At 67.8% G+C, this 56,293-nt stretch carries 51 protein-coding genes and 1 pseudogene (1 of these 52 running past the window's edge); 28 read left to right on the top strand and 24 right to left on the bottom strand.

The genetic code is table 11. The annotated features are described in order from the left end of the window. Nucleotides 1-270 precede the first annotated feature (270 nt). The gene (locus J2X52_RS01800) at nt 271-789 is read left to right on the top strand and encodes a hypothetical protein (protein ID WP_310147799.1); all 519 of its coding nucleotides are present in this window, start codon (nt 271-273) and stop codon (nt 787-789) included. 44 nt (nt 790-833) lie between these two features. Here J2X52_RS01800 and J2X52_RS01795 read toward each other — a convergent pair whose 3' ends face one another. After that, nucleotides 834-1,478 carry an ankyrin repeat domain-containing protein gene (locus J2X52_RS01795; protein ID WP_310147797.1) on the bottom strand — a complete coding sequence of 215 codons (645 nt, stop codon included), beginning with the start codon at nt 1,476-1,478 and terminating at the stop codon, nt 834-836. A 290-nt stretch (nt 1,479-1,768) separates the two neighbouring features. Between J2X52_RS01795 and J2X52_RS01790 the strand changes: the two genes are divergently transcribed. After that, entirely contained in the window at nt 1,769-2,650 is an 882-nt protein-coding gene (locus tag J2X52_RS01790; RefSeq protein ID WP_310147795.1) for a hypothetical protein, read from the top strand. Nucleotides 2,651-2,677: 27 nt separating this feature from the next. On the opposite strand, the gene J2X52_RS01785 is transcribed toward J2X52_RS01790, so the two are convergent. From J2X52_RS01785 to J2X52_RS01760, 6 genes are all read right to left on the bottom strand, one after another. Next, a complete protein-coding gene (locus tag J2X52_RS01785; RefSeq protein ID WP_310147794.1) occupies nt 2,678-4,345 on the bottom strand; it encodes a diguanylate cyclase in 1,668 nt (555 codons plus the stop codon). A 101-nt stretch (nt 4,346-4,446) separates the two neighbouring features. Then, nucleotides 4,447-5,847, bottom strand: coding sequence for a glycosyltransferase (locus J2X52_RS01780; protein ID WP_310147792.1), 1,401 nt, complete (start codon nt 5,845-5,847; stop codon nt 4,447-4,449). After that, on the bottom strand, nt 5,844-6,917 hold the full coding sequence (locus J2X52_RS01775; RefSeq protein ID WP_310147790.1) for a HEAT repeat domain-containing protein: 1,074 nt from the start codon (nt 6,915-6,917) through the stop codon (nt 5,844-5,846). Before J2X52_RS01775 ends, J2X52_RS01780 begins: the two co-directional genes overlap by 4 nt. Nucleotides 6,918-6,920: 3 nt before the next feature. Then, nucleotides 6,921-8,051 carry a YaiO family outer membrane beta-barrel protein gene (locus J2X52_RS01770; protein ID WP_310147788.1) on the bottom strand — a complete coding sequence of 377 codons (1,131 nt, stop codon included), beginning with the start codon at nt 8,049-8,051 and terminating at the stop codon, nt 6,921-6,923. Continuing rightward, a complete protein-coding gene (locus J2X52_RS01765) occupies nt 8,048-8,434 on the bottom strand; it encodes a response regulator (RefSeq protein ID WP_310147786.1) in 387 nt (128 codons plus the stop codon). Before J2X52_RS01765 ends, J2X52_RS01770 begins: the two co-directional genes overlap by 4 nt. After that, complete coding sequence (locus J2X52_RS01760; RefSeq protein ID WP_310147784.1) at nt 8,431-11,262, bottom strand: response regulator; 2,832 nt, start codon at nt 11,260-11,262, stop codon at nt 8,431-8,433. Before J2X52_RS01760 ends, J2X52_RS01765 begins: the two co-directional genes overlap by 4 nt. A gap of 451 nt (nt 11,263-11,713) precedes the next feature. Between J2X52_RS01760 and mgtE the strand changes: the two genes are divergently transcribed. Beyond that, the gene (gene mgtE, locus J2X52_RS01755) at nt 11,714-13,117 is read left to right on the top strand and encodes a magnesium transporter (protein ID WP_310147782.1); all 1,404 of its coding nucleotides are present in this window, start codon (nt 11,714-11,716) and stop codon (nt 13,115-13,117) included. Nucleotides 13,118-13,530: 413 nt separating this feature from the next. Next, the gene (locus J2X52_RS01750; RefSeq protein ID WP_310147780.1) at nt 13,531-13,713 is read left to right on the top strand and encodes a hypothetical protein; all 183 of its coding nucleotides are present in this window, start codon (nt 13,531-13,533) and stop codon (nt 13,711-13,713) included. 98 nt (nt 13,714-13,811) lie between these two features. Here J2X52_RS01750 and J2X52_RS01745 read toward each other — a convergent pair whose 3' ends face one another. Further along, the gene (locus J2X52_RS01745) at nt 13,812-14,819 is read right to left on the bottom strand and encodes an aldo/keto reductase (RefSeq protein WP_310147779.1); all 1,008 of its coding nucleotides are present in this window, start codon (nt 14,817-14,819) and stop codon (nt 13,812-13,814) included. Between the two features lie 290 nt (nt 14,820-15,109). After that, nucleotides 15,110-15,979 (bottom strand): type II toxin-antitoxin system RelE/ParE family toxin, encoded by an 870-nt coding sequence (locus tag J2X52_RS01740; protein WP_310147777.1) that lies wholly within the window; start codon nt 15,977-15,979, stop codon nt 15,110-15,112. Between the two features lie 327 nt (nt 15,980-16,306). Between J2X52_RS01740 and J2X52_RS01735 the strand changes: the two genes are divergently transcribed. Continuing rightward, nucleotides 16,307-16,939 (top strand): hypothetical protein, encoded by a 633-nt coding sequence (locus J2X52_RS01735; protein WP_310147775.1) that lies wholly within the window; start codon nt 16,307-16,309, stop codon nt 16,937-16,939. Nucleotides 16,940-17,024: 85 nt separating this feature from the next. On the opposite strand, the gene J2X52_RS01730 is transcribed toward J2X52_RS01735, so the two are convergent. Then, nucleotides 17,025-17,465: a DUF3597 family protein gene (locus J2X52_RS01730; protein ID WP_310147773.1), complete on the bottom strand. Its 441-nt coding sequence runs from the start codon at nt 17,463-17,465 to the stop codon at nt 17,025-17,027. 174 nt (nt 17,466-17,639) lie between these two features. Between J2X52_RS01730 and J2X52_RS01725 the strand changes: the two genes are divergently transcribed. Further along, nucleotides 17,640-17,942: a hypothetical protein gene (locus J2X52_RS01725; RefSeq protein WP_310147771.1), complete on the top strand. Its 303-nt coding sequence runs from the start codon at nt 17,640-17,642 to the stop codon at nt 17,940-17,942. Nucleotides 17,943-18,032: 90 nt separating this feature from the next. Beyond that, nucleotides 18,033-18,425: a barstar family protein gene (locus J2X52_RS01720; RefSeq protein WP_310147770.1), complete on the top strand. Its 393-nt coding sequence runs from the start codon at nt 18,033-18,035 to the stop codon at nt 18,423-18,425. Between the two features lie 4 nt (nt 18,426-18,429). Here J2X52_RS01720 and J2X52_RS01715 read toward each other — a convergent pair whose 3' ends face one another. The 3 genes from J2X52_RS01715 to J2X52_RS01705 are packed head-to-tail and all read right to left on the bottom strand — an operon-like array spanning nt 18,430 to nt 21,128. Continuing rightward, nucleotides 18,430-19,830 (bottom strand): hypothetical protein, encoded by a 1,401-nt coding sequence (locus J2X52_RS01715; protein WP_310147768.1) that lies wholly within the window; start codon nt 19,828-19,830, stop codon nt 18,430-18,432. A gap of 54 nt (nt 19,831-19,884) precedes the next feature. Beyond that, the gene (locus J2X52_RS01710) at nt 19,885-20,391 is read right to left on the bottom strand and encodes a nuclear transport factor 2 family protein (RefSeq protein ID WP_310147766.1); all 507 of its coding nucleotides are present in this window, start codon (nt 20,389-20,391) and stop codon (nt 19,885-19,887) included. Beyond that, a complete protein-coding gene (locus tag J2X52_RS01705; RefSeq protein ID WP_310147764.1) occupies nt 20,391-21,128 on the bottom strand; it encodes an SDR family oxidoreductase in 738 nt (245 codons plus the stop codon). The genes J2X52_RS01710 and J2X52_RS01705 overlap by 1 nt, the downstream gene beginning before the upstream one ends. 109 nt (nt 21,129-21,237) lie before the next feature. Here J2X52_RS01705 and J2X52_RS01700 point away from each other — a divergent pair, with 109 nt between their 5' ends. Next, the gene (locus J2X52_RS01700) at nt 21,238-22,134 is read left to right on the top strand and encodes a LysR family transcriptional regulator (protein ID WP_310147762.1); all 897 of its coding nucleotides are present in this window, start codon (nt 21,238-21,240) and stop codon (nt 22,132-22,134) included. A gap of 7 nt (nt 22,135-22,141) precedes the next feature. Here J2X52_RS01700 and J2X52_RS01695 read toward each other — a convergent pair whose 3' ends face one another. Continuing rightward, the gene (locus J2X52_RS01695) at nt 22,142-24,028 is read right to left on the bottom strand and encodes a sigma-54-dependent Fis family transcriptional regulator (protein ID WP_310147760.1); all 1,887 of its coding nucleotides are present in this window, start codon (nt 24,026-24,028) and stop codon (nt 22,142-22,144) included. Between the two features lie 247 nt (nt 24,029-24,275). On the opposite strand from J2X52_RS01695, the gene adh reads away from it, so the two are divergent. From adh to J2X52_RS01680, 3 genes are all read left to right on the top strand, one after another. Continuing rightward, nucleotides 24,276-25,805 carry an aldehyde dehydrogenase gene (adh, locus tag J2X52_RS01690; protein ID WP_310147758.1) on the top strand — a complete coding sequence of 510 codons (1,530 nt, stop codon included), beginning with the start codon at nt 24,276-24,278 and terminating at the stop codon, nt 25,803-25,805. Nucleotides 25,806-25,949: 144 nt separating this feature from the next. Continuing rightward, on the top strand, nt 25,950-26,978 hold the full coding sequence (gene adhP / locus J2X52_RS01685; protein ID WP_310147756.1) for an alcohol dehydrogenase AdhP: 1,029 nt from the start codon (nt 25,950-25,952) through the stop codon (nt 26,976-26,978). A gap of 62 nt (nt 26,979-27,040) precedes the next feature. Further along, a complete protein-coding gene (locus J2X52_RS01680) occupies nt 27,041-27,394 on the top strand; it encodes a DUF779 domain-containing protein (protein WP_310148799.1) in 354 nt (117 codons plus the stop codon). A gap of 56 nt (nt 27,395-27,450) precedes the next feature. On the opposite strand, the gene J2X52_RS01675 is transcribed toward J2X52_RS01680, so the two are convergent. The 4 genes from J2X52_RS01675 to J2X52_RS01660 form a co-directional block, all read right to left on the bottom strand. Then, nucleotides 27,451-28,674: a glycosyltransferase gene (locus tag J2X52_RS01675; protein WP_310147754.1), complete on the bottom strand. Its 1,224-nt coding sequence runs from the start codon at nt 28,672-28,674 to the stop codon at nt 27,451-27,453. 30 nt (nt 28,675-28,704) lie between these two features. Continuing rightward, the gene (gene dbpA, locus J2X52_RS01670; protein ID WP_310147753.1) at nt 28,705-30,096 is read right to left on the bottom strand and encodes an ATP-dependent RNA helicase DbpA; all 1,392 of its coding nucleotides are present in this window, start codon (nt 30,094-30,096) and stop codon (nt 28,705-28,707) included. Nucleotides 30,097-30,420: 324 nt separating this feature from the next. Next, a complete protein-coding gene (locus J2X52_RS01665) occupies nt 30,421-31,602 on the bottom strand; it encodes a glutathionylspermidine synthase family protein (RefSeq protein ID WP_310147751.1) in 1,182 nt (393 codons plus the stop codon). 1 nt (nt 31,603) lies between these two features. After that, nucleotides 31,604-32,137: a DUF1190 domain-containing protein gene (locus J2X52_RS01660; RefSeq protein ID WP_310148796.1), complete on the bottom strand. Its 534-nt coding sequence runs from the start codon at nt 32,135-32,137 to the stop codon at nt 31,604-31,606. Between the two features lie 136 nt (nt 32,138-32,273). Between J2X52_RS01660 and J2X52_RS01655 the strand changes: the two genes are divergently transcribed. The 3 genes from J2X52_RS01655 to folE all read left to right on the top strand — a co-directional run bounded on the left by J2X52_RS01655 (nt 32,274) and on the right by folE (nt 34,863). After that, nucleotides 32,274-33,677 (top strand): serine hydrolase, encoded by a 1,404-nt coding sequence (locus tag J2X52_RS01655; protein ID WP_310147749.1) that lies wholly within the window; start codon nt 32,274-32,276, stop codon nt 33,675-33,677. A gap of 130 nt (nt 33,678-33,807) precedes the next feature. Then, on the top strand, nt 33,808-34,185 hold the full coding sequence (locus J2X52_RS01650; protein WP_310147747.1) for a hypothetical protein: 378 nt from the start codon (nt 33,808-33,810) through the stop codon (nt 34,183-34,185). A gap of 66 nt (nt 34,186-34,251) precedes the next feature. After that, nucleotides 34,252-34,863, top strand: coding sequence for a GTP cyclohydrolase I FolE (gene folE / locus J2X52_RS01645; RefSeq protein WP_310147745.1), 612 nt, complete (start codon nt 34,252-34,254; stop codon nt 34,861-34,863). A 16-nt stretch (nt 34,864-34,879) separates the two neighbouring features. Here the strand turns inward: folE and J2X52_RS01640 are convergent, their stop codons facing one another. Then, nucleotides 34,880-35,653 carry a TSUP family transporter gene (locus tag J2X52_RS01640; protein WP_310147743.1) on the bottom strand — a complete coding sequence of 258 codons (774 nt, stop codon included), beginning with the start codon at nt 35,651-35,653 and terminating at the stop codon, nt 34,880-34,882. A 633-nt stretch (nt 35,654-36,286) separates the two neighbouring features. Between J2X52_RS01640 and argS the strand changes: the two genes are divergently transcribed. From argS to J2X52_RS01605, 7 genes are all read left to right on the top strand, one after another. Next, entirely contained in the window at nt 36,287-37,987 is a 1,701-nt protein-coding gene (gene argS, locus J2X52_RS01635) for an arginine--tRNA ligase (RefSeq protein ID WP_310147741.1), read from the top strand. Continuing rightward, complete coding sequence (locus J2X52_RS01630; RefSeq protein WP_310147739.1) at nt 37,987-38,775, top strand: SPOR domain-containing protein; 789 nt, start codon at nt 37,987-37,989, stop codon at nt 38,773-38,775. The genes argS and J2X52_RS01630 overlap by 1 nt, the downstream gene beginning before the upstream one ends. A 330-nt stretch (nt 38,776-39,105) precedes the next feature. Next, nucleotides 39,106-39,477 carry a hypothetical protein gene (locus J2X52_RS01625; protein WP_310147737.1) on the top strand — a complete coding sequence of 124 codons (372 nt, stop codon included), beginning with the start codon at nt 39,106-39,108 and terminating at the stop codon, nt 39,475-39,477. A gap of 39 nt (nt 39,478-39,516) precedes the next feature. After that, entirely contained in the window at nt 39,517-40,080 is a 564-nt protein-coding gene (locus tag J2X52_RS01620; protein ID WP_310147736.1) for an isoprenylcysteine carboxylmethyltransferase family protein, read from the top strand. Between the two features lie 59 nt (nt 40,081-40,139). Next, nucleotides 40,140-40,913, top strand: a complete 774-nt coding sequence (locus J2X52_RS01615) for a UPF0149 family protein (RefSeq protein WP_310147734.1) — start codon at nt 40,140-40,142, stop codon at nt 40,911-40,913. Between the two features lie 97 nt (nt 40,914-41,010). Continuing rightward, a complete protein-coding gene (locus J2X52_RS01610; RefSeq protein ID WP_310147732.1) occupies nt 41,011-41,763 on the top strand; it encodes an SDR family NAD(P)-dependent oxidoreductase in 753 nt (250 codons plus the stop codon). A gap of 82 nt (nt 41,764-41,845) precedes the next feature. Beyond that, nucleotides 41,846-42,298 carry a hypothetical protein gene (locus J2X52_RS01605; RefSeq protein ID WP_310147730.1) on the top strand — a complete coding sequence of 151 codons (453 nt, stop codon included), beginning with the start codon at nt 41,846-41,848 and terminating at the stop codon, nt 42,296-42,298. A 44-nt stretch (nt 42,299-42,342) separates the two neighbouring features. Here J2X52_RS01605 and J2X52_RS01600 read toward each other — a convergent pair whose 3' ends face one another. Further along, on the bottom strand, nt 42,343-43,299 hold the full coding sequence (locus tag J2X52_RS01600; RefSeq protein ID WP_310147729.1) for an MBL fold metallo-hydrolase: 957 nt from the start codon (nt 43,297-43,299) through the stop codon (nt 42,343-42,345). A 219-nt stretch (nt 43,300-43,518) separates the two neighbouring features. On the opposite strand from J2X52_RS01600, the gene J2X52_RS01595 reads away from it, so the two are divergent. After that, nucleotides 43,519-43,965, top strand: a complete 447-nt coding sequence (locus J2X52_RS01595) for an EF-hand domain-containing protein (RefSeq protein ID WP_310147727.1) — start codon at nt 43,519-43,521, stop codon at nt 43,963-43,965. A 12-nt stretch (nt 43,966-43,977) separates the two neighbouring features. On the opposite strand, the gene speA is transcribed toward J2X52_RS01595, so the two are convergent. Both speA and J2X52_RS01585 read right to left on the bottom strand, forming a co-directional pair. After that, nucleotides 43,978-45,867 (bottom strand): arginine decarboxylase, encoded by a 1,890-nt coding sequence (speA, locus tag J2X52_RS01590; RefSeq protein WP_310147725.1) that lies wholly within the window; start codon nt 45,865-45,867, stop codon nt 43,978-43,980. An 82-nt stretch (nt 45,868-45,949) separates the two neighbouring features. Then, complete coding sequence (locus tag J2X52_RS01585; protein WP_310147723.1) at nt 45,950-47,827, bottom strand: M48 family metalloprotease; 1,878 nt, start codon at nt 47,825-47,827, stop codon at nt 45,950-45,952. 157 nt (nt 47,828-47,984) lie between these two features. Between J2X52_RS01585 and speE the strand changes: the two genes are divergently transcribed. After that, a complete protein-coding gene (gene speE, locus J2X52_RS01580) occupies nt 47,985-48,836 on the top strand; it encodes a polyamine aminopropyltransferase (protein ID WP_310147721.1) in 852 nt (283 codons plus the stop codon). 9 nt (nt 48,837-48,845) lie between these two features. Here the strand turns inward: speE and J2X52_RS01575 are convergent, their stop codons facing one another. Both J2X52_RS01575 and J2X52_RS01570 read right to left on the bottom strand, forming a co-directional pair. Next, nucleotides 48,846-49,280, bottom strand: coding sequence for a hypothetical protein (locus tag J2X52_RS01575; RefSeq protein ID WP_310147719.1), 435 nt, complete (start codon nt 49,278-49,280; stop codon nt 48,846-48,848). A 16-nt stretch (nt 49,281-49,296) separates the two neighbouring features. Beyond that, the gene (locus J2X52_RS01570; protein WP_310147717.1) at nt 49,297-49,635 is read right to left on the bottom strand and encodes a P-II family nitrogen regulator; all 339 of its coding nucleotides are present in this window, start codon (nt 49,633-49,635) and stop codon (nt 49,297-49,299) included. Between the two features lie 218 nt (nt 49,636-49,853). Between J2X52_RS01570 and J2X52_RS01565 the strand changes: the two genes are divergently transcribed. From J2X52_RS01565 to J2X52_RS01545, 5 genes and pseudogenes are all read left to right on the top strand, one after another. After that, nucleotides 49,854-50,144 (top strand): accessory factor UbiK family protein, encoded by a 291-nt coding sequence (locus tag J2X52_RS01565; protein WP_310147716.1) that lies wholly within the window; start codon nt 49,854-49,856, stop codon nt 50,142-50,144. 10 nt (nt 50,145-50,154) lie between these two features. Further along, a pseudogene (locus tag J2X52_RS01560) lies at nt 50,155-51,201 on the top strand (YifB family Mg chelatase-like AAA ATPase); the annotation flags it as partial. A gap of 514 nt (nt 51,202-51,715) precedes the next feature. Next, nucleotides 51,716-52,618: a tyrosine-type recombinase/integrase gene (locus J2X52_RS01555; protein WP_310147714.1), complete on the top strand. Its 903-nt coding sequence runs from the start codon at nt 51,716-51,718 to the stop codon at nt 52,616-52,618. Beyond that, nucleotides 52,611-54,344, top strand: coding sequence for a hypothetical protein (locus tag J2X52_RS01550; protein ID WP_310147712.1), 1,734 nt, complete (start codon nt 52,611-52,613; stop codon nt 54,342-54,344). Before J2X52_RS01555 ends, J2X52_RS01550 begins: the two co-directional genes overlap by 8 nt. A 68-nt stretch (nt 54,345-54,412) precedes the next feature. Further along, a protein-coding gene (locus J2X52_RS01545) for a hypothetical protein (RefSeq protein ID WP_310147709.1) crosses the window boundary here: on the top strand, nt 54,413-56,293 show its 5' portion. The gene runs 72 nt beyond the window's last position; 1,881 of the gene's 1,953 nt are visible here — the first part of the coding sequence; it begins with the start codon at nt 54,413-54,415; the stop codon falls past the right edge of the window.

Genomic DNA, 56,293 nt, shown 5'->3' with positions numbered 1-56,293 from the left:
GCTTGCGCTGCAGCCTGCGACGGCGCGCCGATTGCCGGCGCAGCGCGGCACGATAGGTGCGGCGTATTGCAAGGCGATTTCAGCGCGACGGCCTGCGCGTGATCGGCGCGAATGCACCCATGCGGCAAAGTGTGGGACGGTGCGCGCGACCGTCATGCAGTGCTGCCCGCATGCGCATGCGCGGGTCATTGTCTGCCGGCGCGGATGCACGCTTGTATGGATCGCCGCCATCGCCCAGGCTTGCGCAACAGATTGATCATGGAGCGATCGATGCGGCACTTATGGAAGGGTGCGGGGCGGGCGCTGCTGGTGGCGGCGCTGGTCTCGGGGATGACCGGTTGTGGCGGTACTGGCGCGCCAGCGCGTGAGCAGACGCTGACGCTCGAACTCGACGGCAAGCCGCTGGCGTTCAATGCAGGCTTGAGCGCCAACGATCCGCCGGCCGGAGAGACGGTGCACTTCGTGACGGTGGGCGGGCATCTTGATGACGACCCGATGTCGCCGGGTTTCGATTTCCAGCTGGTGTCACCAGGTGTCGCGCTGGGCACTTACAGCAGTGACTCCGCCGAGCTGCACGCGAACTACTACGTGCAGACGGGGCCCGGCAACACGACGGTCTATACGACAGACCGCCACGGCGCACGATTCACCATGACGCTGACCGAGATGGATGCCGACGGAGTCGCCGGCACCTTTTCCGGGGCGCTCAGACTTTTGGGCGCGGGCGACGACGGCCCGGTGATGACGGTGCGCAACGGGCGCTTCTCGGCGCGCTACAACGGTCGCTGATGTACCTTGCGGCTCGGTTGCGCGCGTCCGGCCTGCGCTGCGTCTCAGTGCGTGGGCACGGCGTCCAGACGCTCGCGAATCCACTCGTAATCGCGCCGCACCGGCGCAGACAGCACCGACGCGCCGCCGTCGTAGAGATAGCTGGCGACGGTCGCACCGATGTCGTCGGTGGCGCGCGGATCGGCGCCGGCTTCCATGAAACGCTTCACCGAAGGAATGTCGTTCACCATCGCGGCCTGATGCAGCGGCGTGGTGCCGACGCGGTCGCGCACATCGAGGTTCGCGCCGGCGGCGAGCAGGCGGTCGATGTTGTCGGGCTCGCGCGCACGCAACGCGTCGAACAGTGCGGTCTGGCCATTGCGGGTGTTGGGCACGTCGACCGGCACGCCGCGCTCGAGCAGCAGGTCGATCCAGTCGGCGTCCTTGGACATCGCCGCTTCGTGCAGCGCGGTGCGGCCCTTGGCATCGCCGCGCGCGGGGTCGGCGCCGAGATCGAGCAGCAGGCGTACGGCGTCGCGGTCGCCCTGGCGGATCAGCCAGTTCAGTGACGGCGTGCCGTCCTCGGCGGTGGCGTCGGGATTGGCGCCGGCATCAAGCAGCTCACGGGCAAGCGCTGCATCGCCGCCGCGCAGCGCGGTGACGAACTGGGCCTGCGCGGGATTGTCGAACGTGCGTGCGCTGCTGGTCATGGCGTCATGTTCTTGCGTACAACCGGAGCAAGCCAGCATCAGCGCGGCCAGCGACAGGTGCGGGAGTGGGAATGGGCGGCGGGTCATGCGGCGCAGCATGTCGCAGCGTGCGTTAAATCGGCCGTAGCCGCGGCGACGACGGCGCACCGGCGTGCTGGTGTACTTCCTCATCGCGCGCGCCTGGCTGGGGGCGTGAACCCGCGCAGCCGTGGTCTCGGGGCCGATGGCGCGGAGGATCCAATTCGCGACGGCGCGCGTAAGCGTTGGAGTCCTCTCGATGGAGTGCTGCCGTGCATGTCGTGATCCGAGCTCTAGGGGTGCTGATGGCGGCGGCCTGGCTGGCCGGCTGCGCGACCGGCTTTCCGCGTGCGACCGCGCCGTATGCGGCGGAGGACGGCCTGGACGGCGCGGCCGTGCTCGCGCGCGGCGTGGACGCGCACGGTGGCGACCTGCGCACGCGCGCGGCGGACCTCAACTACGCGAGCGATGGACGCTGGGAATCATTGATCCAGCGCATCCAGCCGGTGGTCACGGATGCGGGCTATCGGGTCACGGCCGAGACGCGCTACGCGCCCGCCCAGGGCCTGCATGCGATCCGCTACCAGGGGCCGAAGGGCATCAAACAGGTGGTGCGCAGGCCGGGCGACATCGAGGTGTACTACGACGGCGTGCGCACGACCGACCCGGAGATCCTGCAGGCCGCGGCGATGACCACCGATGCGTTCGAGCTATTTCACTTCGGGCCTTCTTTCCTGGCCGCGCGCGCAACACAGGCGACGCGCATGGCCGATGTCGACGATGCCGGCACGCGTTATCAGCGTGTCCGGGTGGAGATCGCGCCGGGCTTCGGCGAGGCCGCGAACGACACGGTGATCGCGTGGTTCGATGCGCAGACGCATCTGCTGCATCGCGTACACCTGACCTTGAACGGATTTCCCTCGACGCAGGGTGCGCATGTCGACACGACCATGACGGGCTACCGCGCGCTAGACGGTGTGATGCTGCCCACGCGTTTCCACGAGCGCGTGCGCGGCCCGTTGCGCATCGATGCGCACACCTGGTGGGTGACGGGACTGGATGCGGGCCGAGGCTGGACGGCGGGCGATGTGGCCGAGGGTGGTTTCAACGGGTCCGCGGCCCGCCCTGCGGATGTATTGCGGGAACGGGACTGACGGGGCCGCGGTGCGTGGCGCGCGGGATCAGCTGGTGACGGCGTGCGCGACGGATGCTTCGCCGGTGTCGATGACGATGCGGTTGCGACCTTCGCCTTTGGCGCGATACAGGGCCTGGTCGGCGCGCTTGAGCAGGCGGGCGACATCATCACCGGGGCAGCGAAGGGCCACGCCGATCGAGACCGTCAGGCCCACTGCGTGCGCGCCGACCACCCGGCCTTCGGTCTCTACGGCGGCGCGCAGTTCATCGGCCGCGCGCAGCGCAGACCCGCTGCCGGCGCCGTCGAGCACCACCACGAATTCTTCGCCGCCGTAGCGCGCGACAAGGTCGCCGGCCCGCACCTGGCGCCGCAGGATGCCGGCCATCGCACGCAGGCAGGCATCGCCGACATCGTGGCCGAAACGGTCGTTGACCTGTTTGAAATAGTCGAGATCGACGAACAGCACGGCCAGCGCTGCGTGTCCGCCGGCCGCCTGCATGCGCCGCGCCACGCCGGCGTCGAGTTGCGCCCGGTTGGGCAGCCCGGTGAGCGAGTCGGTCATCGCGCTGCGCCGCGCCGAAACCATCTCGCGTTCGGCGTAGCGGGCGGCGCGGGCGGTGGCCAGCACCAGGATCAGTGCAGCGACAGCGTCCGCGGCAGGATGCAGATACCCCAGCCATTCCGGGGTGCCCGCCTCGCGCAGGAAATACAGCGCGCGGGTCATCGCCACCACCGACACCAGGCCCCAGCCGGCCAGGAAATACAGCGCTTCCCGGTCGCCCGCGAGCGCGCGGGCGACACCCATGCCCAGCGTCAGCACGCCGAGCGACAGCAGCAGCGCGTTGACGACGTGGGAGGTGAACGCGTCGACCGGAATGAACGGCAGCGTGACCAGCAACACCGCGCAGGCGTAGAGGATGCCCCGGTAGAGACGTGCGATGCGGCGATACCGGCTGCGCACCTGCAGCAGCACGAAGAAGAACATATAGGCCGACAGCAGACCGAGGCTGATGCCCAGCCCCGCCACACGCATGGCCTGCTCGGCTGGCAGCCACGGGGCCAGCGGCACCACCTCGCCGCTCATCACCACCAGGTAGGCCGCGGCCGACAGCACCCACATGCAGAACAGCAGCAGCATCCAGCGCCGCAGTGCGAAGGCGAAGATGGCCGCGACGATCGCCAGCAGCAGCTGGGCGCTGAGCACGGCGCTGCTGAAGCGCACGCGCGCGTAGTCGGCGGCGAGAAACGCCTGCATCGGCTGCGCTGCCACGCCCATGGGCTGCGCGCGGGCACGCGACACTTCAATGAACACCGGTTGGTCGAGCGCCGAGGCCGGCACCGGAATCGTCAGCCGCTGGCGCGAGCCGATCTGCTGCACCGCGGGGTCGAAGGTCGCCAGCGGGCGCGGGCGATAGTCAGGCGGCGCATAGGCCACGAGCTGTGCGTCATAGGCCTCGCGGATGGCGACGATCCACAGGCCGGGCGTGGGCGCGGGGCCGGCGTCGACGTCGATGCGCCACCACTGGCTGTCCTTGCCGCTGCGGATCACCCCGCCGGCGTCGCGCCAGGCATGCGATGCGCGCACGGTGGCGATCTCGTCGGCGCCCATGGGCCCGGCCGAGACCGAGACGCGCGCAGCCGGCGCGGTGGCCGCCAAGGCCTCCACGCACAGTGCCATCGCCAGCAACAGCGCCCCCACTACGCCCCAGCGCATCCATCCCCCGTCGCGGTCGGGCCCGCCGATAGAACATCGGCCGCAGCGCGGCGGAGTTTAGCCCTGCGGTCCCGTCCCCGCTGCACGACGCGATCGCGGGTCTACTGCCCCCAGGTGCCGCTGCGCCGCATCACCCCCCAGTTGTGCTTGCGCCGCGAGAACCACTGCCACATGCCGCGGCAGCGCCACAGCGTGTTGAGCTGGCGATAGCCGAAGTTCTCCAGCACCGCCATCGCGAACATCAGCAGCATGTCGCGCTTGCGCGCATAGACCCGGAACGACAGCGTTTCCAGCAGCAGACCATTGACCGACAGCAGGATGCCCATGCCGATGGCGACCAGCAGGAAGACCACCAGCGCGGTGGGCGAGATCACGCCGAACGCGAAGCCGCCCACCATCACGATGTAGCCGACGAGCTCGATCAGCGGACCGATCAGTTCGAACAGGGTCATGAAGGGCCAGGCCAGCAGACCCGCCGCGCCGGCGCGCGGGCTCAAGGCGAGGCGGACGTGACGGGTGAGACTTTCAGCCAGGCCGCGCTGCCATCGGCTGCGCTGGCGGCCCAGGGTGCCCAGGTCCTCCGGCGCCTCGGTCCAGCAGATCGGATCGGGCAGGTAACAGATGCGATACGGAATGCGGCGCTCGCGGTGGTAGCGGTGCAGGCGCATGACCAGTTCCATGTCCTCGCCCACGGTGGTGGTGCTGTATCCGCCGGCGGCGATCACGCGCTCGCGGTTGAACAGCCCGAAGGCCCCGGAAATGATCAGCACTGCATTGAGCGGCGACCAGCCCAGGCGCCCGAGCAGGAACGCGCGCAGGTATTCGACGATCTGGAAGCGCGCCACCCAGTTGCGCGGCAAGCCGGCGCGCACCAGGAAGCCGCCGCGCACCTCCGAACCGTTGGCCAGACGCACGGTGCCCCCCGCGGCCACGGTGCGTTCGTCCTCGAGAAAGGGCTGCACCACGCGCAGCAGGCTGTCGCGCTGGAGGATGGAATCGGCATCGACAGCGCAGAACAGCATGTGGCGGGCGGCGTTGATGCCTGCATTGAGCGCATCGGCCTTGCCGCCGTTCTCCTTGTCGATCACCCGCAGGTTGGCGTAGCGCCGGGAGCGGTAGACCCCGAGGATGGGCTTGTGGTCCACGGTGCGGCGCATGGGCTGCGGCTGCAGCACCAGATCGAACTCTTCGCGCAGCACATCGAGGGTGCCGTCGCGCGAGCCGTCGTTGATGACCACCACCTCGAAATCCGGGTATTGAAGCTGCAGCATCGAACGCACCGAGGTGCGGATGGTCGCCTCTTCGTTGTAGCCGGGCACCAGCAGCGAGATCGGCGGCTCGACGCCGAGATACGGGGCCTCGTCGCCGAGCGCACTGCGCTGTCGCATGTAACCGCGCAGGCTGACCATCGCCAGCAGGTTGAGGCCGAGATAGCCGCCGTTGAGGGCGAGGAAGTAACCGATGAAGAACGCCTGGGTCCACCATAACCAGTCGATGTTCATGGGTGGCGCTCCTCGATCGCCCGCCGCAACGCGTCCTGTCCGTAGCGGTCCTCGACCGTGTCCAGGAACTGCTCCAGCGCGACCCGATCCAGGGTGGGCTGCGCGGCAATGGCATCCGCCGCCTCCTGGCGCACGGCCCAGCTCCGGTCGGACAGCAGTGCGTGCAGGGTCTCCAATGCGGCCGGTGCGGCCTGCTTGCGCAAAGCCTTGAGCGCGGCGAGGCGCACGTCGGCATCGGGATCCGCCAGTGCGGCCTGCATTACTGGGTGATCGACGTCGTCGCGCAGGTCGCCCAGCACCTGCAATCCGGCTTGGCGCACGCGCGGATCGGGTGACGTGCCCAGCGCGGCGCGCGCCCATCCGGCCATCCGCGCCGGATCTCCCCACTGCGCCAGGGTCGCCAGCCGGTGCACCTGTTCGGGCGATGCCGCACGCAGGGCGGCGAGCAACGGGCTGGAGACGGCCGTACGCCCGGCCAGCTGGCAGAGCGCCGAGATCCGCTGCGGCGTCCAGTCACGCCGCACCACCACCACCGGCAACACCTCGGCCATGGCCCGGTGTGGATCGATGGTCACCAGCACCTCGGCCGCCGCAAGCGCCAGCAGCGGATTGCGATGCTGGAGGAAGTGCGCCACCCCGTCCCAGGATTCCGGCCCGCCGACCTGGCGCAGCACCGCCAGTGCGACCAGCCGCAGATGGATCTGGCGTCGCCCCAGCAGGTCGAGCGCCGCGCGATGCAGACCGTAGTCCACCAGCAGGCGATTGAGGCGGTCATGGGCCTGGCCGCGCAGCTTGCGCTGGGTGCGACACCACAACAACAGGAACCACAGACGCTCGTCCGCTACCGGTGCCGTCCAGGACGGCGGCGCGTTGTGCAGCGTCGCCTCCGCAAGACGGGGCCGCCAGACGTCGTCGAACGCGCGGCGCCGCGCCAGCCGTCGCGCGCCCAGTTCCGCGAGCACCAGCACCTGGACCATGGTCAGCAGGGTGACCACCGTCAGCGCGGCCACCACGTACAGCGCCCAGCGCAGGACCGGATCTTCCATCGCGATGGCGAGCCATGCAGGCATGGCCTAGAACGCCCGCCGCAGGCCCAGCTGCACCCAGCGCCGGTCGTAGAACGCGCCCTGACGCACGTAACCGACGCCCCAGTGCAGCGCCCAGTCGTCGGCGAACCCATGACGCCCCTGCACCGCCAGCGCGCGCACGGCAGTGGCCACGACATCCGTGCCCTGCAGGGCGTCCTCGCTGCCCGAGGTCAGACGCAGGCCGATGGCATCCCGGTCCCCGTAGTAGCGGTCGAGCGCGACGTCGTGCCCGCTGACGCGATTGCCGGCCACGTCGGTGCGATTGAAGGTGTAGCCGAGCCGCCAGTCACCCCAGTACTGCTCCACGGCCAGCGCGAGCCGGTCGACCGTGACTTCGGGATAGCGCGTGCGGCGCAGGCTGGACGCGAGCACGGTGCCGCTGTCGAAGGCGTGCTGCAGCCGTACGTCGCCGAACCAGCGCGGCTGGAAATCCGATCCGGGCCAGCCGCCGCCGTCGAGCTGCAGCGCCCAGCGCGGCGCCAGCGGCAGCGCGATGCCCGCTTCGACACCGGTATCGGCCAGACCGAAGCGGCGTTCGCGCGCGGCGGCGGCATACCAGGCGCGTCCGTCGCCGTCGCGCCCGTTGACCTCGATCCGGTCACCGCGCCACGCGGCGAGATCCTGCGTGAGCCGGTCGTAGCGGAACGTGTAGCCCACCTCGCGACTGCCGGGTGCTGCGCCGCGCGCCTGCGGCGGGGCGCCGGCGTCGGGCGGCTGCGGCGCCGCCTGCTGGCGCAGCCCGTCCAGGCCCGTATGCGCCGGGGCGAGACCTTCCAGACGCGCCACGCTGGCCTGGCTGCCGGCGCGGTCGCCCGACCACAGTTGGGCCTGGGCCAGACCGAACAGGTAGTCGGCATTGCCCGGTTCGCGTGCGAGCAGGTCCTGATACAGCGGTACGGCCTCGGCCGCGCGCTGCTGCCAGGCCAGCACCCGGGCCAGCTGGAAGCGGGCCTCGTCATCGCCGGGTGCCTGGGCCAGGCGCGCGCGCAGCAGCACCTCGGCGCCCGCGTAGTCCCCCGCGTCGATACGCGGCTGCACCGCGGCGAGGTCCTGCGCGGGTGCCTGGGCGGACAGCAACACCAGCAGCATAGGCAGCGCGATGCGACACGCGATCATGCGGCTCTCCGCAGCAGACGCCGCATCCGCGCCACCACCTCGTCGGGCTGGAAGGGCTTGGTCACATAGTCGTCAGCGCCCAGATCGAGCGCCCGCACGATGTCGACCTCGCGCGCCTTGGCCGTGAGCATCAGCACCGGCACTGTGCGCCACGCCGGCACCGCGCGCAGGCGCTCCACGATCTCGATGCCGTCGTGGTACGGCAGCATGATGTCGAGCACCACGCCGTGCGGCGGATCCTGCTCCAACCGCGCCAGCGCCGCGCGGCCGTCGGCCGCGTGGTCGACGACGAACCCCTCGCGCTCGAACATGAAACGCAGGATGTAGGCGATGTCCTCTTCGTCCTCGACCACCAGGACCCGGGGCGCGGCGTGCTCGTTCATGGCGGTGGATCTCCCTGTGATGCAGTGCGCGGTGGCCAGTTGCGCAGGTAATCGCCGATCACGCCGGCCAGCGCGGCGCCGCTGTGGCGCGACTTGACCAGTCGGCGGAGCACGATGCCGCTGTCGGCATCGGGCGTGGCGGTGTCGGCATCGAGCGCCGAAAAAATGATGACCAGCGTCGGCGGGCTGGCGGCAGCCAGTTCGGCCAGCAGTTCGCTGCCGTCGCCGTCGGGCAGCATCAGGTCGAGGATGACCAGATCATGGTGGCGCTGGGCCAGCGCGGTGCGTGCTTCGACCAGGCTGCCGGCCGCATGCAGCGTCAAGCGCTCCTGCGCCAGCAGCGTGGCCACGAGCGCGCGCAGGTCGGCGTCGTCTTCCACATGCAGGACGTGGATCGGCGTATCGGCGCCGCCCAGGCAGGCGCGTACCGCATCGAGGATGCGTGTGGGCTCGAGCGGCTTGGACAACCAGTCGACCAGGCCCACCGCCCCGCCGACCACGGCATCGCGCTCGGCGGAAGGTGGCTCGACGCCGAGCGCCAGCACCGGCAGATGCCGGTAGGCCGCCTGGCTGCGCAATGCGTGCACGAAGGCGAGACCGTCCTCGTCCGGCAGCGCCAGATTGATGGTCAGCGCGTGCACGGGCATGGCAGCGAGCACCTGCCGTGCCTGCGCGGCGGAGTCGGCCACCACCGCGGCATAGCCACGCTGGTCGAGCATGGCGGCCAACTGCGTTGCCGCGGCCGTGTCGCCGTCGAGCACCAGCACGCGCTGGCGGTCCTCCGGACCGGTTGGCGGCAGTGCACGGCGTGTCGCGAGCGGCAGGTGCACGAAGAACCGTGTGCCGTGATCGGTCTGGGTATCGAAGCCGATCTCGCCGCCCAGTTGTTCGACCAGCGAGCGGGTGATCGCCAGCCCCAGGCCCGTGCCGCCGCGGGTGCGCACGTCGGAAGAATCCGCCTGCGCGAAACGCTCGAAGACGCGCGCCCGGAAGGCCTCCGGAATCCCCGCGCCCCGGTCGGCGACGACGACTTCCATGACCCGCTCGCGCTTGGCGACCTCGACGACGACCTCCTCGCCCGGCGGCGAATGCTTGATCGCGTTCGACAGCAGGTTGGCCATGACCTGGGCGAAGCGGTCGGTGTCGATCTCCACGTCGCCGTCCTCGCCCGGTTGCAGACGGACGCGGACCTGGAACTCGCCGGCATAGCCCGCGATGTGCTCGATCGACTGCGCGACCAGCGGACGCAGGGCAACGCTCTGCAGGTGCATGGCGATGCGGCCGCTTTCGAGCTTCTCGATGTCGAGGATGTCGTTGATGAGCCGGACCAGGCGCTCGCTGTTCTTGTAGGCGATGTCGAGCAGTGGACGCAGGGTTTCGGGGACTGCGCCAGCCATGCCACCGACCACCATCGACAGGCCGCCGCGGATCGCGGTGAGCGGCGTGCGCAGCTCGTGGCTGACGGTGGAGATGAACTCGGATTTCATGCGCTCGACCTGACGCCTGGTGGAGATGTCCACCGCCACCGCCAGCACCAGCCGCTGTCCATCGGAGAGGATCATCGGGCGCTTGAGCAACTGGAACCAGCGCTCGCGTCCACTGGCATCGTTGACCGCCAGCTGCGCGCGACGCAGTTCGGGAAATTCCGGCAGTTCACGGAGCAGAGCGGTATCGCCGTCGAGCAATGGCGCCAGCAGGTCGCCACCCACGATGTCCTGTACGCGCTGACCCTCGACCTGGCCCGGACGCAGGCCCAGCAGGTCAGCGAACGCCTCGTTGCACAACAGCACCCGCCCGGCCGCATCGCGCACGAAGATCAGGTTCTCGTCGGCATCGACCACGCTGCGCAGGAATGCCTGCTGGTCGCGCAGGCGCCGACGCGCGCGGGCGGCTTCGGTCACGTTGCGGACAATGGCAAGACTCTCGCCCCCTTCGGCGCGTGCAATGCGCACCTCGTGATCGTGCCCGTGGCCATCCTTCCAGTCGAGGACGATCAAGTTGCGATCGGGATGCCGCGTCATGTGTTCGGCCAACACTGCGCACAGCGCCGGCGGCGCCGCGGCGCGACTGCCTTCCGATTGCGAGAGCACGTCGACCCGGCCATCGGCGTGCAACTCATACAGCTCATCGGGCACCGCCCGCAGCAGCGCGTTCTGCCTGGCTTCGCCCGCGCGCGCAATCTGCGCCAGCTGGGCCTGCCGGCGCAGGTTGCGGTTCATCGCGATGAGGAACCAGATCATCAGCAACCCGATGATCACGCTGCCGCCGACGGCCTGCAGCCGACCCTGCTCCAGCACTTTTTCAGCGAGCGCGCTATCGGCCGCCAGCCGAAGCCGCTCCTCGGCCTCCAGTTCGCCGAGCTGCGCGCGCAGCGCGTCCATGGCCTCCTTCGCGCCTGAGGCGGCCATCGCGGCAGCCGCCTGTTCGAGGCCCAGCTGATCGCGGCGCTTCATGTTGGCCGCCGCGATCTCCACGCGCCGGGCGATGCTTGCGTCGAGTTCGGCCAGCCACTCCGCGCGATCGGGCCCGGCGAGCATGTGCCCGAGCAGTGCGCGCAGGTGGCTCAAGCGCTCGCGACCGTCGCGGTAGGGCTCGAGGTATTCCGGGTCCGCGGTCAGCATGTAACCCCGTGATCCGGTTTCCACGTCCTGCAGCGCGGAGAGCATGCCCTGTACGACGTTGATCAGTTCGAGGCTGTCGGCGACCGCATTGTTGGCGTCCAACAGCACGTCCTGCGCGCGCTTGCCCTGCCAGGCCAGCAGGCTCAGCAGCACAAGGGCAGCGGCGAAGCCCAGGTTGTGCAGGGTCGTGCCGGACAGAAAGCGCAATGCAAAGTTCCGTGGCGAGCGAGACACCGATGCTATCGGTGGACTGGCAAAGTACCGTGAGTAGATCGGAGGCGCGACCGATCGAACGACGCCTCGCTTCGCGTCGGGCATCGGACGCCTCGCGACGCGACCGACGTCACAGATGCGCGTCGACGCTGCGCATCGCTTCATCCGACGCGCCCGCGACAGCGATGCACGTTGCGTTGCGCCACGGGCGCGCACATGCGCAATGCCGTGCCCGCGCGCTGCAACGCGACGCGGTGTCGCCTGGACGCGTGTATCGATACACTTCCACGGACTCGGCCACGCCGCATCTGCCCGCCCATGGACACTGACAGTCGACCCCGACAAACCGCATCCGCAACCCAGCGCGCCGACGGCTGCGTGGGGGAGACGACGGCCGTGTAATGCCCGTTCGTCCTCCGCCGCGCCTGTTGGCGAAGGACGAATCATGATCGAACATCGCAATCCGCTTCTCGGCCCTCGCCTGGCCCAGTCCGACCACCGCTTCGACCCCGCGCGTGCCGCGCAGGAGATCGAGCGCTGCCTCGAACGCGACGACTGCCACCTGCTGCAGACCTGGCTGGCCGACGCGCTGGCCGCCGACGTGGCCGAGGCGCTGAGCCATCTCGATACCCGCAGCGCCGCGCGCGCACTGCCGCTGCTGGCGCCGGCCGAGCGCGCCGAGGTGTTCGGCTATCTGCCTCTGCCGGTGCAGTCCGGCCTGGTGGCGATGCTGCCGCGCGCCGCGCTCACCGAGCTGCTGGAACACATGTCGGCCGACGAACGCGCCGACCTGTTCAACGACCTGCCCGCGTCCCTGCGCGACCAGGTGCTGCCGGCGCTGGCCCAGGCCGAACGCGAGGACATCCGCCGCCTCAGCGCCTACGGCCGCGACACCGCCGGCGCGATCATGACCTCCGATTACGCCGCGCTGGCACCGGACCTCACGGCGCGCGAGGCGGTGGAGGAACTGCGCCGGGTGGCGCCCGATACCGAGACGATCTACACCGCCTACGTGATCGACGCCGGGCGCCGGCTGATCGGCGTGACCTCGCTGCGCAGCCTGATCACGGCCGCGCCGGAAACGCGGGTGTCCGATCTGATGCAGTCCAATCCGATCGTCGCGCGCGTGGGCGACGACCAGGAAACCGTGGCCGAGCTGATCAGCCGGTACGACTTCATCGCGCTGCCGATCCTCGACGACGCGGGCCGCCTGGTCGGCATCGTCACCGCCGACGATGCGATGGACGTGGCCCAGGCCGAGGCCACCGAGGACGCGCTGCTCGCCGGTGGTACCGCGGGCCGGTTGCCCGGCACGGTGCGCGGCGCCTCGATCCGCCAGCTCTATCGTCTGCGCGTGTTCTGGCTGGTGCTGCTGGTGTTCGGCAACATCTTCTCCGGCGCCGGCATCGCGCATTTCGAGGACACCATCGCCTCGCATCTGGCGCTGCTGTTCTTCCTGCCGCTGCTGATCGCCAGCGCCGGCAATGCCGGCTCGCAGTCGGCCACGCTGATGGTGCGCGCGCTGGCGACCGGCGACGTGCGCGCGCAGGACTGGAGCCGCATGCTCGGCCGCGAGGTGCTGGTGGCCGGCCTGCTGGGCGTGACGATGGCGGTGGCGATCTCGGCGATCGGCGTCTGGCGGGGCGGCCCGGACATCGCGCTGGTGGTGGCGATCACGATGCTGGTGGTGGTGCTGATCGGCAGCCTGATCGGCATGTCGCTGCCGTTCGCGCTGTCGAAGTTCCGGCTGGACCCGGCGACCGCCAGCGGCCCGCTGGTGACCTCGATCGCCGACGTCGCCGGCGTGCTGGTGTACTTCGGCATCGCGAGCGCGCTGCTGGGGCCGTGATGCGGCGGCGGCGGCGGCGGGGACACCGGGCGCCGGAGACGCGTTCCGGTTGCCGCTTCGATCCGCAAACGACGCCACACCGCGGCGTGTTCCGGAGCGGCCACGACAGGCCCGACGGCGTGCGGCCCGTCTGCGCGTGATCCGTCGGGCCGGTCGCGCCGTAAGCGGTGCAGGCCATTCGAAGGAGCGCCTGCGATGCATGGGTTGGACAGGATTCTGCTGGTACTGACGGTCGGCGTATGACTGACCGGCTGCGCGACCGACTTTCCGCGCGCCGCCGCGCTGTGGCGGCGCACGCCGGCGACCTGCGCGCGCGGGCGACCTGACTACGCGAGCGAAGGCCGCTGGGAGAGATTGATCCGGCGCGTCAGCGCATCGAGCCGGTGGTCACCGATGCCCGCTACCGGACCACGATGACCGGCTACCGCGCGCAGATGCCGACGCGCTTCCACGAGCGCGTGCGCGGGCCGCTGCGCATTGATGCGCACAGCTGGTGGCTAACCGGCCTGGATGCCGACCGCGGCTGGCGGGCCGGCGACGTCGCCGGTAGTGCATTCACTGGCGCCGCGACAAAGGGGGCCGACGCCGTGCACTGACTCACCCGGTCTAACGGGTGCCGCATCGGGCCCGATGTCGCTTCGATCATCGGTGACGGCGCCGGTGCGGCAGGCACCGGCGCGATCACCTGCAGGGCTCACCCCGGCAGCGGCGCATCCGGGTGCACGAGCTTCGCCTCGCGCAACTCGTGCCAGAACGCAGCCGGCACGGTCTCCTCCAGCGCGGCGCGATCCTCGGCGATGCGGCCGGGCCTGCTGGCGCCGGGAATTACCGCGGCGACGGCCGGGTTGGCCAGCGAGAACTGCAAGCCGGCGGCCTTCATGCTGACGCCGTGGCGGTCGGCGATGGCCTTGATGCGCGCGACCTTGTCGAGGATCGCCTGCGGCGCCGGCGCGTATTCGAAGTTCGGCCCGCCGACCAGCGCGCCCGAACTGTAGGGCCCGCCGACGACGATGCCCACGCCCTGCTCGGCCGCCTGCGGCATCAGCCGCTGCAGCGCGCGGTCGTGGTCGAGCAACGTGTAGCGGCCGGCGAGCAGGCAGCCGTTCGGCTTCGGCTCGTCGAGGTCGAGCAGCAGCTCGATGGCTTCGACGCGGTTCACGCCGAGGCCCCAGCCCTTGATCGTGCCTTCGTCGCGCAGACGGTCCAGCGCGCGGAACGCACCGGTGCGCGCGCTCTCGAATTTCTCCAGCCACTCGTCGCCGTAGAAATCCTGGGCCACGTCGTGCACCCAGGCGATATCGATGCGGTCGGTGCGCAGGCGCTTGAGGCTGTCGTCGATCGAGCGCAGCGTGGCGTCGTAGCTGTAGTCGTTGACCACGCGGTTGTCGCGGCCGTGTGCGAACAGGCCGCCCTTCTCACCCTGGTCGCGGGCGCTGACGTCCTCTTTCTCATCGAGGATCAGCCGGCCGACCTTGGTGCTGATGACGTAGTCGGCGCGCGGGCGTTCGGCCAGCGCCTCGCCGAGGCGCAGCTCGGCCAGGCCGGCGCCGTACAGCGGCGCGGTGTCGAAGTAGCGGATGCCGTCGTCCCACGCGGCGTCGACCGTGGCGCGAGCTTCGGCATCGGGAATGTCGCGGAACATGTTGCCAAGCGGCGCGGTGCCGAAGCCGAGCGTGCCGGGCAGGATGTCGGTGAGTGCCATGGGTCTCCTTGGGGGAAGCGTCGCGGCAAGGCCGCATGGACGCGCCATCGTGCCGCCGGCGACCTTCACGGAACGTCGTGACGGCGTGTGGGGATTCATGAAAGCGCGGCCTGGGCGGCGCTCGCGTGGGCCTGTCCGCGCCTGTGCACGGCCCGCGCGCCGGCGCTGCGCGTCGACGGCCGGGCGTGCACCGCCATCCGCAGTCGATCGGCCATGCATGTCCGCGCGACCGGGTGTTCGTCAGTCGGATGTGGCGGGTGCGACGACGCCCCGCCGGCGGCGTCATCGGGTCAGCGGTAGGGGCCCGGCCCGCGCCAGACCACTTCGCCGCGGCGGTACACGCGGTGGAAGCCAATGACCTCGCGCGCGTCGCGGACGTTGGCCATCTGCGGATCTTCCGGTGCGAGCATGCGGCAGTCGCTGGACTCGCGGCGCAGCGCGGTCTCCAGCGGACAAACCATGTAGTCGCGCGTGCCCGGCAGCGGGATGAAGAGTTCGGTGACGCCTTCGTCGCGCCACTCGCGCAGGCGGGTCTCGCTGGTGGTGTCGTAGATCACCTGGTAGCCGCCGACTTCGAGGCTGGGCTGGTCGGACGTGGAATCGTTGCCGCGACCCTGACCGATGCGCGCGGTGCGTTCGCGGCCGGCGTTCACCGGTGCGGTGGCCTCGGGCAGCATGCCGGGCGGCTGGCCCCAGACGCGCGAGCGACGCTGTGCATCGGGCGGGCTGGCCGCGGCGCGCGACTGCACGGGTTGCGGCGGTGTCGGCGCGGCCGGCGGCGCAGGACGCGGCGGGCGCACTTCGGTGAGCGCTTCGACAGGCGCGGCTTCGTCGGGCGGCAGCGGCTCTGCGGGCTCGTCGACGCGCGTGGTCTGCACACGCGAAGTCACGGGCGCTGCCTGCGTGGGCGGCGTCTGCGGCGGCGGACTCGGCACCGGCGCGGTCACCGGCTGCGGCGGGGTGATGCCGATGTACTCGACCGCCATCGGACTGCCGGCCGACGACCCCTGTGGCGTCTTGAAGACGATCGGCTGGGAGGTCAGCAACAGATATGCAAACAACACATGCAGCACCGCACTGACGAGCGCGGCGAACCAGGGCTGCAGACGTTCATTGCGGGATGGGGCGCGTCCCTCCGGACGGCGGAACGCCTTGCTCATGCCGCCTGCAATGCGTCGGAGGTGCGGGCCTTCATGCGGAATCTGGAGGTGCGGCGTGGGGACCGGCATCGTAACGCGCGCGGGTGTGCAAGCGCGGGGCGGCGCAGGTCGCGATCCAGCCGGCGTGCAGGTGCCGGGTGATGACAGGTGCGCCTGCGCGTCGCGGGCATCGGCGGACGTCGCCCGACCCCGTTCATCTCGTGTGCGCACATCTGGGGCCTGTCCGGATGGACGCCGCGCGCTGCAGGTTGCAGGGTGGTGATGCATGCCGCGCGGTCGTTGAAGCGCGGCGTGGCCGATCTCACTGCGAAAGGATGCGAATCGCCCATGCGCACGCTGATCCACGCCGCCGGCTGTTGCCTGTTGATCGTCGCCCCGACCGGGTGCGCGCAGCAGGCGGCTGCGCCCGCCGCGACCCCAACCGAAACGACGGCGGAGACGATGGACGAGACCAGCAAGCGCGTGGCCGAAGTGGCTGCGGAGGCCCATGGATGGCAGGTAGCGGTTGTCGTGGTGACCGACGTGCCGAATGGCGCCGCCGGTGCATGCCGCCTGGTGGGCGTGCGCTCGAACAATGTGCTGTCAGCCTCGACGAAGACGTATGCGGTGCCGCACGACCACGAAGTGGTCGGCCGTGGCGAAGCGGACGCGCTGGCGCGCGTGCTCGACGCCTGCGGTGACGAGGCGAGCCCCGCGCTGTGGGCCGAAGCGGTTGCGGCGTTCGGCGAGGGCGTGCCGTCGGGCCGCGTGCCGAAGGCCGAAGCCAATATTTCCAGCGATGCGCATCGCGGCGCGATCGAGCGCGGTGGCTACAGCTTCCATCCGCCGCAGTTCGCTGCGGATGGCACGGTCGAGTTCTTCATGACCGATGTCGAAGGCGGCCAGTTGTTCGAGGTGCGCGCTGCGCATGGCAGTGACGGCGCGATCGATAGTGCTGTGAAGCCTGCCGGCCGCGGCTGAGCGCGTCCGCCCGCGTTGACCGCAACGCAAGGGGCCGGCGCTTTCAGGGCGCCGGCCCGGTATCCAACGTGGAGCTTCGACGGTCTCAGTCCTTCAGGTCGTCCGGCACCTTGCCGCCGTTCTCGGCCAGCTTGCGCATCACCGCCTTGTGCAGGGCGAGGTTCTGCTCGGCGCTGCCGTGCGCGCCGGCGTTGACGTCGAGCTCGGCGGCGAGTTCCTTGCGCGCCTCGAGGCTGGAGTCGAGATCGAGCAGCTTCAGCAGATCGACGATCGACCGGCGCCAGTCGCTCGCACCGCCCTTCTCCGCCGCCATGGCAGTAAGCACGGCGTCGACGTCGACCGGTTCGGCAGGCGACGTCGGCGCTGCAGGGGCCGGGTTGTGCGAAGGCGGCGACACTTTGGGGTCGTGCTCGCTGCCGGTGAAGATCACCGCCGCCGGCTTGGCCGGTGCGGCCGGCGTGGCTGCCGGTGCGGGTGCGTCTTTGCGACCGAAGATGCGGTCGGCGATCTTTGAGAACAGGCCCATGCGGGTAACTCCGGTGAAGGGAGCGCGAGTGTGGGCGCGCGTTCGCAAAGGCCGCATGAAAGAAGCGTGCGGTTGTGATGACGCTTCTCGAATGCTGCGTGCATGACGCGCTAGGCTGATGCGGCGCGGCCGATGAACGTCCGTCGCGAACTGGCTTTTTGAAAGGATGTGCCGATGGCCCTGGTGCGATGCAAGGAATGTCAGCGTGAGATCAGCGACCGCGCGATCGCGTGCCCGCGATGTGGCGACCCGAAGCGTGTGGCGTCCCCGTCCCGGGGCATCAAGGTTCTGCTGGGCATCCTCGTCTTCATTCTGGTGCTGATGTTTGCCGCCGGCATCCTCTTCGCGTGGCTCGCGCCGAAGGCGTCGTACCCGATCGAAATCGAATTGCCGCAGCGGAGCGATCCCTCGACTTCGCTCCACGTCGAATGCTTCCCGCATGCCGTGTGTGCGTCGACGCTGGTCGTTTCCAGCTAGCGCCGCCCCGACCGTCCATTCCCAAGCACGCCGTCACGCACTCGCCGCGATGATGGCGTCGCACCACCTCATCTCGCCCTGGACGTATCCATGCCCCAGAGGTTGCGTCTCGACGGCAGCCGCATCCACGACCTCGCTTCGTTCTACGACGAGGTCAACCGGGTGTTCATGGCCGACGCCGACTGGTCGCTTGGCCACAGTCTCGATGCGCTCGACGACATGCTCTACGGCGGCTACGGCGCGCTCGATGGCGACGCGCCGGTGACCCTGGTCTGGACGGATTTCGCGCGGAACCGCCGCGCGCTCGGCGTCGACGCCACCCGCGCGTGGCTGCAGGACAAGCTCGACACGCAGGGCCGCTACGACAAGGCACGCATGCGGCGCGACCTCGATGCACTCAAGGCCGGCGGCGGGCCGACGTTCTTCGATCTCGTGCTGGAGATCCTCGCCGCGCATCCGAACATCACGCTCGAACCGCGCTGACGCCCTAATCGCGCTGCACGCGCTCGGCGATCTGCGGGATGAACCAGAACGGGATGCGGTAATCGCGGCGGCGTTGTTTGCCGGTTTCGCCACCGCCAGCGTTCCAGGTCAGTGCGAGGTTGTGGCGCCCCGGCTGTCGCTCGCCCAGCGGGATATAACCGACGAGTCCGCGCATCCCCAGGTCACGGCGCTCGATCGGCACGAAGTCGTCGAGCGGCACGGCGACGCCGTCGAGGGTCACGGTCCACATCGCAGCCATGCAGTCGATCGCATTGCGGGCAGCGGGGGCGCCTTCGGCCGTGTTGCGGCCGTCGATTAGCCTCGCGCACAGACGACGCGCGAGTACGTTGTCGCGCTGCGGCTGGTGCGGAATGAAGAGGCGCAAATGCGTTTCGGCGATGCGGTCCGACGGAATCATCGGAAAGCGCAGCAGCGCATCATGCTCGGCGCGCATGTTCTCGTAGTGCGCACCGAGCATGCCGTGATCCACGGCTTCCTCTGTGACGACGTCGTAGCCCTGCAGCAGTGAGAACTTCATCGAGTTGATGACCTGCAGGCCGCCGATCAGCATCGCACCGCCGATGACCAGCCCGTAGACGACGAGGAATGCGCGGCCGTTGAGATTGCTCTGCAGCGTGAGCTGCATCGGTCCCACCAGGCGCTGCGGCACCAGTACGCCGTAGAGGCGCAGCAGCCGGCGCAGCGCGCGGCGCGGGCCGTCACTGGTGCGCCCGGCCGCCTCGCGACGTGCGATCAGTTTCTCGCAGACCACGATCGCTACCGCGCCGGCAATGAACAGCAGGTACAGCACACCGCCCGCGATCAGCGCGACCCGGTCGGCCATGCCGAACAGTGCGCCGGTCAGGCTACCGAGCACCATCAGTGCGACGGCGAACACGCCAATGCCGGCGATGGTCACCGCCATCAGGATGCTCATTGCGAACAGGATCGACGCCATGCGGTCGGCGCGCTCGATCGCCTGCCCGATATCGCCGGTCTGTTCGCGCTGGAACTCCCGCGAGACCGGCCCCATCGAAATGAGCCGGTCCCAGCGCACGCCATCGGGGAACGTCGCCTTCAGACCGATGAGGCCGACCCAGTAGCCGCGGATCGCGATGTGCACCATGAAGGCGGCGGCGAGCGCGTAACTGACACCCACCCCGACCGCGAAGCCGAACCAGATCGCGTACTGCGCCACGCCGTCGGCGTGGACGGTGTTGGACACCCACATATCGAACAACCGGCCCGGCACGGTGAACAGACCGAAGACCAGCAGACCCGAGATCAGCAGTTCGAGTTCGTCGCTGCGCTCGCGCAGACGCTCGAAGCTGATGCGGCCACTCGGCGCGGCCGGCATCGGCGTGCCATCGACGGGCCGCGATGCGGCGTCGGTCTCCTGTTGCATGCGCGGTCTCCCCAGATCCGAACGGCGAGTGTAGCCGCGCGGCGCGGCGCGGGTTCAGGCGCCATCGAGCAGTTGTGCGAGAGCCCAGGTGTCGAGGAAGGCGGTCGCGCGCACGATGCGGCCGTCGGCGAGTTCGAGATGCCAGGCGTAGTGGTTGCGGTACGCGTCGCCGTTGCGCGCGGTGGCGGTGCCCTGCCACAGCACGACCACGTGGGCGCCGTCGGCGACGATGCGCGTCATCTGCGGGAGGATCGGCGTCGCGAGTTGCGCGGTGATCGGCGCGACCGCCTCGTCGAGGAACGCCTGCTTCGAGCGGTACGTGCCCGAGACCGGACTGTCGCCGGCGACGGTCCACACGACATCGTCGGCGAGCAGATCGAACACGCTGCCCTGGCCGATTCGCCAGGCTTCGAACGCCGCGCGGATCTGCGCGGCGTTGTCGTGGGCCGTGGTGCGCGTCGGCGTATCGGCGGCGTGCGCGGACACCACCGGCACCACGAGTCCCATCGCAATCGCGAGCCCGGCGAGCCTGCAGCATTGCGGCAAGGTGCGGGCGGCCATTAGTAGGGGCTCGCCACGGGGCGGACGATCAGCTCGCTGACGTCGACGTCGGCAGGCTGGGTCATCGCGAATGCAATGGCGCGTGCGATGGCCTCGGGCGCGATCGTGATGCGGCGGAAATCGCGCATGCCTTCGGCGGCGCCGGCGTGGGTGATGGTGTCGGCGAGTTCGGAGGTCGTGGTGCCGGGGCTGACCACGGTCACGCGCAGCGTGGTGGTCTCCTGCCGCAGGCCTTTCGAAATGGCCCACACCGCGTACTTGGTGGCGCAGTACACGGCCGACGTGGGGAACACCTGGTGCGCGCCGATCGAGGCGACGTTGATGACGTGGCCGAAGCCCTGCGCCTCCATCGCCGGCAGCACCGCGGCAATGCCGTGCAGCACGCCGCGGATGTTGACGTCGATCATCCGGTCCCACTCGTCGCGCTTGCGCGCCGACAACGGCGAGAGCGGCATGACGCCGGCGTTGTTGATGAGGGCGTCGATACGGCCGTGCGCGGCCAGCGCGTGGTCGGCGAAGGCCTGCACGTCGTCTGCCGAGACGACATCCAGCGCGCGCGCTTCGGCGCGGCCGCCGGTGCCGGTGATCTCCGCGACCAGTGCATCGAGGCGATCGACACGGCGCGCGCCGAGCACGACGGTGGCGCCGCGGGCGGCGAGTTCGCGCGCGGTCGCGGCGCCGATGCCGCTGCTGGCGCCGGTGATCAGCACGATGCGGTTGGCGAGGTCCTGCTGCATGGGAAAGCTCCTGCGATGGGCGTCTTGGCCCGGTGCAGCCACGTTAGAAGCCGCCCGGTGTCGCGAGAATCCCCTCCGTGCTGGATGCTGTGGTTAGATTGGCTAACCAATGGACATCGACTTCAACCTGCTGCGGGTGTTCGTCGCGGTCGCCGAAGACGACAACTTCCGCGCCGCCGCCGATCGCCTCGGCGTTACCCGCTCGGCCGTCAGCCAGGGCATGCGCAAGCTGGAAGACCGGCTGGGCGTCGCGCTGGTGACGCGCTCGACCCGCAGCGTGCGGCTGACCGAAGCCGGGCACCGGCTGCACCAGCAGATCGCGCAGCCGCTGGCGCGGATCGGCGCCGCGCTCGAGGACGCGCTCGACGATGGCCCACCGCGCGGCCTGTTGCGCGTCGCGGTGACCTCGATTGCCGAACGCTTCCTCGCCGGCCCGCTGGTCGCGCGCTTCGCCCAAGCCTATCCACAGGTGACGCTCGACGTGACCGTGACCGACGCCGAATCGGACATCGTCGCCGAAGGTTTCGATGCCGGCGTGCGGCTGGGCGAGGTGATCGAGCAGGACATGATCGCGGTGCCGCTGACCGGGCCGGTGCGCCAAGTGGTGGTGGCGACGCCCGGCTATCTCGTAGCGCACGGCACGCCGATGCATCCGCGCGAGCTGGTCGCGCACCGCTGCATCGGCTGGCGGCCCGCGCCGGGTGTGGCGCCCTATCGCTGGGAGTTCGTGCAGGACGGGCTGGATTTCGATGTCGCCGTGCAGCCGCAGGTCACGACCAACGACATGCTGCTGATGGTGCGCACCGCACTGGCCGGCGGCGGCCTGACGTTCGGCATCGAGGAAACGTTCGCGCCGTGGATCGCGCGCGGCGAACTGGTGACGGTGCTCGACGCCTTCCTGCCGCCGTTCCCCGGTTTCTTCCTCTACTACCCCGACCGCCGCAACCTGCCGCCGAAACTGCGCGCCCTGATCGAGCACGTGCGCGGGTTTCGCGACCCCGCTTGAAACCCGCTCAGCGGCCGCCTCGCAGACCGCGACCGAGCTTGCGGTAGAGCGTGCTGCGGCTGATGCCGAGCCTGCGCGCGGCCTGCACCACGTTGCCGTGGCAGGCCTCGACCGCCGCCAGCATCGCCTGGCGGTTGAGCGCCTGCAGATCGCCCGGCGGCGCGGCCGGCGTGACCGGCGCGGCGGGGCTCAGGGCCGGCACGCGGCGTAGATAGGCCGGCAGGCCGTCGATCCCCACGGTCGCGTCGGCTTCCGACAGCGCGGCCACCGTGCGCAGGCAAGCCACCAGCTGTCGCAGGTTGCCGGGCCAGTCGTAGTCGGCGAGCGCGGCGCGGGCGTCGTCACCGAGCCGGCGTCCATCGCCCAGGCGCAGCCAGAGTGCATCGACGAGGCCGGCGCGGTCTTCATGTGCGCGCAGCGGCGGCAGGTGCACCACGTGATGGGCGAGCCGGTAGTAGAGGTCGGACCGGAAGCGGCCGTCGTCGATCGCCACGTCCAGCGCGCGATGGGTGGCGCAGACGAGGGCGAAGTCCAGCTTCACCGGCTTGCCGCCACCCAGTGGAGACAGCTCGCGGTCCTGCAGCACGCGCAGCAGGCGCGGCTGCAGGGCGAGCGGCATGTCGCCAATCTCGTCGAGGAACAGCACCCCGCCGTCGGCCTGTCGCAGCAGACCGGGATTGCCGGCCTTGCGCGCGCCAGTGAACGCGCCCGCCTCGTAGCCGAACAGCTCGGCCTCGATCAGGCCTTCGGGCAGCGCCGCGCAATTGACCGCAACGAACGGCTTGCCGGCACGCGTGCAGCGCCGGTGCAGTTCGCGCGCGAAGACCTCCTTGCCACAGCCGGTTTCGCCCTGCACCAGCACGGGAATGCCGGCGTCGAGCACGCGCACCGCGCGCTGCAGTTCGGCATCGCAGGCGGCATCGAAGATCGGAGCGTCGTCGCGGGCATGGCGGGTGGCCGGCGAGACGGTGATCGGCGTGCGAGTGGGCGCCCGTCGCTGGCGCTCAGCGCTGTCGACACGGCCGTAGAACGCCCGGCCGTGGCGATCGTGGAAGGCGCCGTCGCTGCGCAGCCGCGACAGGGGCGCGTCGAACAACGCGTCGTAGCTCGCGCGCCCGAGTTCGTCGTGGTCGAGTCCGAACAGGTCCAGACCGATGCGATTCGCGACCACCAGCTTGCCGTTGCGGAAGCCCAGCAGGCCTTCGCGCGAAGAGCCGAGCAGCGCCGGATCGCGATGCACGCGGATCAGGTCGCAATCGGCGATGCCGTCGTCGAAGTACCGATGTTCGATATTCGCGATCGCCAGACGCACCAGCCCCAGCGCGTGGCGTTGCGGCACACTGGAATCGCCGGAGATGTCGAGCACGCCGACCAGTTGGCCGTGCGGGTCGAAGATCGGCGCGGCGCTGCACGAGAGGATGCGGTGCGGCGGCAGGTAGTGTTCCCCGCCCTGCACCTCGACGTGGCGACGCTCATGGATCGCGGTGCCGATCGCGTTGGTGCCCACGCGCGATTCGTGCCAGCAGGCACCGGGCATCAGCGCGACGCGGCCGGCCCTGTCGAGGAAGCCCAGGTCGCCGCCGGCGTCGAGGATCCAGCCATCGGCATCGGTGAGGATGACCATGCTGCCGGTTGCGTCGGCATCGCTCGACAGCAGGTCGATCTCTGCCCGCGCCAGCCGCCACAGGGTTTCGTGGCGCTCGCGCATCTCGCCCAGACGCCTGGCGTCGACCGGTTCGATGCCCGGCGCGCGCGCCGCTTCCAGGCCCGCGTTCCGGCAGCGCGACCACGACTGCAGAATCGTCGCAGGGACCTGGCCCACCGGCGCGCCACCCCATTCGAAGAACGTGCGGCGCGCCTGTGCAAGCTGGTCGGTCCGGGTGGTGTGGCGCATCGTCGTGTCTCCGCGGACGCCCCCTGTCGCAGGATGCGACAGCGAGCGGGGGCGCTGTCCCCATACACATCACATCCTGCGACAGCCTGTAACGCTGCGCCGCAACACACAGCGCCCGGAGACCGGCGCCGCAGCGCGCCTTGCCTGCATGACGCGTTGCAACATCCTTGGGTGGCACGCCGCTTGCGCACCTGAAGGCACACGCCCGCCACGGGCTGCCGTCCCACACAGCCTCCAGGAGACCTGCATGAATGCCGTCACCGCTCCCCGTCCGTTCGCCACCGACCCGTCGAGCCTGTTCAAGCCGCGCTACGACAACTTCATCGGCGGCGCCTGGGTGGCGCCGAAGTCGGGCCAGTACTTCGACAACACCACGCCGGTCACCGGCCGGGTGTTCACCTCGGTGGCACGCTCCAACGCCGATGACATCGAAACCGCACTCGACGCGGCGCATGCCGCGAAGGACGCCTGGGGCAAGGCCTCGACGACGACGCGGGCGAACCTGCTGCTGAAGATCGCCGACCGCATCGAAGCCAACCTCGAGCTGCTGGCACATGCCGAAACCTGGGATAACGGCAAGCCGATCCGCGAGACACGCAATGCCGACATTCCGCTGTGCGCCGACCACTTCCGCTACTTCGCCGGCGCCATCCGCGCCCAGGAAGGGTCGATCGGCGAGATCGACGGCGACACGATCGCCTACCACTTCCACGAACCGCTTGGCGTGGTCGGCCAGATCATTCCGTGGAACTTTCCGCTGCTGATGGCGTGCTGGAAGCTCGCGCCCGCGCTCGCCGCCGGCAATTGCGTGGTGCTCAAGCCCGCCGAGCAGACACCGGCCTCGATCCTGGTGCTGATGGAGGTGATCGGCGACCTGCTGCCGCCCGGCGTGCTCAACGTGGTCAACGGCTTCGGCCTGGAGGCGGGCAAACCGCTGGCCAGCAACCCGCGGATCGCCAAGATCGCCTTCACCGGGGAAACCACCACCGGCCGGCTGATCATGCAGTACGCCAGCCAGAACTTGATTCCGGTGACGCTGGAACTCGGTGGCAAGTCGCCGAACGTCTTCTTCGCCGACGTGATGGCCGAGGACGACGATTTCCTCGACAAGGCAATCGAGGGCTTCGTGCTGTTCGCCTTCAACCAGGGCGAGGTGTGCACCTGCCCGTCGCGCGCGCTGATCCAGGAATCGATCTACGAGCGCTTCATGGAAAAGGCGCTCAAGCGCGTGGCGGCGATCGTGCAGGGGAATCCGCTCGACCCGAACACGATGATCGGCGCGCAGGCCTCGGGCGAGCAGCTCGAGAAGATCCTCTCCTACTTCGACATCGGCCGGCAGGAAGGCGCGGAAGTGTTGATCGGCGGCGAGCAGAACCGGCTCGGCGGTGAGCTCGAAGGCGGTTTCTACGTCAAGCCGACGGTGTTCAAGGGCCACAACAGGATGCGGGTGTTCCAGGAGGAGATCTTCGGCCCGGTGGTGTCGGTGACCACGTTCAAGGACGAGGCGGAGGCGCTGGCGATCGCCAATGACACGCTCTACGGCCTGGGCGCGGGCGTGTGGAGCCGCGACGCGTCGCGCCTGTACCGCATGGGCCGCGGGATCCAGGCCGGCCGCGTGTGGACCAACTGCTACCACACCTATCCGGCGCACGCCGCGTTCGGCGGCTACAAGCAGTCGGGCATCGGCCGCGAGAACCACAAGATGATGCTCGACCACTACCAGCAGACCAAGAATCTGCTGGTCAGCTACTCGCCCAAGGCGCTGGGCTTCTTCTGAGCCCGTGCACTGTCCGCAGCCGTCGGCATGGAGGGGCCCGACGGCTGCGGAAACACCGGGCCCTGATCCCCGATTGATCGGGATCAACGCATCGCGGCGCCGCAGGGCCCATGGTGCGGATATCCGAACCTGATGGAGTTCCACATGGACAAGACGATGCAAGCTGCGGTGGTCCGCGCCTTTGGCCAGCCGCTGAAGATCGAGGAGGTCGAGGTGCCGCGGCCCGGGACCGGCGACATTCTGGTCAAGATCGAGGCCTGCGGGGTCTGCCACACCGACCTGCACGCGGTCGAGGGCGACTGGCCGGTGAAGCCCGATCCGCCCTTCATTCCGGGACACGAGGGCGTGGGCTATGTGGCCGCAGTGGGCAGCGGCGTCACCCACGTCAAGGAAGGCGACCGGGTCGGGGTGCCCTGGCTGTATTCGGCCTGCGGCTATTGCGAACACTGCCTCGGTGGCTGGGAGACGCTGTGCGAGTCGCAGCGCAATACCGGCTATTCGGTCAACGGCGGTTTCGCCGAGTACGCGCTGGCCGATGCGGCCTATGTCGGGCATCTGCCCAAGTCCATCTCCTTCGTCGAGATCGCCCCGGTGCTGTGCGCGGGCGTGACCGTGTACAAGGGCCTGAAGATGACCGACACCAAACCCGGCGACTGGGTGGTGATCTCGGGCATCGGCGGCCTCGGCCATATGGCGGTGCAGTATGCAAAAGCGATGGGGCTCAACGTCGCCGCGGTCGATGTGGACGATGCCAAGCTCCGCCTCGCCGAGCGTCTGGGTGCGGCGGTGACGGTCAACGCGCGGACGACCGACCCGGTGGCCTTCATCAAGAAGGCGATCAATGGTGCCCACGGGGCGCTGGTCACTGCGGTTTCGCCCAAGGCCTTCGAGCAGGCGGTCGGCATGGTCCGCCGCGGCGGCACGGTGTCCCTCAACGGCCTGCCGCCCGGCACCTTTCCGCTCGACATCTTCGGCCTGGTCCTCAACGGCGTGACCGTGCGCGGTTCGATCGTCGGCAGCCGGCTCGACCTGCAGGAGTCGCTGACGTTCGCCGAGATGGGCAAGGTCAAGGCGACGGTGGCCACCGACCGGCTGGAGAACATCAACGCGGTGTTCGAGCGGATGCGCGCTGGCACGATCGAAGGCCGCATCGTGCTCGACTTCGCTGCCTGAGCACTGGAGAAGACCAGCCCGTGACCAACACGCCACGCCCTGCGCCCCTCCCCCTGCAGGTGATGGCGACGCTGTCTGCGCTGCAGTTGATCGCAATGCTGCAGGACCGGCACGGGCCGGTCCTGTTCCACCAGTCAGGCGGCTGCTGTGACGGATCCTCGCCCATGTGTTTTCCCGTTGACGACTTCATCGTCGGCGACCGCGACGTGCAGCTCGGCGAGATCGGCGGCGCGGCGTTCCACATCAGCGCGTCGCAGTTCGAGTACTGGAAGCACACCCAGCTCATCATCGACGTGGTGCCGGGCCGCGGCGGCATGTTTTCGCTGGAGAACGGCGAAGGCGTGCGTTTCCACCTGCGCTCGCGCCTGTTCGACGCAGACGAACTGACGGCGCTGCGCACCGCCGGCCGGATCTGAAGCGCGCATCGGCGCCGCGCGACGTCCCAGGCAACGCGCGCGACTGCGCGTGACCTCTAGCGCGACGCTATCGTCGCGCCCCCGCCGGCAGCGACGAAGCGCTCGATCCATGCCACAGCCGTCGCGCAGCCATCCTCCGCTCGCATCACGGCGCCCAGCGCGGCAGCGCACGCACGGGTATCAGGGCGTTCGGCGAAACCGATGGCAGCCGCGAGCCCGGATGCCGACGGACGTCGCCCCGACAGAACCCGATCAGCGATGCCCAGCGCGCGCAGACGGGCTGTCCAGAACGGCTGGTCGCCGGCGAACGGCAGGATCACCGACGGAATGCCGGCGCGGCATGCGGAGTGCGTGGTGCCCGAGCCGCCGTGATGGATCGCCAGCGCGCAGCGCGGCAGCAGCCAGTCGTGCGGCACGCTGCCGATGACGCAGATGTTCGGCGGCAGGCCGCTGGTGTCGATGCCGCTCCAGCCCGGATTGAACAGCACGCGGCGATCGCCGACCCCCTCCAGCAATGCATCGCGCACGCGCGTCGCATCGAAGCCGCTCATGCTGCCGAAGCCGGCATAGACCGGCGGCGGGCCGGCCTCGATCCACTCGACGAGCGTGGCCGGTGGCGTCCAGTCCTCCGAAGAGGTCACCCATTGGCCGCAGGCGATGGCGTCCTCTGGCCAGTCGGCGACGTCGGGCAGCAGCGCCGGCGATACGCCGTAGAGCACCGGATGCGTGGTCCACGGTGTGGTGCGCGGCGGCAGGCCGATCGCGACGCGTCCGCGGTTCGTCGTCGCGCGGAACGTGCGCCAGACCATGTGGTTCACGAACGCGTGCGAGCTGCGGTTGAGCACGCGCGGCAGGCGCAACGGCGACAGCGGCGAGGTGAACGCGGCAGTCGGACTGATCGGAATCATCATCGCGCCGATCGCCGGCTTGCCCAGCGCTTCGGCCACCGACAGGCCGACGAACGCGGTGAGTCCAGACACGATCACCGCATCGCAGTCTGCACCGAGCGTCATCGCCTGCTGCATCCACTCGGGCGTGCGCGCGTCGACGATGCGGATCAGCGCGCGCTCGATTTGCCGCATCGCACGCATGCGCGACAGCGTGCCGCGGATATCGCCGGCCAGGGCGGTCGTGGGCACGCCGAGCGCGCGTGCACTGTCGAGCGTGTCGGCATCGCCGAGCAGGTGCACGGTGTGCCCGGCGCGCATCAACGCCCAGCCGAGCGCGGCGAGCGGACGCGCGTCGCCTTCGGTGCCATAGGTGATGATCAGCAGGCGCATGCGCGCAGTCTCGCGTAGCGCCGGGGACGGCTACGTCGTCTTCAGCGGCTGCACGCGGAAGCGGCGGCCCTTGATCTTGCCGTCGCGCAGGTGATTGACCGCCTGCTGCACCTTGCCGCGTGTGATGGCGACATAGCTGCGCGTGGCGAAGACATCGATCTTGCCGATCGCGTCCTTGTGCAGGCCGGCTTCGCCGGTCAACGCGCCAACGATGTCGCCGGGGCGCAGCTTCTCGGTGCGGCCGGCATCGATGCGCAGCGTGATCATCGGCGCGGCCGGCACATCGCTGCCCTTGCCGCTGAGCGGCAGCAGCTTGTCCCAGCGCAGCGGCGCGCCGAACTGCGCTTCGACCAGCGCGGTGCGCGGCATCTCGCGCGGCGTGACCAGGCTCAGCGCGAGGCCCGAGCGGCCTGCGCGACCGGTGCGGCCGATGCGGTGCACATAGGTATCGGCGTCGTGCGGCAGCTCGTAGTTCACCACCGCGCCGATGTCCTCGACATCGAGCCCGCGTGCGGCGACGTCGCTGGCCACCAGCACGTTGCAGCTGCGGTTGGCGAAACGCACCAGCACTTCGTCGCGATCGCGCTGTTCCATGTCGCCGTGCAACGCGAGCGCATCGAAGCCGTAGTGCGCGAGCGAGCCGGCGACTTCGTTGACATCGGCGCGGGTGTTGCAGAACACCACCGCCGATTCCGGGCGATGCCGCAGCAGCAGCGCGGCCAGCTGCGGCGCGCGGCGCGACGGTTCCACTTCATGGAAGATCTGCTCGATCTTCGGCGCGGGCGCATTGCCCTCGACGCCGATCTGCACCGGTTCGCGCAGCATCGCGGTGCCGAGATCGCGGATTGCGTCGGGAAACGTTGCTGAAAACAGCAGGCCCTGCCGCGTCGGCGGTACGCGCTTGACGATGTCGCGGATCGAGTCCTCGAAGCCCATGTCGAGCATGCGGTCGGCTTCGTCGAGCACCAGCGTGCGCACGTGGCGCAGATGCAGCGCCTTCTTCTTCGCCAGTTCCTGGATGCGACCCGGCGTACCGACGACGACATGCGGCGGATGCGTCAGCGAGGCCAGCTGCGGGCCGAGCGGAATGCCACCGCACAGCAGCGACAGCTTCAGGTTCGGAATGCCGAGCGCGAGTTTGCGCAACTGCTTGCCGACCTGGTCGGCGAGTTCGCGCGTCGGGCACAGCACCAGGGCCTGGGTCTCGATGAGGCCGGTGTCGATCTTCTGCAGCAGTCCGAGACCGAACGCCGCGGTCTTGCCGCTGCCGGTCGGCGCCTGCGCGATGACGTCGCGGCCTTCGAGGATCGGCGGCAGGGATTCCGCCTGGATCGGGGTCATCGACGTGTAGCCGAGGGCATCGACGCCCTGCAACAGGGCAGGCGACAGCGCGAGCGCGGAGAACGGGAGAGGCGTGGTCATGCGTACATGATCGCAGGCCGGGGGCGGGAGCGGCGGAATGGGCTGCAGATACGCGTGTCGTCGCGCGCTCGCTTGATCAGCGTCAATGCCTGAAAGCTAGGAATGCGCACCTCTCCCTTTGGGAGAGAGCCTGCCCCGGACCTGATCCGGGGTCGGCGCGCAAGGCGCGTCGGGTGAGGGCCGGGCTCTCTACAAGAGACCCAAGTGCGCCCTCATCCGCCCTCCGGGCACCTTCCCCCAGAGGGGGAAGGAAAAGACGCGCACCGCGACTTGGAAAGTCGGGGCGAAGTGATACGGACGCGCGATCGAGGCTTCTATCCCGCCTCAGGCGTAAAACGTCGCCGGTGCATCCGCGTCGACGATCGCATGCGGCACGAAGCGCGCGCTGTCGCGGGTGATCGGCGAATCATCCTCGCGGATACCGATGCCGCAGGCGTTATCGCCGACGATCCAGCTGCCGAGCATCGGGTAGTGGCCGTCGAACGCCGGCAGCGGATGCGCGGCCTGGCGGATGCTCGGGCCGGCGTACGGGCCGTCGCTGTGCAGGCGCTGGCCGTCGGCGAGATGCAATTCGATGTTCGCGCCCTCGCGCGAATGCAGCGGTTTGCGCACCCAGCCGGCGGGCAGGTCGCCGCCGGTGTCGAATTCGGCTGCGAGCAGGTTCGGATGTCCGCGATGCCGCTCCCACAGCAGTGGCAGCAGGCCCTTGTTGCTCAGCACGGCCTTCCATGGTGGTTCGATCAGGCGAAGGCTCGACTTGGGCAGCGCGCGGCCGAAGTCGTCGTTGAACAGGTCTTCGAGCGGGTACAACTTGAACAGCGAACCGATGACCACGTCGTCGAGATCGGTGTAGCGACCGTCCTCGGACAGTCCGATGTCTTCCAGCGCAATCGCATCGCCGTACAACCCTGCCTGCGCCGCGCAGTCGCGCAGGTAGGCGATCGTGCCCTGGTCTTCTTCCGATTCGCGCACCGCGGCGAACAGCAGCGGCGGCGGCAGGCCCGATGCGAGCTCGCCGAAGCGGTCGACCAGTGCTTCGTGGATCGAGTTGAACTGGTCGGCATCCCGCGGAAGGCGGCCGCTGGCGCGCTGGTCTTCGAGCCACTGCCACTGGAAGAACGCGGCCTCGAACAGCGAGGTCGGCGTGTCGTAGTTGAGCTCGTACAGCTTGGCCGGGCCGCTGCCGTCGTAGGCGAAATCCAGGCGGCCGTACAGATGCGGTTCGCGGCGGCGCCAGCTCTCGGCGATCCAGTCGCGGAAGCTTTCCGGAATCGCGAGGCGCTGCATCAGTGTGTCGCTCTCGACGATCTCGTCGACCAGGCCCATCGCCATCCGGTGCACTTCGACGCTCGGGTCTTCGAGATCGTGCTCGATCTGCGCCATCGAGAACGCGTAGTACGCGCGCTCGTCCCAGTAGCGGGCGCCGTCGATGGTGTGGAACCGGAAGCCGCACTCGGCGGCCTGCGCCTGCCAGTCGCCGCGCTCGACGATCGCGACGCGGCGCACCTCAGCCGCCGGTGCTGCGGCCGTTGGCCGAGCGGCCGAAGCCACCGCGGTTCGCGGTCACCGCGCGGTCCGGCGTTGCCGACACCGGCGCCATGCCGGCGCGGCCCGCACCCGGCGCGCCGTTCGGACGCAGCCAGCCCTGGCGATTGTCGCGGAACGCCGGCGAAGCCTGCGGCGCCCGCTGGGCCACGCCCGCGCGGTTGTTGTTCAACATCGATGACAGGAAGAAACCGGCCATCAGCGGACCGATGAAGGAATGCCCGGTCGAGGTCTTCTGCTCGACGCATTCCTCGGCCGGGAATTCCGCTTCGCAGGCTTCGCGGCTGCTGTACTGCGGCGCGGTGTCGGCAGCCTGCAGCTTGGCCTGCTCGAACGCGATGCGGCAGGTCGCGGTGTCGCCGACCGCCTGCGCGCAGCTTTCGACCGAGGTGTAGAGGCCGTCCTGCACTTCGACCGGCGCGGTGCGCTGGCAGGCACTGAACAACAGCGGCGCGGTACCCATCAGCAGCAGGGCAGTCGTCTTCGAACGCTTGATGCGCCGCGAGCCTGTGGTGTCCGTCATGTCCTGCTCCGTGTCGTGCGTGGGTCCGGCCGGACATGATGCCCGTCACCGGTCGCGCGGCAAAGCGCGACGCCTACACTGGCGTTCAGTCCCGCTGCCCGGAATGCCGATGCGTCTCGCCCTGTTGCTGCCGCTGCTGCTCATCACCACGTCCGCCGCTGCGCAGACGATGGCCGAACGCGAACGCGCCACGCATGCGCGCGCGATCGCCGCCGGCTACAAGGCGCTGACGCTGTGCAGCGTGCAGTTCAACGCCGGGCGTACGCCCACGCAGGCGCAGGCCCTGGAGTTCGTCGGCATCTATCCCGATTACCAGGCCGATGTTCTGGCGCTGGACGCGGCGATCGATGCCGATGCGCGCACGGTCTCGGTCGCGTTCGACGACGCGCTGCCGCCGCGCATCGCCGCGTGGCGCCCGAATCTCGGTTGCGCGCAGCTGCCGATCGGCGCGGGCGTCGAAGCGATCGCAGCCTTGCCGCGCTTCGACAGCGCCGCGCCGGATCTCGACGACCAGGCGTGGCCCCTGGGGGAACGCAATGCCACCGCCACGCTACGCGGCGATGCAGCGGCGCTTGAGGACGCCGTCACCGCCGCGTTCGACACGCCGAACTACGGCGACGGCCATGCGACCACCGCCGTGCTCGTGCTGCAGGACGGGCGCATCGTCGCCGAGCGCTACCGCGACGGCTTCGGTCCGCACACCTCGCAGCGCACCTGGTCGGTCGCCAAGAGCCTGGCCGGCGCGCTGGTCGGCGTGGCGCAGGGGGCCGGCGACCTCGATCCGACCCAGCCGGCGCCGGTACCCGAATGGCAGGCCCCGGGCGATCCGCGCGCCGCGATCACCGTCGACCAGCTGCTGCGCATGTCCAGCGGTCTGCACAGCGACACTGCGGGCAACCGCACCGATGCGCTGTATTTCGGCGGCGTCACCGTGGCCGAATCCGCGACCGGCTGGCCGCTGGCGCATCCGCCCGGCACGCAGTTCCGCTACGCCAATAACGACAGCGTGCTGGCCGTGCATGCGCTGCGCGCGGCGACCGGCGACGAGGCACGCGCGCTGGCGCGGCCGTTCACCGATCTGTTCTGGCCGCTGGGCATGACCCGCACCGTGGCCGAAACCGACTGGCGCGGCGGCTTCGTGCTGTCGAGCCAGGTCTGGTCGACCGCGCGCGATCTCGCCCGCTTCGGCCTGCTGCTGCAGCACGACGGCGTCTTCGACGGCCGGCGCCTGCTGCCCGAAGGTTGGGTGCGCGCGGCGACGACGCCATCCGGCCCGCAGCCGGAAGGCGATCTGGGCTATGGCGCGACCTTGTGGCTGATGCAGCGCGCGGCGGGCGTGCCTGAAGACACGTTCGCCGCGATGGGCAACCGCGGGCAGTACGTGATCGTGGTGCCCTCGCGTGGTGTGGTGCTGGTGCGCCGGGGCGAAGACGCCGCCGGCCAGCGCTTCGATCCTGCCCTGTTCACGGCTGCGGTGCTGGCCAGCCTCGATGCGGATACGTCTGCGCGATGAATCGCAGCTGGGACAATGCAAAGCCAACAGGCATCTTTCACTGGCCTCCAACAGCGGCACGCCTAGCGTTGCGTCTGCAGCCCGCCCTCCCACACGCCTTGTCGGCGCTGGCGTGCTCGCTGGACCCGCCATGACCCACAACCTGCACGACAGCGCCGCCCCGTCAGACACCCGTACGCCGGCCGATGCCGCAGCGGAGGGTCAGGACGCGCTCGAGAACCGGTTCAAGCCCGGTCTGGCCCAGGCGCCCTACTACTCCGTCGGCCGCCACTGGAACGATTACGCGCCGGCCTACCGCTTCGGCCGCGACAGCCGGCAGCGCCATGGCGGCTGCCGGTTCGGTCAGGTGGAGCGCCAGCTGCAGCGCGAATGGGTCCAGGCCCGCGACCAGTCCCGCCTCGGCTGGATCGAAGCCCGTGGCGCGGTGGAGGACGGCTGGGAATTCGATGCCGACGCCGGCGATGACGTCGATGTCGCGCTCGATTCGCCCGGTCCCAAGGTCGGTTGACGGACACCCCACCGCAGCGGTGAATACGACGCGCTACCATGGCGCTCTTTTGTCGCGGTGCCCGCCATGACCCCTCCTTCTGAGTCCGACGCCCGTCACGGCGTCAGCCGCGACGACGCCGAATCGGCGGTGCGCACCCTGTTGCGCTGGGCCGGCGAGGATCCCACGCGCGAAGGCCTGCTCGACACCCCGCGACGCGTGGCCAAGGCCTATACCGAGTGGTTCAGCGGTTATGCGCTCGATGCCGATGCCTACCTCGCGCGGACGTTCGAGGAAGTGGCCGGCTACGACGAGATGATCGTGCTGCGCGACATCGAGTACGAAAGCCATTGCGAACACCACATGGCGCCGATCATCGGCAAGGTGCACGTGGGCTATCTGCCGGCCGGCAAGGTCGTGGGCATCAGCAAGCTGGCGCGCGTGGTCGAGGCCTATGCCAAGCGCTTCCAGGTGCAGGAAAAGATGACCGCGCAGATCGCCGGATGCATCCAGCGTGCGCTGGCGCCGCTGGGCGTGGGCGTCGTCGTCGAAGGCGCGCATGAGTGCATGACCACCCGCGGCGTGCACAAGCGCGGCGTGAGCATGATCACCTCGACGATGCTCGGCAGCTTCCGCGAAGACGCCCGCACCCGCGCCGAATTCCTGCAGTTCATCGAAGTGGGCGGCACCCGCCGCTGAGCCTGCGGCCGGCGAGTCAGCCGGCCAGCGTGTCCCAGCCCATCTTCGCGATCAGCACGACCACCAGGGTGACGAACAACTTGCGGATGACTGGCGTGCCCCCGCGTAGCGCGAGTCGGGTGCCGGCAAACGCGCCGGCCACGTTCGCCACCGCCATTGGCACCGCGAACGCCAGCAGCACATGGCCCGAAGGCACGAAGAACGACAGGGCGGCCAGATTGGTCGCGATGTTGACGATCTTCGATGCGGCGGTGGCGCGCAGGAAGTCGAGTCCGAAGAAGCGGATGAACAGGAAGATCAGAAAACTGCCGGTGCCGGGCCCGAACAGGCCGTCGTAGAAGCCGATTCCGGCGCCCATCAGCAGCGCCAGCCCGAGTTCGCGGCGACCGACGTCGCGCGGCCGGTGCAGCGCGCCGAAATCCTTCTTCAGCAGCGTGTAGGCCAGCATCGCGACCAGCAGCACGAGGATCAGCGGCCGCACCGCGTCGCGCGGCAGTAGCGTTACTGCGGTAGCGCCGAGGAACGAGAACGCGAACGCGGTCGCCGCTGCGAACAGCACCGGCGCCCAAGGAAACCGCACGTTGCGGGCGTAACGCCAGCCGGCCGCCGCGGTACCGAAGAAGGAACTGAACTTGTTGGTACCCAGCAGCGCCGCGGGCGTGTGCTGCGGCAGCGCGGTGAACAATCCTGGCAGTTGCACCAGGCCGCCCCCGCCGACCGCGGCATCCACCAGCCCGGCCATGAAGGCGATGCAGACCAGCCAGACCAGTTCGGGAAACAACGCGTCCACGCAGGCGACCGGCGTTCGGGGGCGCAAAGGATACGCGCAGAGCGATCCGCTTCGGCTTGAAGCCCTCCCCGCGCGTCCTGATGACCGTCGTGTCTCAGCTGGCGACTGAAACGTGTGACTCGTCGTTCCCGCGAAGGCGGGGCATTTCAACGGACGTATGTCCGGTCATCCAAGGACTTTCACAACGTCCGCACGCACGTCCGTGGACTCCCGCCTTCGCGGGGGAGTGACGGGGATTTTCTCGCCTATCAGGCACTTAGCCGCAGCCCCACGTCGGAAACGAGCCCTTAGCTGAGACACGACACTCATCAGGCCCGCGTGTGGGGGGTGAGCGCGCTCCGCTTGCGCGGCATGCCGCGCGGATCGATCGAACGACCGGCGCGCTGCGCCGGGCCGGACGGCTTGGGAGGGGGCGATCCGTCGGATGCAAGATCAGACTGGCCCAAGCGTTCGATCACCGAATCGCCGACTTCCACGCGATCTGACCGTTTGCCCCCACCCAACCCTCCCCGTCTACGAGGGAGGTTCAGATCGCTTGCGCCGCGTAGGCCGCAGCAACGACAGGGCAGATCCCCGAGGTCCGCCACCCCGCTCGCGTACAATGTCAGGCCGTTTGTCCGCGATTGAAATTCCGTGAAATCCCAGCTCCGCGCCCTGATCGAGCCGCTCGTCGAGCAGGCCATTGCCGCCCTGCGCGCCGATGGCACGCTGCCTGCTGACTTCGCCATGCCCGCCTTCACTGTCGAGCGCCCGAAGGACCGCAGCCATGGCGATGCGGCGACCAACGCGGCGATGCTGCTGGCCAAGCCGGCGAAATCGAACCCGCGCGCGATCGCGCAGGCGCTGATCGACGCGCTGCCGGTCAACGATTCGATCGCGTCTGTCGAGATCGCCGGCCCCGGTTTTCTCAACTTCCGCCTGAGCGCGAATGTGTGGCGCGACCAGCTGGTCGCCGTGCACACGCAGGGTGATGCCTTCGGCCGCAACGACAGTGGCGCCTCGCAGACCGCGGGCGTGGAATACGTCTCGGCGAATCCGACCGGCCCGCTGCATGTCGGCCACGGCCGCGCGGCGGTGATCGGCGACTGCATCGCGCGCGTGCTCGATGCCAACGGCTGGCACGTCAAGCGCGAGTTCTATTACAACGACGCCGGCGTGCAGATCGAGAATCTCGCCCGCTCCACCCAGGCGCGTGCCAAGGGCTTCAAGCCCGGCGATACCGCCTGGCCGGCCGACGCCTACAACGGCGACTACATCGGCGATGTCGCGCGTGCGTATCTCGATGGCGCGACGGTCGAGGTCGACGGCCACACGGTCGCGGGCGTCAACGATGCCGACGATCTCGACGCGATCCGCCGCTTCGCCGTGGCTTGGCTGCGCCGCGAGCAGAACGCGGATCTCGCTGCATTCGGTGTCGGCTTCGACGTGTATTTCCTCGAGTCGTCGCTGTATGCCGACGGCAAGGTGGAAGAGACCGTGCGCGAGCTCGTCGCCCACGGCCACACCTACGAGGAAGGTGGTGCGCTGTGGCTGCGCAGCACCGACTACGGCGACGACAAGGACCGCGTGATGCGCAAGTCCGACGGCACCTATACGTACTTCGTGCCGGACGTGGCCTATCACCTGTCGAAGTGGCAGCGCGGCTACACGCGTGCGATCACCGAACTCGGCGCCGACCACCACGGCTCGCTGGCGCGCGTGCGCGCGGGATTGCAGGCACTCGATGCCGGCATTCCGCAGGGCTGGCCGGAATACGTGTTGCACCAGATGGTCACGGTGATGCGCGGCGGCGAAGAAGTGAAACTCTCCAAGCGCGCCGGCAGCTATCTGACGCTGCGCGATCTGATCGACGAGGCCGGCCGCGATGCGACGCGCTGGTTCCTGGTCGCGCGCAAGCCCGATTCGCAGCTGGTGTTCGACATCGATCTGGCGCGCAGCCAATCGCTCGACAACCCGGTCTACTACGTGCAGCTCTCGCACGCGCGCATCTGCGGCCTGCTGCGCAAGCTCGATGAAGCCGGTCTGGCGTTCGATCTGCAGAGCGGCCTGGCGCAGTTGCCGGACATGACAGACATCGCGTTGCGCGACGTGCTGATCGATCTGTCCCGGTGGCCGGAAATCGTGGCCACGGCGGGCGCGCAGCTTGAACCCCACCTGATCGCGACCTATCTGCTGGAGCTGGCACAGGGCTTCCAGACGTACTACAACGATCACCAGTTCCTGGTCGACGACGCCGACGTGCGCGATGCCCGTCTGGCGCTGGCCACTGCAGTGCGACAGGTACTGCGCAACGGCCTCACGCTGCTCGGCGTGCAGGCCCCGGAGGCGATGTAATGGCGGCACGACGCGGCAAGACCCAGGCCCGACGCAACGGCGGCAGTTCCGGCGGATTGCCGGGCTGGGCGTGGATGATCATGGGCGTGGTACTCGCGCTGGGCATCGTGCTGGCGGTGCCGCGCCTGCTCAAGTCCGACTCACAGGACGGTTTCTTCCGTCCCAGTCCGAACCCCGACGCACAACCGGCGGTCAGCACCACGGATGCGGACGCGGAACCCGAACTGCCAACACCGGCCGGTCAGCGACCGCGCGCCGCAGCCAACCAGCAGGGCGGGTCGACCGACTATGATTTCTACACGATGCTGCCCGAGCAGGAAGTCCCGATGACGGACGCCGAACTCGCTGCGAGCACCCGCGCCGAGGCCCAGCGCCAGCAGCGCGCCGAGGCGCAGCAGCAGGCGCTGCAGGCCCAGCATCCCGATGCCGCCGACATGGCCGGCGGTACGACGACCGGCCCGCAGCCGCTGCCGGAACAACGTCCGACGACACCCGCGCAGCCGACCACCACTGCGCCTGCCACTGCAGCCAGCACCGCGCCTGCCGAGGCCAGCGATGCCCGTTACATCCTGCAGGCCGGCTCATTCAGCGCCTCGGGCGACGCCGAAGCCCTGAAGGCCCGCATCGCCCTGCTCGGCCTGACCGCACGCGTGGAATCCGGCGAAGCCGCCGGCCGCACCGTCTACCGCGTCCGCATGGGCCCCTACGGCACCGCGACCGATCTGGCGGAAGCCAAGCAGAAGCTCGGCAACGGCGGTTTGCCGGCGTTGGCGATCAAGGCGCAGTAAGCAGGCGACTTCGCCGATGGCGGACTGATTGAACACCTCTCCCTTCGGGAGAGGTCGGCGCGCAACGCGCGTCGGGTGAGGGCTGACTTTCATGACGTCCGGTCGTCGCCTGTTGTACGGCGATCGGGACTGCCCCCCTCCCCACACCGCCGCGAGCGTCCGACCCCTCACCCCAACCCCTCTCCCAAGGGGAGAGGGGCTTAGGCGGACCGCCCGCATCGCAGAACGCCGCCCAAGCCCGGAGCCCCATTCCGTGCCTTCCGTCCCATCCGGATCGCAGCCCACGCGATCCGCCTGCGGACAATGGAGGCTCAAGGGAGGAAGGGCGCCATGACCATCGAAGCGGCACTGATCAAACCCGTCGTCGACGTGCTGCTGGCGCTGTTCCAGCAGGGCAGCGATCTGAAGCTGAAGCACAACGCGCAGGCGTCGGTGCGCGAGGCGATCCGCGAGTTGCTGCAGGCCAATCCGGACGAGAACCGGGCCGTGGCGCGGATCGCGATCGCGCGTGCGGCCGGCATCCTGTCCGAAGACGTGGTGTTGGCCGAGGACATGCTGCAGAAGCATCGCGCGACCCGGGCGCGGACACGCGGCAAGTCGACGACCGGTCGGCGGCGCGTGCCGAGCGAACCGGTCGAAAGCGGAACACCCGCGATCAAACCGCCGGGGAAACCGACACCCGGCACTCCGACATCACACTGAGCCTGCAAGGCTCGTCTATCCCTCTTCCGGAGCCTGCCCATGGCCGGCGTCCTCGTGTTCGCGGCAATGAGTGTGTTGTGGTGCCTGAGCGAACTGTGGATCGGGCTGCGCCATCGCGCGTCCAACCGCAGGCGTGATGCCGGCTCGCTGGCGCGACTGGTGCTGGTGATCGGCGGCTGCGTGACCGTGGCGATGCTCGTGTCGATCTGGCCACCGGGCCGGTTTCCGCCGGCCTGGCAGCCCACCCTGCTGTGGGGCGGCTGCACGCTGATGCTCGCCGGCATGCTGTTCCGCTGGTGGGCGATCCATGTGCTGGCCGAACACTTCACGGTCGATGTCGCCATCGCGGCCGATCACAAGCTGATCCGCAGTGGTCCCTACCGGCAGCTGCGCCATCCCTCGTACACCGGACTGCTGATGACGTTCGCAGGGTTTCTGTGCGTCCTCGGCAGCTGGCTGGCGCCGCTGGTCGTCGCTGCGCCGTTGTGGTTCGCGCTGCGCGGGCGCATCCGCATCGAGGAAGCCGCGCTGTCGGCAGCCTTCCCGATCGACTATCCCGAATACGCACGCACCACGCGCCGCCTGCTGCCCAGGATCTGGTGAGCGGCCGGCGCGGGAACGCCACCGGGTAAGCTGTACCACCCGCACGTTGCCGACCCCGCATGACCACCCAGCCCACGACCGCCCTCAGCGATTCCGAACTCGACCGGCTGGATGTGCTGCTCGACCGCTGCACCGATCCCGAAACCGGCCTCGGCAATCTGGAAATGCTCGATGGTTTCCTGTCCGCGCTCGCGGTCGGTCCGGTCGACGTCGAACTGCCAACGGTGTTTCCAGCGATCTGGGGCAGCGGCGAGGTACCACGCCGCGACGAGCGCCAGACCCGCGAAGCCGAGGCGCTGATCACCCGGCTGGCGGCTGAAGTCGAACAGCGCATCCGCCACGATCCTTCGGAAGCGACCGATCGCGAAGCGCTGATGCCGCTGCTGGGTCTGCCGCCCGAATCCGAAGGCGACGACGACAAGGCCGACGGCGCCGATGCGCTCGACGGCATCCCCGAGGATTTCCCGTTCGCCGCCGCCTGGGCCGCGGGCTTCCTGCGCGGCGCCGCGCAGTTCGAAGAGGACTGGGCGAAGTGGATGGAAGACCACGAGGCGATCGACAACGATCTGGGCGTGATCACGCGCCTGGCGATCGTCGACCCGGCGCAGCTCGCCGATGCGGAGATGACGGCCGAGGAGATGCTGACCCTCGACGAGCGCTTCGACCTGACCTATGACCTGCCGGACATGCTCTACGACATGTACCTGCAGCGTCTGCACGACCGTCGACCGGCGCCGGCCAAGCGCGCCGACGTGCCCGGCCGTAATGACCCCTGCAGCTGCGGCAGTGGCAAGAAATACAAGAAGTGCTGCGCGGACCAGGCGTCCGAGTGAGCCGCAGTCCGACGCGTCACGCGCGCGTCGAGATCACCCCATCCCGCTTCGATCCCGCGCCGCATGTCGGCGCGCACTGCGTCCAGGAGAGTCCGCCATGACCCGCACCATCCTCATCACCGGCGGCACCTCCGGTTTCGGCGCCGCCGCCGTCGCCCGCTTTCTCGCCGGCGGCTGGCGCGTGATCGCGACCGGACGCCGCGCCGAGCGCCTGCAGGCGCTGGTCGATGCGCACGGCAGCGAACGCTTGCACACGTGCGCGTTCGACATCCGCGACGAGGCCGCGATGCATGCCGCGCTCGATGCGCTGCCGGCGGAGTTCCGCGCCATCGACGTGCTGGTCAACAATGCCGGCCTCGCGCTCGGCACCGCGCCGGCGCAGCGCGCGGACCTCGCGCAGTGGCGGCAGATGATCGACACCAACATCACCGCGCTGGTCACGCTGACGCACGCATTGCTGCCGACGTTGATCGAACGCCGCGGCGCGATCCTCAACGTCAGTTCGATCGCCGGCAGTTATCCGTATCCCGGCGGCAACACCTACGGCGGCACCAAGGCCTTCGTCACCCAGTTCTCGCTGGGCCTGCGCAGCGACCTGCACGGCACCGGCGTGCGGGTGACCTCGATCGAACCGGGCCTGGCCGAAACCGAGTTCACCCTGGTGCGCACCAGCGGTGACCAGGGCGCCTCCGACACGCTCTATGCCGGCACCCAGCCGATCGTCGCCGCCGACATCGCCGAGACGCTGTGGTGGGTCGCCAACCTGCCGCCGCACCTCAACATCAACCGGCTCGAGGTGATGCCGGTCAGCCAGTCGTTCGCGGGCTTCCAGATCCATCGCGAGGGCTGAAGGAACGCGAGGCCGCGCGCACATGTGGCCTCGCTACACTCGTGATGCGCATGCTCGCGCGTCCCGCCGACAAGGCGTCGTCATGTTCCGGAGCCTCTGCACCACGGCCCTGCTCGTCCCGCTGCTGATTGTCTCCACGACCGCGTCGGCCAATCCGGAGGTGGACCGCATGTTCGCCGAGCAGGACGCCAATCGCGATGGTGTGATCGACCAAGCCCAAGCCCGTGCGGAAGCGACGCGGGTGTTCCGCGCACTCGACGTGAACCGGGACGACGAGCGCGTGATCGCCGAACTCGACCCGCAGATCGCGAGCGGCAGCCCGGGCGGCGACGGGTTTCCGCCGGATATCCACGTCGTGCTGCGACAGGCCACGATGCAGCTCCGGGATGTCGACGGCGACGGCCGGATCACGCGTGCCGAACTCCAACAGGCCTTCGTGGACGGCCTGCTGAAGGCCGACCACGACGGCGACGGCAAGATCACGCGGGCGAAACTGATCCGCATGCACCAGGGTGTCGTCTCGCCGGCACGTTGAAGCAGGCGCGGTGCATCGCACGCGCGGCGATGCACCCGGCAGCCTTACTGCAGCGGCGCCCAGACGAAGCTGCCTTCGCGGCGCACGATCCGGCCCAGGCCCGGATACGGGAAATGCGGCGAGGCCACGGTCACGTCGCTGTCGGCCAAGCGCGCCAGCAAGGCTTCGCGGCTGGCCTCGGCGACCGGCGCGTCGCCGTCGAACGCGATGGTCCAATCCGGACGCTGCACCGAGACCGCGAAGTGGTGCGCGGCGTCGCCGATGTAGAGCAGGCGCGCGTCGCCGTCGACGATCTCGTAGGCGCTGTGGCCCAGCGTGTGGCCTTCGACCGGAATCGCGGTCACCCCGGGCACGACTTCGGCGCCCGGCGCGAAGGCATCGACGCGCGGCGAGATCGCCGCGACCAGCGCGGCGTTCGCAGACTCGGCCTGCACCGCCTGCCACTCCGGCGCCGACAGGTGCACGGTCGCGTTGGCGAACAGGGCTTGGCCGGCGCCATCGGTCAGACCGCCGACGTGGTCGGGATGCGCGTGGCTGATGAAGATGTCGGTGACCTGCGCCGGCTCGACGCCGGCCGCGCGCAGCGACGCGGGCAGGCGGCCGGCATCGGCGAAGTCTGCATCGCCGGCGCCGGTGTCGAACAGCAGCACCCGATCGCCGCTGCGCACCAGCAGCGCCTGCACGCCCAGATGCACGGTGTCGGTCGGCTCACCGGCCTGTGTCAGCACCGCATCAACCTCGGGCTTGGGGATGCCGACGGCGAGCGTCTTGCCATCGTTGGGCACGCGGATGTCGCCGTCGCGCAGCATCACCGCGTCGAGGCTGCCGATCCTGAAGCGGTGCACGTCGGCGCTGTCGCTGGCGGGCGGGGTGTCGGCCGTGGTCATCGGCGGCGGCGGGGCATCGACGGTGGCCGGTGGCGGCGCAGGGTCGGCACAGGCCGCGAGCACGGCGGCGAGCGCGAGGGTCAATACGGCACGGGTGGGGTCGAAGCGACGCATGGCGGATCTCCTGTCGACGTGGAACGCGGCAAGCCGCGATAGCGCCGCAGCATAGACCCAACATCGACACCTGATTGCCGGCTCCGACGGGCTGCTGCATCCCATCAGGACGCAAAGGCATGGCGATGCGTGCAGAAAATTCCTATACGACGACGCGGCCCTGCGCGCGCAACCGTATTGCTAATGTGTCCGCCACACCAACGGCAGGACGCCATCGTCATGAAACGTCTCTGTGTCGCGACGTTCGCGTCGCTGTTGCTGCTCGGCACGACGCTGGCCCAGGCCAACCCGCGCGGTGCTGCCCATGTCGAGTCCATGTTTCGCACTATTGATACGAATCGTGATGGCGTGATCACGATCGCCGAGAGCCATGTCGCGATCGAAGCGGAGTTCCGCAAACACGATCTCGACAAGGACGGCCTGTGGAGTTATGCGGAAGTGCGCAAGCAGCAGCTCGATGCTGGCGCCTCGCAGCTCCCGCCCGATCTACAGGCGAAGGTCATCGCCGGCGTATTCGCCGGCTACGATGTGGACGGCGACCGACGTATCACCCTCGCGAATTACCGCCAGGTACAGACGGCCTTCCTGCTGCAGGCCGACTTCGACAAGGATGGCCAGGTGACGCTGCGCGAAGCGCGCCAATTGCATGGCGTGGACGCGCCCTGAACCCCCGGCGCGTCACTCCAGCGGCGTGTCGTCCAGATAGGTGTAGCCGGTGAGCCCGGCTTCCAGCGCATCCTTGAGCCGCTGCGATTCGTCCGCCGCCAGCGCGGCATCGTCGACCAGCGCGGTGTAGCGCGCGCGCAGGTCGGCCAGCTTGTAGCCCACGTAATCGAGCATCACGTCGGTGGTGTCGCCGCGGCGCTGCTGCACGACCGTGATGCCGTCGCCCTGGATCTTCACTTCCACCGCGTCGGTGTCGCCGAACAGGTTGTGGATGTCGCCGAGGATTTCCTGGTAGGCGCCGACCATGAAGAAGCCCAGCCGGTACTGCTCGCCCTTGCGCAGCGGATGCAGCGGCAGCGAGGTGTCGAGATCCTCGTTCTCGACGTAGATGTCGATCTTGCCGTCGGAATCGCAGGTTAGATCGGCGATCACGCCGCGCCGCTCGGGCATCTCGTTCAGGCGCTCGATCGGCACGATCGGGAACACCTGGTCGATCGCCCAGACATCCGGCATCGACTCGAACACGCTGAAGTTGACGAAGTACTTGTCGACCAGGCGCTCGTTGAGTTCGTCGAGCAGCGGCCGGTGGCTCTTCTCGTCATAGCTCAGCCGCGCGCGCACCGCGTGCGCGATCGCATAGAACAGGTCGTCGATCCGGGCGCGATGGGTCAGGTCGAGCTGGCCGAGCGCGTACAGCGCCAGGCCTTCGGCATGATGGTGCTGCGCCTCGTGGAACAGCTCGACCGCCGGACGCGAGGTCAGTTCGGCATGCAGCTCGCGCAGGTTCGCGACCACGGCCGGCTCGTCGTCGTGCACGTCGGGCACGCGGCCTTCCGGCGCGCGCTCGACTTCGGACACATTGGCGACCAGCACCGCATGGTGCGCGGTCATCGCGCGGCCGCATTCGGTGACGATGCGCGGCGGTGTGAGGCCATGCTCGGCGCAGGCCTGGGCCAGCGGTTGCACGATCGAACCGGCGTACTGGCGGATGCCGTAGTTGACCGAGTTGTAGCTGCGCGAGCGCGTGCCTTCGTAGTCGACGCCGAGTCCGCCGCCGACGTCGACGTGGCTGATCGTCGCGCCGAGTTTGGTCAGCTCGACGAAATAGCGCACTGCCTCGCGCATGCCGTTGGAGATGTCGCGGACGTTGGAGATCTGCGAGCCCATATGGAAATGCAGCAGCTGCAGGCAGTCGGCCATGCCGGCGTCGCGCAGCTTCTTCCACAGGTCCAGCAGCTGGCGCGGATTGAGGCCGAACTTGGCCTTGTCGCCGCCGCTGTTCTGCCACTTGCCGGCGCCGAGCGAGGCCAGCCGCATGCGCACCCCGAGACCCGGCTTGACGCCGAGCGCGGCGGCTTCTTCCATCACCAGCGCGAGTTCGGACGGCTTCTCGACGACGATGAAGGTCTGCAGCCCGAGCTTGCGGCCGATCAGCGCGAGGCGGATGTATTCGCGGTCCTTGTAGCCGTTGCAGACGATCAGCCCGCCGGGCCGCGACAGCGCCAGCACCGCCATCAGTTCCGGCTTGCTGCCCGCTTCCAGACCGAAGCCGTCACCGTGGTGCGTGGCCAGCGTGCCGGCGACGCCCTGGTGTTGGTTGACCTTGATCGGATAGACGGCCGTATAGCCGCCCGGGTAGTCCCACTCGGCCTGGGCCTGCGCGAACGCCTCCTGCAGCCGCGCGAGGCGGTCGCCGAGGATGTCGGGAAAGCGCACCAGCATCGGCAGCTGTGCGCCGTTCGCGCGCGCGGCATCGACCGCCTCGGGCAGCGCGATCGACGGGCCGTGCTTGCCGCGCGGCGAGACCACGATGCGGCCGGCGTCGTCGACGTCGAAATACCCCTCGCTCCAGTGCGGGATCGAGTAGGTCTTGCGGGCGAGGTCGGTGGACCAGGCGGTCATCGGCGGCATTCCGGGCGGGCGTGAAGGCCGCATAGTCTAGGGTCTGCCGCCCGAACCTGCGGTGACACCGGCCGGGCAACGCTCAGAGGGCCTGTCCTTTCCCCTTCTGGTAGACCGGCTCGGCGCACAGCCGCCGGACCTGCTTCGCCACTGCCGCGGCCTCGCTGCCGGTGAACACGGTGTGGCTGCCCGGCAGATGCAGGTCTTCCGACAGCGCGCGCAGGCCGGCGGCCTCGCTGGCGACGGAGCCGCGCCAGTCCGGCAGCAGCACGTAGTGCGCGGACGCTTCGACCATCGCGACCTGTTTGCGTGCCAGCCACGCGCGCGTGACGCGTTCGTGGCCGGCGAGTGTGGCGGTCAGGCGTCCCAGGGCAGCGGTGTCGAGATCGTGCGGCTGCAGCGCATCGCCATCGACGACTGCATCGCGATCGCGCAGATCGTCGGCGCGCGGGGCGAGTGCGTCGCGCAATTCGGCGATCTGACCGGCCGTGTGGGCATCAACGTCGGGATCGCGCAGCAGCGCCTTCAGCGCATCGCCGATTGGCCCGACCGCGCCCGCATCGCGCGCGACGGCTTGACGGAGATGCTGGATGCCGTCGACATCACCCGCCTGCAGCTCGCGCACTCCGAGCCGGAACGCGGCCATCGCACTGTCCGGATGCGCGGCGTGCGCACGGGCCAGCACCGGCAGCGGATCGCGATCGATCTCGACGGTTTCGAACAGACGCGCGTGTTCGACGGCCTCCTCGGCAGAGCGCACCGACATGCTGTCGAGCTCGCGGAATCGCGCACGATCGTTCGCGGCCGCCGTATGCAATGCCTGCCATTCGGTTTTCAGCTGCGCACGCCAGTGCTGGTCCAGTTCGCGTTCAATGCCATCGAGCGCATCGCCCAGCCACGCCGCTGCAGGTTCGCCGCGCGGACGCAGCACCGCAGGCGCGCCCAGCGCGTCGAGGCGCCTCGCCAGCACCGGGTGGGTGTCGTAGGGATCGACGTCGCGATCGGCGATCGCGAGCAGGCGCGCCGGATCCGGATGGGGCGACGCCCGCAGCCCGTCGATCAACGGCGCGAGCAACTGCGCCGGCGGGTGCGACTGCACGCGGGCACGGGCCAGCACGCGCGGCCACAGGGTCGACTGCATGCGCCCGCTGCCGTGCTCGAGCCGCAGCAGCGCACTGGCCATCGCGTCCCTGTCGACGACCCGCGCCGCGGTCGCGTCGGCGCGGAACTCGTGCGTCCGCGCAAGCACGAAACTCCAGGCATCGAACAGGGGCGCGTACCACGCATAGAACCGCACGATTGGCATCGACAGCAGGAAGCCACTGCGCGACAGGCCATCGACCGCGCGGTACCAGGTGAAGCGCACCCGGTAGAGCCAGCCGGCGAGCCGGCCATGCTGTTCGCCGAAGTGCCCGAACTCGTGGGCGATCACCGCGGCGGCCTCGTCGCGATCAAGCAGCTGCAGCAAGGGCAGCCCCAGCACCAGGTAATGCCGATGCCCGGCGAGTCCCAGCAGGCGCGGCAAGCTGGCCGCGGCCGCATTGAGCTGGGTGTCGATGACGATGCCCGAGAGCGGCGGTGCACCGGTCGCCGCGCGTAGACGTTCGACTTCCGCGTGCAGCGCTGGCGCTTCGTGCGGGGCGAGCAATCGACCGGCCGGCACCTCGAAGCGCACCCACAGCGCGCGCACCAGCGCGGCAATGCCGGCGCCCGCGATCAGCAGCACGATCGCCAGCTGCGGTTCGAAGCGCACGCCCTGTACGAACACCCGCCATGCGATCGCCAGCGGCGCGGCGGCAAGCAGCAGCAACAGGCCGATCAGGAAGCCGTAACCCGCCAGCGCGAGCAGCAGCACGCGGACCAGATAGGCGCGCGGCGATGCGGCGGCGAAGCGTTCGAGACGCTGGACCCGCGCGCGATGGCGGGCAGTGGCGGCCTGCGCCGCGCGGCGATCTTCCATGGGCTCGGGCGGTGTCGGCAGGGGGTGCGGCGCAGTATCGCACCGCTCTGGACACGAAGCCGACACCTGGACTTCGCTACAATTTCGCCCCTCGCGCACGGCATCTCGACCAGAGGCCGACGCCCGATGCTCCCTTATCCGATTTGCAGGACACCTGATGACCGCGCCCAACTGGCTCTACGAAAACTTTGAACCCGCCGGCTCGGCCATCGGCTTTCGCGTCAACGCGAAGCTCGACGAAGTGCAGTCACCGTTCCAGAAGATCGAGATCTTTGAGTCGACCGACTGGGGCAACGTCATGCTCATCGACGGCGCGATGATGGTCACCACGCGCGACAACTTCCTCTATCACGAGATGATGTCGCACCCGGCGCTGTTCACCCACGCCGCGCCGAAGACCGTCGTGATCATCGGCGGCGGCGACTGCGGCACGCTGCGCGAAGTGCTGCGCCATCCGGGCGTCGAGAAGGCCGTGCAGTGCGATATCGACGAGCAGGTCACGCGCATGGCCGAGAAGTACTTTCCCGAGTTGTGCGAATCCAATAATGATCCGCGCGCCGAGATCCTGTTCGACGACGGCATCGCCTACATGGCGAACTGCGCGCCCGGCAGCGTCGACATCGTCATTGTCGATTCGACCGATCCGGTCGGCCCCGCCGAAGGCCTGTTCAACAAGGCCTTCTTCGAAAGCTGCCACCGCGCGCTGAAGGACGATGGCATCCTCGTCCAGCAATCCGAATCGCCGCTGGTGCTGTTGGATCTCATCCAGGCCATGCGCGCCGAGATGGGCAAGGCCGGGTTCACCACGTTCCAGACCCTGCCGTTCCCGCAGCCGTGCTACCCGACCGGCTGGTGGAGCTGCACGCTGGCGCGCAAGGGCCAGGGCTTCGACTTCCGCGAAGCCGACGCCCGCGCCAAGCCGTTCGAAACGCTGTACTACACCGCCGACATTCACAAGGGCGCGCAGTCGCTGCCGCCGTTCGTGGCGAAGGCGCTGGGCGAGGGCTGAAGCAGCGGCTCAGCAGCCGCAGCTGCCCGTCACTGGGCGGGCGATGCGCGCGCCGTCCTCGCGGACGACCGACAGGCGTCCGCGGAACTCGAAGTACTCGCACCCGTCGTTCTCGTAACAGGTGCGCGTGACGAAGCCGGCAAACCAGACGACGTAAGGCCCGCCCGCGAAGCGTGCATTGACCGGCATCCCGCACGACGCGCCCCAGACGTTCAATGCGCCGGTGACCATGGGCAGGACACGGTCCGCCCCGTCGAGCCGGAGCACAGCGGGCGCTCCGTCGTCCAGATCCTGCATCAGCAGCGGCGGTACGAAGTTTGAGACCCAGGGCTGTTCGCCCTCGGTGAGCGAACAGCCGCATTCGGAGTTGTGAATCGGCTGCGGGTCTATCCGCAACGGACCATTGGCTGCGTCGCTCGCACCGGCCAGCAGCGCGAGCAGCACGACATACCGATGAGCGCTAGAGCGCATCCCCGTCGAGCTCGCCGGTCCGGATCCGCACCGCGCGCTCGAGGTCGTAGACGAAGATCTTGCCGTCGCCGATCTTGCCCATGCCGGCCGACTTGAGAATGGACTCGACGACGTTGTCGACGATGTCGTCGGTCACCACGATTTCCAGCTTCACCTTCGGCAGGAAATCGACGACGTACTCGGCGCCTCGATAGAGCTCGGTGTGGCCTTTCTGGCGGCCGAAGCCCTTCACCTCGGTGACGGTGATGCCGTTGACGCCGACGTCGGCAAGCGCTTCGCGCACGTCGTCGAGCTTGAACGGTTTGATGATGGCCATGACCATTTTCATCGCATGGGCCTCCCCGGGTATGGATACCGATACAGGATACGCCACGCTCACGCGGCGCCCCACACCATCGCTGCAACCGCGGATTGCCGCGGCCCCATCTGCATGCTGTAGTGCCGCTCCGCGAGGCGCCGGGATTCCCCTACCGCGCCCCAAGGCCGCCGCTGACGGCATGCATAGAACTGCCGGGCGAGTCTGGCCATGCAACCAAGGACATTGTGATGATCGATCTGAACTCCGTCGACGAACTCGCCCGCCGCCTCAGCAGTCTGGTGCCGCCGGGCCTGCGTGAGAGCCGCGAAGAGATCCAGGAAAACTTCAAGGCCGTGCTGCAGTCGGGTCTGACCAAGCTGGATCTGGTGACCCGAGAGGAATTCGAAGTCCAGCGCGCGGTGCTGCTGCGCACACGCGAGAAGCTCGAAGCGCTGGAAGCGCAGGTGCGCCAGATCGAAGCCCAGTCGTCGCCCGCCAGCGGCGCGTCAACCGGTAACGCGAGCAATACCGCCCACTAGAGGACACGCCATGGGACTTGCGCTCGTGCACGGACGTGCGCGCGCAGGCATCCGCGCCCCCGAGGTCAAGGTTGAAGTGCATCTCGGCGGCGGTCTGCCGTCGATGTCGATCGTCGGGTTGCCGGAAGCCGCGGTACGCGAAGCCAAGGACCGGGTACGCGCCGCGATCCAGTGCGCGCAGTACGAATTTCCCGCGCGCCGCATCACCGTCAATCTCGCACCGGCCGATCTGCCCAAAGGCGGAGGCCGCTTCGATCTGCCGATCGCGCTCGGCATCCTCGCGGCAAGCGGGCAGATTCCCGCCGAGCCGTTGCGCGACTGGGAATTCGTCGGCGAGCTCGGCCTGACCGGTGAACTGCGTGCGATCGATGGCGCACTGCCGGCGGCACTCGCCGTCGCCGGCACCGGACGCGCGCTGCTGGTCCCCGCCGCGAATGGCGCCGAAGCCGCGCTCGCCTCGGGTGTGGCCGTCCATACCGCCCGCACGTTGCTCGAAGTCTGCGCGATGTTGGGCGGGCAGAAGTCATTGCCGCAGGCGGTACCACCACCGCAACGCGAGGTGCCGACGACGGACTTGCGCGATGTACGCGGCCAGGCGCAGGCGCGGCGCGCGCTGGAGATCGCAGCGGCAGGCGGGCATCACTTGCTGCTCGTCGGACCGCCCGGTTGCGGCAAGACGCTGTTGGCGTCGCGACTCCCCGGTCTGCTGCCACCCGCAAGTGAAGCCGAGGCGCTCGAAACCGCCGCGGTCCTGTCGGTCAGTGGCCGTGGACTGGACCCGACGGCCTGGCGGACGCGCCCATTTCGCAATCCGCACCACACGGCCAGCGCGGTGGCGCTGGTCGGCGGTGGCGCCGAACCGCGCCCCGGCGAAATCTCGCTGGCGCACAACGGCGTGCTCTTTCTCGACGAACTTCCCGAATGGCAACGCCATGCACTGGAAGTCCTGCGCGAGCCGCTGGAGTCTGGCGTCGTCACGATCTCGCGCGCCGCGCGCCAGAGCGAATTTCCAGCGCGTTTCCAACTCGTGGCGGCCATGAATCCGTGCCCCTGTGGCTGCACTGGTTACATGCACTTGCGCAGTCGCACCCTATACATGGTGAATTGATGACACTAAGATCCCAGGCAATCCCAGGCTTGTGGGGCTTAGAGATTGTCGACTCGTAGCAACAATAGTTCGGCCAGATCGCGGCCAAGCGGCGATGGCTAGCCTCGTCCTAATTAACTACTTGCCGTGGCGCGCCGAGCTACAAGGCGGTCGCGTGAAATGGGAGCGCTCTGCATCTAGGCCAGTGCCAGCTCTTCCTCAGATCTGTTGGACGGATGGCAGCACGTGGGGTGAAGCCAATCTCTGGGCACTTCATCAAGCGACCTCGCAAAAGAAAGATCTGGCAACTGTTACCAGATCGATGTCGCACTTAGCTGCCTACGCAAAGTGGCTAGAAGCAGAGAGCATCCATTGGTGGCACTTCCCCGCACGCGAAAGTGAAAGATGCCTAAACCGCTTTCGAGGCGCACTCGTTTCTGCTCGTAATGACGGCGAGCTGGCGCCCTCCACTGCGGCACAACGGATGGCTACCGTTGTCCGGTTCTACAGATGGCTGAAATCCACAAAGCTGCTTTCGGCTCAGTGGCCTATGTGGAACGAACGTCAGATAGGCATCCGATTGAAAGACGGCTTCGGCTTTGAGCACACCCTGCGCGTCACAAGCACTGATCTTTCAATTCCAAATCGCAGACCCGCAGGTAGCTTGACGGTAGAAGAAGGCCTTCTTCCAGTCTCGATCGACCAGATGAATGAGATATTGCGTTTTGCTAGGCGTGCGGCAAGCGAAGAGACCTGGCTGATGCTTCTGCTCGGTTTCCGCTCTGGCCTCCGCATCGGCACCATAGCGGATCTGAAGGTGCAGACCCTGACAAATGCATCCGTTGACCCCATCGTAGGATGGCACCGAATTGCGGTTGGACCGGGCGCTAGGCCGCCGGTTGCAACAAAATTCGGTGTCAGCGGCATGGTCCCCATCTTGGATGATGTACTTGATGAGATTCGAAGGTATTCGACAAGCACTAGGCGCCTCAAACGCCAAGCGTTGGCAGAGGAGGAAGATCGAGACCTCGTTTTCCTAAATCGGTTTGGTCAACCCTATGGCTCAGATGAAAGCCGAGCCATTAACGTGGCTATGTCTCGCCTCAGAAGCCAGGGAAGATCGGAAGGGGTGGGTATCCTTCGTGATTTCCACTTCCACCGTACTCGAGCGACCTTTGCGACAGAGCTGATGAGGGCCGCCCTAAGCTGTATGTCTGCCCGTGACGCAATTGATCTAGTTCGAGAGTCGTGCCTCCATCGCGACGAGGCTACAACCTTTCGATACGTCAAGTTCATCGAGCGTACCGCAGCAATGGCTGAGGCCGCTGACGCCTTCACCGAAGCCTTTCTAGGCCTCGCGAGAGGCCAGGTTGCGCTACGTGCCTGATACGACACGAACTGATCTGACTTTCCCGCAGTTGAGCTACGGGACTCATCAGACAGAGTGGGATTTTCAGGTCCTTCTTTACAAAGGGGCTGCAGCTGCACGACGAGATAAAGCTCTTCTGTTGATTAAAGATGGAATCTACGGCGAGCCGCAGGTCGCACGTGCCGAACTAGTCACAAGTCTTCATCACGAAATTTCAGCAAACTTAGCCCGTGGCTGTTCACCCCACTTTGTCATCTCAAAGTTAAATGCCATTTGGAGATTTATAAAGTGGGCGGACCTATCTGACTCAGAAATCACCGGCGACTCAATCAAGCTCTCATTTATTGGCTGGACTGAATATCTTCTAGAACGGGTTCATCTGCATAAGAATCTCAGCCCGCAGGTCGCATACTGCCTTGCTAGGAGGGTTGCTGACATCGTAGCTCGCTCAATTGGGTTTCGGGGTCCAAATCCAGCTAGCTGGTTGGTCCGCATGACCCGCTTACGCAACAATTCCAGCAGGAAGGTGCTTGGCAATCAAGCTGACAAGGCCAACCTGGAAGAAACATTCGAGTTCGGTAATTTTCTAGCTGATGTCTGTAGCGGGCTCACCGTAGAGGTGGTCCGCGGCGCTCTTCCTGTCACTCTGCCGCTCAGGACCGGGCAGACGCTCTTAATTGCAGGCCTCCTGAAGAACCTAGGCACCGACCCCGAGACCTTTACCGGTGTTAAGAAGCAGCGTTTAGAAGTCTCGAGAGCGCCATTGAACGAGGGCGACAGCGTCGTCGACGATAATCGACGCACTCGCCTTCTGACGCTTCGCGTCGAGGCAGAACTCTTAATCTTCATTGCTCAAAGCGCTATGAATCTGGCGCAGGCGGCCAGCCTTCGCAGGGAGAGCTACCGGTGGCAGTCTGAGGGCGAAGACATCGTTGCGTATCGGGTCTACAAAGGTCGTCGTGGTGGCGAAGCTGTCTTCCGCTGTTTCAGAGCTTATCGCGAACACTGGAAGAATTACCTTTCTTGGCTAGATGAAACAGGCCTTAGTGAGGCGAGCGACAAGCTATTTCCATTTGTCTCTACGAGGCAAATTCCACCACAGCACGCGCTGCCGACTTTCCAAGCAATTCGCTTTTCGACAGGTCAACTCGGCTTGGCTCGTTTCGGCCCAAGATCCCTGAGAAAAGCTCGTGTCAACTGGTTGTTACGACATAGCGGCAGCCTCGCATTGACTGCTGATATGGCCGCTCACTCGAGGCAAACTCTGCTACGCCACTACGAGGAGCCGCATCACCAGCGAGCAGCCGTCGAGATATCTAGATTTCATGTTAGGTCCGACCCAAACGTTGAATCTCCCGGACCAGGATTTTGCGTTGCGTCTGGGCAAATTCCGATCGCCACTCCCGGATCAGCTGTTGATGCACCTGCACCGGACTGTATAAGCCCGGAGGGCTGCCTCTTTTGCGACCATCATCGAGATGTGTTGAGCGCGGACTACTGTTGGAAGCTTGCTTCACACGCCCATCTGAAGGTTCTTGAGGTGTCACTGTACAAGCCCGACGCGACAGGCTCGGTTCACCCTGGAGTTCGTGTGATCGAACGCATCAATCTGAAACTAAATGAGATCGCTGCCGGAAGCGAGGTTCAGGCCCACTGGGTTAGTGATGCCCGCGATTCGGTACGCGCGGGGCGTTACCACGCTTCGTGGGAAGGCCACATCCAGCTTTTCGAGATCCTCGGATGATCCCCAGCTCATTGCTAAGTGGTTATCAGATTGGATGTGGCCAAGTCTCGACGGCCGCCGATAATTTTATGCCCAAGACGTGGCCGCCTGCACTCGATTTTCCCGTCGTAATCGACGCGCTGGGCAACGTGGTGTCCAGGTACGGTGACTCCATATGGAATTTTACTCCACTGTCAGATGTGTCCTGCATCCTGAACTTCGGCGATAGAAAAAGAACCGGGGTGAGAGTTGACCCGGAGAACGCAGACGTCTTTCGTTTGATCACAGCGTGGTGGATCTGGGGACCAAGAGGCTGCCCCACTCCAAGGTCGCTGAAGAACCGGCATGAGGCGATAACGCCGCTCTTTGTTGCGTGCACTGAAGCCGGAATCTGTGCAACTGATCTCTACCGGTACCCTAAGGTAATCGAAGAGCTTGCGGCCAGGCTGCCCCGCTCCACTTGCGCGGCAATCTTTTCAAAGTTGACAGATTTACTCGCGGCTCGTGATTCGCTCGGCTTTGTGATTCTTGATGAGGCGGGACTTGCGTTGTTGGCCAGTCTAATTCCCGAGCGAGTTAGCCTGCAGACCGCTTACATTCCGCCGCGCATTTGGACCTATCAAGTTGGACGCCTTCGCGAGTGTCTTGATGACTATATCGAACACCAAGCCAAGTTTGAGAAGTGCTACCGCTTCTGCTTAGCAGCCTATGAAGAGAGCTACGGCGGATCGTTTTCAAACAGAGTCAGAGCGGATAAAAGCTTTAAATCGCCTTTCAACCCCCAGATGTTTAACCGAAATTTCAATGGCAATTCTTACGGCCCGTTTTGTCTTACTGCGCGCCGATTTGGAATAGAAGACCTCTTGGAACGCTGGGTCAACACTGGGTATTCCGGCATCAAGGCGCTTTCAAGTTACATGACCCTTATATGCCGCGTGGGTCTACTTTACGTACTTAATTTTTCCTTGATGCGGATTGACGAGGGGTTTTCTCTGCGCGCAGGTTGCTTTCGCATCGAGCGGGATGATGTCAATGAGGATATTTGCATCTTGTCTGGCTCCACTACAAAGACAGTTCAGGATGCGACCGCTCAGTGGATCGTTTCTCCGAGCGTCGAGGTTGCCATACGTGCAATGACCTCCATCGCGCGCCTCCGCTTGGAGGCGGCGATGAAGGATCCGAGTGTGGAACTTTCGAAAGTAGATAAGAGCAATCCCTTGCTACAGTCGTGGGCTTACGAGCCTTGGAGCCCCAGCCCGCAAGACAAGCCCACCAGAAAGACAACCGTGTCTTACGCTCAGGTGTCCGAGACTTATCCAAAATTGTTTGACAAGGAGCGGTTGCGAATCACGGCAGCTGACCTTGAGGTTGCTAGGCAGATCACCTTTAATCTGGATCCTCAGAGGTTTTCCGTTGGCGTGATCTGGCCCCTCGCCAATCATCAGCTACGTAGGACCGGGTCAGTCAACATGCTAGCCTCAGGGCTGGTCTCTGACAGCAGCTTGCAGTACCAACTCAAGCATGCAAGCCGTGCAATGTCTCGATACTACGGCCAGAACTATTACCGCTTAAGCAGCAGTTTTGATGAAGAAGCTAGAGGCGTCTATCTCAAAGAGATGTACCGCAGCCTGGTGAGTCAGTTTAAAGACTTGGCTTCGGATCGCTTCATCTCTCCGTACAACGAGAAGCGAAAGGCACAGATATTGTTGCCTATCTCTGGTGCGGATCATGCAGGCCTGATCGAGCATGCCCGCGCTGGGCGGATTAGTTATCGAGAGAACTTTTTGGGCGGCTGTGCAAAGCCAGGCATCCCCTGCGAACTGGGTGGCATCAGCAATGTGAGTGGATGCATGGGGCACAGTTTGGAGAAGCCCTGTGAGTTCTTGCTACTCGACCGAGAGAAGAGAGCGCTGATAGACGAGCTACGAGACCTCCTCGGAACACGACAAAGTCACGCCACTAAAGGGTCA

It is taken from the genome of Luteimonas sp. 3794 (assembly GCF_031456825.1).
Lineage (GTDB): Bacteria > Pseudomonadota > Gammaproteobacteria > Xanthomonadales > Xanthomonadaceae > Luteimonas.
The sequence above is the reverse complement of the archived record's forward strand: the minus strand, read 5'-3'. Positions and strand labels throughout refer to the sequence as shown.

What these genes read in the sequence shown, in the direction of transcription:
- J2X52_RS01740 (WP_310147777.1), bottom strand. Translation starts at nt 15,979, where the DNA reads ATGAGCAAGGCGTTCCGCCGTCCGGAGGGACGCGCCCCATCCCGCAAT.
- adhP (WP_310147756.1), top strand. Translation starts at nt 25,950, where the DNA reads ATGGACAAGACGATGCAAGCTGCGGTGGTCCGCGCCTTTGGCCAGCCG.
- J2X52_RS01750 (WP_310147780.1), top strand. Translation starts at nt 13,531, where the DNA reads ATGACCGGCTACCGCGCGCAGATGCCGACGCGCTTCCACGAGCGCGTG.
- J2X52_RS01585 (WP_310147723.1), bottom strand. Translation starts at nt 47,827, where the DNA reads ATGGAAGATCGCCGCGCGGCGCAGGCCGCCACTGCCCGCCATCGCGCG.
- speA (WP_310147725.1), bottom strand. Translation starts at nt 45,867, where the DNA reads ATGACCGCCTGGTCCACCGACCTCGCCCGCAAGACCTACTCGATCCCG.
- J2X52_RS01720 (WP_310147770.1), top strand. Translation starts at nt 18,033, where the DNA reads ATGCCCCAGAGGTTGCGTCTCGACGGCAGCCGCATCCACGACCTCGCT.
- J2X52_RS01785 (WP_310147794.1), bottom strand. Translation starts at nt 4,345, where the DNA reads ATGCGCTGGGGCGTAGTGGGGGCGCTGTTGCTGGCGATGGCACTGTGC.
- J2X52_RS01775 (WP_310147790.1), bottom strand. Translation starts at nt 6,917, where the DNA reads ATGCCTGCATGGCTCGCCATCGCGATGGAAGATCCGGTCCTGCGCTGG.
- J2X52_RS01700 (WP_310147762.1), top strand. Translation starts at nt 21,238, where the DNA reads ATGGACATCGACTTCAACCTGCTGCGGGTGTTCGTCGCGGTCGCCGAA.
- J2X52_RS01780 (WP_310147792.1), bottom strand. Translation starts at nt 5,847, where the DNA reads ATGAACATCGACTGGTTATGGTGGACCCAGGCGTTCTTCATCGGTTAC.
- adh (WP_310147758.1), top strand. Translation starts at nt 24,276, where the DNA reads ATGAATGCCGTCACCGCTCCCCGTCCGTTCGCCACCGACCCGTCGAGC.
- J2X52_RS01695 (WP_310147760.1), bottom strand. Translation starts at nt 24,028, where the DNA reads ATGCGCCACACCACCCGGACCGACCAGCTTGCACAGGCGCGCCGCACG.
- J2X52_RS01710 (WP_310147766.1), bottom strand. Translation starts at nt 20,391, where the DNA reads ATGGCCGCCCGCACCTTGCCGCAATGCTGCAGGCTCGCCGGGCTCGCG.
- J2X52_RS01555 (WP_310147714.1), top strand. Translation starts at nt 51,716, where the DNA reads ATGGCTACCGTTGTCCGGTTCTACAGATGGCTGAAATCCACAAAGCTG.
- J2X52_RS01800 (WP_310147799.1), top strand. Translation starts at nt 271, where the DNA reads ATGCGGCACTTATGGAAGGGTGCGGGGCGGGCGCTGCTGGTGGCGGCG.
- J2X52_RS01675 (WP_310147754.1), bottom strand. Translation starts at nt 28,674, where the DNA reads ATGCGCCTGCTGATCATCACCTATGGCACCGAAGGCGACGCGCGTCCG.
- J2X52_RS01730 (WP_310147773.1), bottom strand. Translation starts at nt 17,465, where the DNA reads ATGGGCCTGTTCTCAAAGATCGCCGACCGCATCTTCGGTCGCAAAGAC.
- J2X52_RS01770 (WP_310147788.1), bottom strand. Translation starts at nt 8,051, where the DNA reads ATGATCGCGTGTCGCATCGCGCTGCCTATGCTGCTGGTGTTGCTGTCC.
- J2X52_RS01655 (WP_310147749.1), top strand. Translation starts at nt 32,274, where the DNA reads ATGCGTCTCGCCCTGTTGCTGCCGCTGCTGCTCATCACCACGTCCGCC.
- J2X52_RS01715 (WP_310147768.1), bottom strand. Translation starts at nt 19,830, where the DNA reads ATGCAACAGGAGACCGACGCCGCATCGCGGCCCGTCGATGGCACGCCG.
- J2X52_RS01765 (WP_310147786.1), bottom strand. Translation starts at nt 8,434, where the DNA reads ATGAACGAGCACGCCGCGCCCCGGGTCCTGGTGGTCGAGGACGAAGAG.
- J2X52_RS01705 (WP_310147764.1), bottom strand. Translation starts at nt 21,128, where the DNA reads ATGCAGCAGGACCTCGCCAACCGCATCGTGCTGATCACCGGCGCCAGC.
- J2X52_RS01745 (WP_310147779.1), bottom strand. Translation starts at nt 14,819, where the DNA reads ATGGCACTCACCGACATCCTGCCCGGCACGCTCGGCTTCGGCACCGCG.
- J2X52_RS01680 (WP_310148799.1), top strand. Translation starts at nt 27,041, where the DNA reads ATGGCGACGCTGTCTGCGCTGCAGTTGATCGCAATGCTGCAGGACCGG.
- J2X52_RS01605 (WP_310147730.1), top strand. Translation starts at nt 41,846, where the DNA reads ATGTTCCGGAGCCTCTGCACCACGGCCCTGCTCGTCCCGCTGCTGATT.
- J2X52_RS01570 (WP_310147717.1), bottom strand. Translation starts at nt 49,635, where the DNA reads ATGAAAATGGTCATGGCCATCATCAAACCGTTCAAGCTCGACGACGTG.
- mgtE (WP_310147782.1), top strand. Translation starts at nt 11,714, where the DNA reads ATGATCGAACATCGCAATCCGCTTCTCGGCCCTCGCCTGGCCCAGTCC.
- J2X52_RS01725 (WP_310147771.1), top strand. Translation starts at nt 17,640, where the DNA reads ATGGCCCTGGTGCGATGCAAGGAATGTCAGCGTGAGATCAGCGACCGC.
- J2X52_RS01565 (WP_310147716.1), top strand. Translation starts at nt 49,854, where the DNA reads ATGATCGATCTGAACTCCGTCGACGAACTCGCCCGCCGCCTCAGCAGT.
- J2X52_RS01610 (WP_310147732.1), top strand. Translation starts at nt 41,011, where the DNA reads ATGACCCGCACCATCCTCATCACCGGCGGCACCTCCGGTTTCGGCGCC.
- J2X52_RS01630 (WP_310147739.1), top strand. Translation starts at nt 37,987, where the DNA reads ATGGCGGCACGACGCGGCAAGACCCAGGCCCGACGCAACGGCGGCAGT.
- J2X52_RS01615 (WP_310147734.1), top strand. Translation starts at nt 40,140, where the DNA reads ATGACCACCCAGCCCACGACCGCCCTCAGCGATTCCGAACTCGACCGG.
- folE (WP_310147745.1), top strand. Translation starts at nt 34,252, where the DNA reads ATGACCCCTCCTTCTGAGTCCGACGCCCGTCACGGCGTCAGCCGCGAC.
- J2X52_RS01735 (WP_310147775.1), top strand. Translation starts at nt 16,307, where the DNA reads ATGCGCACGCTGATCCACGCCGCCGGCTGTTGCCTGTTGATCGTCGCC.
- J2X52_RS01795 (WP_310147797.1), bottom strand. Translation starts at nt 1,478, where the DNA reads ATGACCAGCAGCGCACGCACGTTCGACAATCCCGCGCAGGCCCAGTTC.
- J2X52_RS01600 (WP_310147729.1), bottom strand. Translation starts at nt 43,299, where the DNA reads ATGCGTCGCTTCGACCCCACCCGTGCCGTATTGACCCTCGCGCTCGCC.
- speE (WP_310147721.1), top strand. Translation starts at nt 47,985, where the DNA reads ATGACCGCGCCCAACTGGCTCTACGAAAACTTTGAACCCGCCGGCTCG.
- dbpA (WP_310147753.1), bottom strand. Translation starts at nt 30,096, where the DNA reads ATGACCACGCCTCTCCCGTTCTCCGCGCTCGCGCTGTCGCCTGCCCTG.
- J2X52_RS01625 (WP_310147737.1), top strand. Translation starts at nt 39,106, where the DNA reads ATGACCATCGAAGCGGCACTGATCAAACCCGTCGTCGACGTGCTGCTG.
- J2X52_RS01620 (WP_310147736.1), top strand. Translation starts at nt 39,517, where the DNA reads ATGGCCGGCGTCCTCGTGTTCGCGGCAATGAGTGTGTTGTGGTGCCTG.
- J2X52_RS01595 (WP_310147727.1), top strand. Translation starts at nt 43,519, where the DNA reads ATGAAACGTCTCTGTGTCGCGACGTTCGCGTCGCTGTTGCTGCTCGGC.
- J2X52_RS01650 (WP_310147747.1), top strand. Translation starts at nt 33,808, where the DNA reads ATGACCCACAACCTGCACGACAGCGCCGCCCCGTCAGACACCCGTACG.